Here is a 57671-nt window from a genome sequence, read left to right on the forward strand (position 1 = left end):
TCTAAGAAAAGAAAATACCCCAAAACAAATATTCTACATTTTTGTTTTGGGATGCTATAGACTAGCTCTTCTTCTTAATAAGACAAATCATCCTTTTATTACGATAACATCATTTCCATATCTTCCGCTGCATTTGTAATCAATTTCAAACCGAATGTTTCTTGTAATACATCAAGCACGCCAGGTGAAATAAATTCAGGCGCCTTTGGACCGATGCGAATATCTTGAATGCCAAGACTAAATAGTCCAAGTAAAATCGCAACCGCTTTTTGTTCAAACCATGATAGGACAATACTAACTGGCAATTCGTTCACTTCGCATTCAAATGCATCTGCTAAAGCGGCTGCTATTTTCACTGTAGAAATTGAATTATTGCATTGCCCTAAGTCAATGTAACGTGGAATCTCTGTACCAGGTACAACACCGTAATCCACATCATTAAAGCGGAACTTCCCGCAAGAAGTCGTTAAAATAACTGTTTCTGGCGGCAGTGACGTTGCTAATTCACGATAATATTCTCCGCCTTTTCCCGGGGCATCACAACCTGCGATAACAAAGAAACGCTTAATCTTCCCTTCTTTTACTGCCTCAATAATTTCCGGAGCTAATGATAATACTGTATTATGATGAAACCCTGTTACTAACTGTTCATCCGATTCCATATGTACTTCTGGAAGTTCTAGCGCTTTTTGAATCAACGGCGTGAAATCATCTTTTTCAATTTTTTGTACACCCTCTAAACCTGCAATATCATATGAAAAGAATCGATCAGAGTATGATCCTTTAATTGGCATAACACAGTTCGTTGTCGCTAATATCGCACCTGTAAATTTTTCAAAAAGACGTCGTTGATCATACCATGCTTTACCGATGTTTCCTTTTAAATGTTTATATTTTTTCAGCTGCGGATATCCGTGTGCTGGTAACATTTCAGAATGCGTATAAATATTAACTTCTTTTCCTTCTGTTTGTTTTAATAACTCTTCTAATGCAAATAAATTATGGCCAGTAACTACAATTGCTTTACCTTCTACATGGTTTTGTGTAATTTGAACAGGCTCTGGAACACCAAAATGATTCGTATGTGCCTCATCTAACAACTCCATCACTCGTAAAGCGGATTGCCCTACTTTCATAGCCATATCAATATGTTCTTGTTCGTTAAAGTTAGAATTGGTTAATGTCATATACAATGCTTCTTGCGTCGTAGCATCTACAAATGCATCCGTATACCCTAGCTGAGCAGCATGCGTACGATAAGCAGCAATTCCTTTTAATCCAAACACAATCGTATCTTGTAAACTTGCAATTGTTTCATTTTTACCGCAAACACCTATTACTTTACATCCGCCTGTTGGCGTTTGTTCACATTGATAACAAAACATGATCATCCCACCCTCTCCCAATCATTCCTTACAAATCAAGCATAATACCCATTGAGGAAAAGGGGTGTGATATCAATCACAATAACATATAAAAATTTGTGATAGTTCACATTGTTGACATAATATTTTTACTGTATCCTGATATTCATACTTGCACATGATTTATTCGCATCATATATCGGCGCACTTTTACGGAATACAAATATCATATCCACCTAACATTTCACAAAATTTTCCTTACTGATGGTACAATTAAAGGTATGGAGGGATAATATGGTATACATGATGTTTTATTACGGAACACTGTTTCTTATACTTGGTATTGCAGTATTTCTGTTTATTATGGCTGGGTCACGAAAAATTAGGAATAAAAATCTTTCATTCATATTGATTGGTTTAGGGGTAAATATACTTGCAAGTCCAGTGGCCCTTTTTATAGGGGTGATGGCAACAGATTCTCCATATAGTACGAGACTTGATTTTTGGAAAGGTTTTTTCTTTATTCAAGGAATACCTCTTTGCTTACTACTTATAGCTTTCATTTGGTGGCTTATTCGCCCGCCAAAAGTAACGGTTCAAACGAGTATTGAAAAAGAACTTGAACAAAATAGTAAAAGCACTAAGAAAAAAGCGACACGGAGACGTCCCATTACTGCCTTACGTATCTTAATTCCAATTATTTTAGTAGTAGGCTGTTTGTCTTACATTTTGTATTTACAGGACATTACACTTAAAAAAAGTCATTCTCCAAATAATAAAAATACGATTAAAGTAGTGAAACTAGATTCAGACTCTTCTCTTGGTCCCGCTCCCGTCAGAATTAAATACGGCTTATGGGAACATTTTGACACAAGTATTGCAAATGACGGGGAACGTCTCGACTCCTCAGACGTTTCCATAGATTGGAAAAACGATTATGAAGCAACGATAACGCTACGAGAAAAAGAATCCGTACCCGAAGTTGTGGAATTTAACATATCCAATAAATCCAATGGTCCTGTTTTTAAGAAGGTACAAAAAGTGGTCAGTTCCTTTACCTTTCAAAAAAGTGAATCTCCAAATCTCATAAATATTATCGAGCTTAGAGAAACAATAAAATCAAAAGGACCAAGTCCCAGTTCAACTGTAAGAATCTATTATGGGAAAAGAGGTGGCATTTTAGAAAAATATAAAGAGGTCACTCTTAAGGAAATGTATACGACAGACAACTTCAATATCAATTGGAGAAACGATGAACAAGTACAGGTAGAAGTAATAGAAGAAAATGTAGTAACAACTAGCATTGTGATTGATGTGTCAAAGTAAGTTTTTTCACATGTTATAACTGTTTTCTACCTGGCACTTGAGAGATACATAGTATTTACAAACAAAAAGATTTATAAACATGATGAGCCCCCTCTTTCTTTACAATACATTTACACTATCTTAACATTACTTACATTATTTATATGATATATTTATATAGAAATACTTAAGAAATTTCATGTACATTGTTATCTTTATAATCTCTGATTTAATTGATAAGAGATTATGTTATATTTTCATACCAGGGGTGAATGAGGATGACTGAAACTTTAAAAACACTTATAATGCTTGATGCTACTTACGTTGTTATAGCAATTATGACGGTACTGGTATTTGTATACTTGGAATTAAAATCTCAGTAACATATGCAGGCTTCGCATTTAAATATAATTAGAAGAAAACGAGGAGAAAATTGTTTCTCCTCGTTTTTTTATTTCAACAAATCCAATGTATGTAAAAGTAATCCTCTGTCCCCTACTTCTCCATGACCAGGCACTACTGCATTTATATTTCTATAGCGCGTCAGCACGTTCTCAATCGATGTAGACCATTCATTTACATAAGCATCAGCCACGTTTCCTAAATCTTTAGCGGACGCTGATTTCACTAAACAGCCCCCAGCTAAAATATTGTATTGCGGTAGCCATACGACGATATTATCTTCTGTATGTCCTTTCCCTGGATAAAACGTTTCTACTTTCATATTTCCAAACTTCAAATTCGTACTGGTTTGTAAATCTCCAAGTGGTTCTTCATAACCATTTATCTTTGCTAATTCTGCAGTCAATGCTGTACTATGCGCTTTAATGCCTCTTTCTTTCAACGTTTTTATTCCGCCAATTCGATCAGCGTGCGCATGTGTAATAATGACATCCGTTACGCGCTTCTTAAATTTCTTTTCTACCATCTCTATTAATTCCTTCGTTAACTTATCATCCCAAGAAGAGTCGACAAGTACTAACCCTTTAGAAGTAGTGAGAACTAGACCGTTCGAAGGAACTGCTTCTCCGTTAAAATAACCTAACTCCGTATGAACCCACACATTTTTGTTTAACTGAGAAATTGAAATGGTTCCTGTCTCATTTTTCATTACTTTTTGCTCTAGCTTTTGTTCCGCTTTCACAGAAGAAATCGTACTAATAAATTGAGTTGCTCCTAGTAAACTTACACATACCCCTACTTTTAATAATGTATTTTTCATTTTCTCCACCCTTTCTTTCAAACAAAATAGTTATTACCTATATTAGACAATTCATCTCAAATGTTTGTTCCATCTTTTCTTACATATTTTTCATAACATTAATAAAAAGCGCACAAATTTTGTACGCTTTAAAACTTAATCTTTTATTCCATAATTCTCAAACTCTTCCTCGTTCCCATAAAATACATTCAAATCAATATACTTCTCTTTTCCATTATAACCATTTAATCTCCCGCGGTTCGTGTATTGCCAAAACGTCCACTTTCTCTCATCAGATAAACTCGGTTCTGTAAAAACACTACGAATCCATATATCACATTGGGGATACGCATTCTTTATATACAAATCATATGCCTCTTGAGTTGCATACAATATTACTTTCTTACCGTAATGTTTTTCTAACATTTCAATCATGACCGACAACTCTTTCACAACATCTTCACGCTTAGGGGGATTATCTTTTTTGTCAGCATAAAACTCAACATCAATTACGGGTGGCAATGCTTGTTTATATTTTGAAACAGTTCGTATATATTGCTCTGCTTGTGTTTCACCCTTACTATCAAAACTAAAAAAATGATACGCTCCGACGCGCATACTTGTCTTATTCGCATTCGTCCAATTTTTCGCAAAGTACTTATCCACAAATGCGCTTCCTTCAGTAGCCTTTATAAACGCAAACTTCATATTTTGCTTTTCCAACTCCCTCCAATCTATATCACCTTGATACGATGCGACATCTACACCTTTTATTTCATACTTATCCGCACTTATTTGATTCGGAATAAATATGCCTTGAAAAACTAAGTAAGCGACAACACTCATTACACTAATTAAGGTAAAGACTCCTCCTATAATAAGCTTCTTTTTCATCCGTATCCCCCATCTTTACAAATTAAAATCCTACCTACCATTCACGCTTTTTATTTATCCTCATTTTTTCTTCAAATGCCTTCCCTAAATCAATTTCTAATTTGTTTGCTAAATCACATACATTCCAAATGACATCAAACATTTCTAAACCAATCTCTCTTTTCGAATCTTGTATTTTATCACGCTTTAATATAACTTCCGCTAATTCACCTAATTCCGCCATCGCATACATTGTACGCTCTTCAATTGTTGTATCTTGAAATCCTTTTTCTTTACTGAAATTTGATACATATCTCTGGAATTCCACAATATCCATACTTAATCTCCCTTCATGATAAATACTCCGTTTTTCTATTACACTTAAAATCAAAAATGTATTTTGTTAAATTATAACATTCATACTATAATTTATTTACAGCCCTTTAACGGAGGTGTTTTCAATGACTCTCTTCGCTTCTCCATCATTATTCATACTAGCAATCATTTCATTTGCACTAGCTTATTTCATCGGAGTTAAACAATACACTTGGCTCTTATCAGGATTCAATGAACGCCGTGTACCAAATAAAGGAAAGTTATCGAAAATAGTTGGCCTTTATAATTTAACTGCTGGTGCTATTGCCACAATTGGCAGTGTCTTCACTACTCCTAATGCAAAAATCTTATTTCCTATCATTATAATTGGCCACGTTATAATCGCTGCTTATGTAAATACACGTATGGTAAAATGAAAAAGATCACCCAAATGGATGATCTTTTTTATAATTTATCAACATATTGCTTCGCTTCTAATAAGGAAAAACCAAAAGCTTCTCTGACTCTCTTAACTGCTGTAACTGTTTTTCCTTCCTCCATAAGCTGACGCAACTCTTTATTAATTTCAGGTTCTCTATCTATAATTCCCATTTCTTTCGTAATTAGCTGTAATCTATCTTCCATTCTCTTTAAACGTGCATCCGTTTTCTTTTCGATTCTATTTAATTTTTCACCAATATAAATAAACCCAAAGACCGCTATCGGTATGATCATCCAAAATTCCATGACTATTCCTCCTCATTAGCTTTCATTTGTTTTATTTCACTAACTTATGTAAATTTTACCACAAGACACATTTAATGTATAATAGTAATATACAACACTATTGATAATACCTTTTATTTTAGGGGGACACATTATGAAAAGATTTTTTAAGACGTTACTACAATTTGTAGTTCTTTCATTTGCACTACATGTATTATTTGATATCATTGGCTGGCTTGTTTTCAATGCGCCAATTCAAAACAAACAAATCATTATTTCCTTACTAACAACCTCATGGCTAATGTACATGTACCGAGATAAATTTTTTAAAACATTCACTTCGAATTAACTAAAAAAAACTTCATCGATAAAAGATGAAGTTTTTTCTTTTTCTCTCATTCTCTCTATTAACTACTGTATAATAGAACTAACATTCTGTCTTTTCGAAGAAAGGAGTCACTATGAACTTAAAAAGTAACAATATATACGAAAAAATGAACCAATATTCCGTTGCAGGTTTAAGCCTTGCCGTTATACGTGACGGCACACTAGACGAAGTCGCTACTTTCGGAACACTTGAATCTGGAACAACTAGAACTGTCACTACGGATTCCATATTCAATTCTTGTTCAATTAGTAAATTCTTCACTACAATGCTTGTATTAACGTTATCAGATCAAGAAATCGTGCATTTAGACGAAGACGTAAATGTTAAACTCACATCTTGGAACATACCTACCAATCTATTTACCTCCCATAAAAAAGTCACATTGCGAAATTTATTAAGTCACCAATCTGGAATTATTGATCCTCCTAATAGTTTTGAACATTATACACTTGTACAAGGGCGACCAAACATGTCTGAAATCCTTGTTGGTAAAACATCCTATTGCCCAGTACCGATAGAGATAACTTATAAACCAGAAAGTGAATTTCACTACTCTGATGCAAACTTTTGTATTATCGAACTACTACTTGAAGATATAACCGGAAAAACATTCAACCTTTTACTTGAAGAATATATCTTTCAGCCACTGCAGCTGAAGAATAGTAGAGTATTCTCTACTGAAGATATAAAAAAAATGGAGGCCTTTGCTTGTGGGCATAATAAAGATGGCACCGTTACAAATGAGAAGTATCCATTTTATCCATTCGCAGCTGCTTCAGGTATTTGGACAACACCAACAGACTTATCAACTTTAGTAATTGAAATCATTCATTCCTTGCAAGGACAGGGCAGACTAAAACTTTCTCAAAAATTAATACAAGATATGATTTCTCCTCAAGGTTGCTCAAAATGGACTGGGTTAGGGGTTTTTCTAGATGATTCGAATGAAGACTTACAAATGTATTCACTTGGATGGGGCGTTGGATTTCAATGTATGCTAGTATGCTATCCATACCGAGGTAATGCTGCTGTTATAATGACGAACACTGACTTAGGTGTTCATCAAATGGAAGGGATTATTGGTGACGTCTTAAAAACGTTATCCTTATAATGAAAAGAAAGAAGCTGTTCCTTCCAGCTTCTTTCTTTATATTATATTTTTCGCAACAATTTTTATATGTTCTGGTGCGATAATCTCCGTTATACTTTCTTGGAAATCTTCCTGCAACATTTCTTCAACATGTTCTAACTGCACTTCAACATGTGTGCATTCTAAATTATGTATATTTAATAATGCATAATGATCTTTTTTCTTAATTACTAAATATTGATTTTCCTCTGTTACAAGTACAGAGCCTAATCGTACCCCTAGCAAGCGTTGATCATCAAACTTCACAACCATTTCCCCCTTCCTTAATCCAAAACGCGACCTCTATGTAATAAAATAACATCTTAGGTAATCTATTCTTTATAAACTATATCACAATTTATTAAAATATAGATATCATATTTCCTTTCACTAAAAATCCTTATTCTTTCATATATTTCGATACAAAAAACTTTCTCAACATAAAATTAGAATTTTCAGTTTTTATTCCCATGAAAATCTATTATAATAAAGTTAATAAATGATTGACCTCTCCTAATTCATGTACATATGGATGATCAGTAGTTGTTGCTACTGATCTATTTTTTTGATTTCAGAAAGTAAATACGCTGCATCCTTTCCTACACCACAAATAAGTGCAGAGCCCCTTTGAGATTGCCACGGCAAACCGATATAATATAATCCTTTTACTGGACTTATTCCTCTTACATGATTAGGAAATCCATTCCCATTCACTGCCTTTTCTATTTCAATCCATTTATAGTTCTGAATAAAACCAGTTGACCATATAATGCTTTCTGCACTATATGTGCCACCATTTTGAAACATAATATTATTCTCTGATGCACGAACCACTTTTTCCTCTAGTTTAATTGCCCCACTACGAATAAGTTTTTTACCTGCAAAACCAAAAATAGGATCCTTTCTCTTCTGAAACCACTTTCCCCTCTTTGTATTTAGCTCAGCGTACAATAAACCCAATTTTTCTAACCAACTAAAAATACTTTTTCCAAAAAGATGTAACGGTAAAAATGTTAGCGGATGACTGATAGACATTGTAACTTCATGAGTTTTTGCAAGTTCTACTGCGATTTGCATTCCGGAATTCCCGCCACCTACTACTAGTACTTTTCCCTTAGGAATTTGTGATGGTGATTTATATTGTGATGAATGTACTTGAAAAACATGCGATGAAAGATGTTGTGAAAATGAGGGGATGTATGGTTGCTGAAAACCACCTGTTGCGATAACAACCTTTTTTGATTGTAAAGTTTCTGTAGGAGTATGTAATTCGAATATATCTTTTTCTTTCTTTATTTTAAAAATTTCGGTTTGCAATTGGACCGGTAATGTAAAGTGCCTTGCATATTCTTCTAAATACGTTGCCATTTCATCTTTACATGGAAATCCCTGTCCTTCTCCTTTTACTATCATACCTGGTAAACTACTGTATTCCCTCGGTGTGAAGAGCTGTAAAGAATCATATCTGTTTCTCCATGAATCCCCAATTCGGTTTCCTGCCTCAAGTAATAAAAAATTATACCCTTCTTGCTTCAAGTAATATCCCATTGTTAATCCAGCTTGACCAGCTCCAACGATAATTATATCTTTCATTCTAATCCCCTCCCTCTCACAATACATGAATACTTGTTCATATATTCATACGTTTCTGTAATCATAACACTTTATTTTTACATCATTCAATATTTACTCAAAATAAAAAAGAGCAGTTTATTATAAAGTAAACTCCCCTTCATTCTATCTTCCCAGTCTTTAGTGCCTGTGCCCAGTCATGCCTTTCCTGTTGAACAGCTAACCCCGCAGCTTCTTCCCAATTATAAGGAACTGAAATTTTTTCAATTATCCATTCTCCAAAAACCTCTTCTATCACTACATATTTTGCGTGCGGGGTTCCCGACTCCATTTTATGTATAACAGGTAATTCATCTTTGTATGCAGGAAGTCCTACACTCCCTGGATTTATAACTATCTTACCGTTTGCCAAATAAACAACTCTAGGAATATGCGTATGACCACATACTATTATTTTTTGTTCTATATTTTGGAGTTGATCCAATATATTTTTTTCACTCTTTAATACTGCACCATTCTCGTCCATCTCTTCTAGTAAATACACCTCATCTGAAGTTGGTGTACCATGACAAAATAAAATATCGTCTACAATACATTGCGAAGGATGTTGTTTTAGCCAATCTATATGACTTTCTGTTAATTGATTTTGGACAAAAGTTAGTGTAGCAGACTGCTCTTGTATAGGTTCCCAAAGCATGCGATCGCAGTTTCCCTTAATATGTATCATCTCGTTATTCATTAATATTTCAATTGTCTCTAAAGGATCTAACGGCCCATACACGCTATCGCCTAAATTGATTATCATTTCGACATTACGACGTGCAATATCTTTTAATACAGCTTTTAACGCGTGACTATTTCCATGAACATCTGAAATGATCGCTATTTTCCTATTCATTGTAGCACCTACTTTGATAAATTATTTAGGATATCTCAATTTCTAAACCTTTTCCTCATAAAATATAATTCTATTTAAAAACGGATCAATCACAGTTAATTCCATTGTATCCCACGGTGTTCCCTCTATATCAGGTTTTGAATACGCATATTCTTTATTCAATAATATAGAATGATAACCCTCTACATTATCTATTTTGACCCGAATCGCACCACCTGGCGAAGCATCCCCATGATGCTCTGATAAATGTATTACAGCATCATGTAACGAAATTTGCATATATAATGGCATATGTTCCTCATACCGATGTTCCCAATTCAGTTTAAATCCTAAAAAATCTATGTAAAATAGCTTTGCTTTTTCAATATCAAAAATTCTAAATATAGGTGTAATCATTTATAATCTCCTCCTATTTATAAACATCTGCCGCCAGTTCCCTCAAAACATCCACATTCACTACTTCAAAGCAACCATTGTTCTTCTTTATAATCTCTTTATCACAAAAAATATTTAATGTGCGTAATAGGTGTCGATAACTCGTTCCTAACAATTCAGCTGTTTCCGTTAAATTCCCACTAAACACAATTCTATTTCCATGCTGCACCGCTCGTTCCCCGGCTGCTAACATGTAACTCGCAAGTCTATTTTCAAGTGGATATAGTAAATTAATTGTACTGTTTTTTGAAAGTCGATTTAATTTATGTGCTAATGATCCGCAAATACATCGTAAAAATTTCGCATCATGAAATAGTTGATTTCTCACTTTTCCTAAAGGTAAACCAACACAATATGAATCTGCCATCACTTGTACGTTTGAAGCAGTCTTTTGAGAATGAATTAACTCCACATCCCCTAACAGCTGCAAACTATCATAAAAGCATAATAATACAGATTTACCGTTACTTAATGTATTAAACGCTTTCGCTTTTCCCTCAACGAAGAAAAATAAATAATCTATCTCTTCATTTTCTCTACAAATAAACTCGTTCTTTTTAAAAAATATGAGTTCCATATACGGTTTCATATCATTACTAAAAAAGGAGTCAATATTATTTTGTTTCATATACTCTGCTAATTTAATAGAATTACATATTTTCTTCATAGTTCCCCCGCCTTTACAACTCATCCCCATTGTAATCAAAATTTTCTTCTTCCACTATGACATATGTCATAGTAATACACAATTTCAGCATGATACATTCATTACAAATATGAAATACAAAGGGGATATTACATTGTATAACTTTCTTTCTGTCTTTATTGGTGTGCTCATCGCCGTTATGCTTCCATTGAATGGGATTTTATCTGAATTAATTGGCAAGTATACAGCAAGCGTTGTCATTCACCTTGTCGGTTTAATTGCAGTTATTTTCGTTTTAATCATAAACAAAAATAAAATTCGTTTCGATAAAGGTATTCCACTTTTTCTATATAGTGCTGGAGCAATTGGGGTATTCACTGTTCTTTTTAATAATATAAGTTTCTCTGTCCTTGGTGCCTCTATTACGATCGCATTAAGTTTACTTGGTCAATCCATTGCTTCCATCGTTATTGATCATTTCGGCTTATTAGGAATGAAAGTTGCAAAGTTTGAAAAGAAAAAACTAATTGGATTATGTTTCATCTCTTCCGGAATTATAATCATGACAATTTATTAATGGAGGCAGAAAAATGTTATATATTACGATCGCTATTTTAGCTGGTGTTTCTATCGTTGTGGCTAGAATTATTAACGCAAATTTAGCAGCGAAGATTGGAAATTGGGAAGGCACGTTTTTTAATTATATTACTGGATTATTTTTCTCTATGTTATTTTTAATTTTCAGCTCAGATTCAATGTACATTCCTGTTCATACGTTGCAGTCTATTCCTATCGCTGTTTACTTAGGAGGATTAGTAGGCGTTATCGTTATTTCATTATCCAACTATATCACTCCTAAAATATCAGCATTTTATTTAACGTTACTCATCTTTATTGGACAATTATTTGCGGGGACTATCATTGATTTCATCTTGTCACACGAACTCTCTATGGGCAAAGTTGTCGGTGGTATTTTCGTACTAATCGGGCTCACTTACAATTTACTCGTGGATCGTCCGATAAAAACTGTGAAGCATAACCAAGTTCAACTATAATACTTTGTGCTTACCTATCATATATTAATAGAAACACTCTTCATACGAAGTAATAGAGAGGAGAATATTCTATTAAGAAAATCATTTTACTGCTAGGTAGCGCATTGATTATTTTTGGTATCGTATGGTTTTTAAATTCAGGGAAATCTATTCAAGATTTCTATACAGCAAATAAACCAAAGAAGAAAGCTACTATCATTTCAACGCAAAGAGACCCGAATGAGCCCCCTGTCTTTTTAGGAAAACAGGAAATAAAAGATATACATGTCGAGTCAATAAAAACAAAAAAGGATATCTTTCTCACGAAAACAGATGAATTAAAAACTTTCATTAACAGTATGGATACCGCCAAAAAAGGAAAATTAACATTAGATGAAGAAGGATCAGATTTAATAGATTGTGATATGTGGATTACTTTCGAAGATGGAACTTATAAAAAATATTTCATATGGGTAGTTGACCATCACAATAACGAAGTAATGATTGCTCAACAAGATACTCCTGATGATGTAAACCTTACGTACTATCAATTAAATGAAGACAGTTCCAAAAAAGTTTATAACTTATTTAAAAAAATTATTTAAACGAAAAGTCATGAGCGAATAAACTCATGACTTTTTGCACTATATATATTCTGGGAACACTTTACATCCCTTTTCCTGTTCTATATCATGTCCAAAGAAAACAATCGGCTTCTCTTTCATTACAACTTCTTTTAAACGTTTAATTGAAGATAAAGCTAATTCTGGATCAAATCCAGCAAACGGCACTTCATCTTCAAAATTCTCTTTCGTATAAGATGCATCAATCGTTAATAATACAGGACCAGATTTTTCTGTCTTAATTAATAGTGACTGATGCCCCGGAGTATGTCCTGGTGTATACAATAATTGAACTCCTGGTACTACTTCATAATCCCCTTCAATGATTTTGTAGTTTAAATTCGGCAATTTACATTCTTTCATATATTCTTCACTATGTTGTGCCGCCTCATATTCAGCACGCTGTACAAAGATTGGTGTATTTATAAATGCGCCATTTCCTCCTGCATGATCAAAATGCAAGTGAGAACTAATAATATAAAGAAGGTCTTCCGGCTCATAACCAACCCGTTTTAAAATATTCACGATTCTATCTTCTTCAGTCATTTTCGGTAAAACCTGCCCTTCGACAAATGTACCGTTAAAAAGACCTTCATTATTAACCGCACTTTCTGGCATACCTGTATCTACTAAAATAAGCCCCTCTTCTGTATCCAGAAGATAGCACCATACAGGTAAGTTCAATAAATTTCCCGGTGTAAGCGTACTATTAACAGAAGAATGATCTAACATACAACGACCTGCTGGGATGAAATAAAGCTTCTTTACTGTCATTATGTATCCACCTTTACATTTAGTTTTGAATAAAGTCCACAGTAAAAAATTCCTCCTGTTAGAAATAAACTCCTTCTCTTCTTTCACTGTTTCAACTATTATTTTTGAGTCATTCACAAATTCTCCTTATATTATTAATTTCTATTCGTTATTTCCCTAAAAATTGAGAGTAAGAAATCAACTGTTTGTATTTTCAAATATGAAAAGGATACACACTTAAACGAATGTTACATATAAAAGAACCGACTACCTATATGTTGAGAAAGGAGTCGGTTCTTTTTTTTATTTATTATTGCTCTTTATGTGCGGCGAACTGAGATTATAAAAGGTAATATGCTATTGTTTTTCCACTGTAATATTTCCGTTATGTGTGTTTAATTTAATTACATTTTCTCCTTTTCCAATAACCGTATTTCCATTATATTTATCAAGAATATTCGCTCTACCATTGTCAACACCAACATTAAATTGAACATTAGTTGGTTCTTTTTCAGTTGCAATATTAATTTTTCCATTGTGAGTCGTAAAATTGAGATTTCGATCCAATTCATTCGTTTTCAGAGTAAGACTTCCATTTTTAGTTTGCCCCTCTATTTCACCTTCAACATGGTCTAGCATTATTCGTCCATTGTTCGATTTCACATGAATATTTTGTGCCAATACATCTTTGAAATCCATAATTCCATTGTTTGTTTCTGCGATAATTTTTGGCGAATTGATTTCTCTTAATTCAACACGTCCATTGCTTGTATTGATATTAAAATGGGTTACGTTTAGTTTCTTAGCAGCAACGTAGCCATTATTATTGGAAACTTTTAATGAATCATATTGTTTTTCGGGTAGATACACATTTAATGTTAATGGCGCCAATACTTCAGAAATATTAAAGTTGAACCAGCTCTGTTGTTTTTCTTTGTAAGAAATGAGAAGCGTTGAATCTTCCTCATCCGTAGCTAATGTTCTTTTTACGTTTGGATTGACCTCGCCATCTAATTTTACTTTCACGTTACTATCTGTTGTAGAATTGATGTTAACACGAACGTTATTCGTATCGATAATGACGCTTGACACATTATTATTATTAATGACCTTTTCTTCTGAAATTGGTACTGCAGCAATTGAACGATAAGTGAATAAACTTCCGATAATACCAATAATGAAAATAATACCTGCAATGATTGAAAGACTCTTTTTATTTATCATGCTTCAAACCACCTTTTACTAATGCTATATTGAACTTTAAATAACGAACAAATCCATTCTTTGCTAGCTTCGTTAAAAATAACATAGCAATAACAATGAAATATCCAAGTCCACAAAGTGCTAAAGAAATAAAAAGATTAAATAGTAAGAATGTATTTGGATGTATGATAGTATCAACTAAAACAAGTAATGGTGCACCTAAAAATGAGATACCTAGAACCCATCCTGAAAAAATCAATGCCGCTAATGTAATTGCAGGTGCAAGCACGATTAACAAATTGAAAAAACCTAATCCAATTACTGCCCAAATTGCCCGGAAAACATTTCCTGTTGTCGCACTTGTTGTTACTTTCTCAATATGATAATCTGCTAATAACTCTTTGGCAATTTGAGCTGGAGAACCTAATGAAGCTGCAATTTCTTCTTCGCTTTTCCCTTCCTCTAATCCGAAAGTAAAATGTTCTTCATAATCTTTTAAAATATCTGCACGCTCTTTATCAGATAACCTTTTTAGAGATACATTTAATTGTTGTAAAAATTTATCTTTCGTCATTACGTACACCTTCTTTAATTAATTGATTGACACCTTGTGAAAACTCATTCCATTCCTCCAAAAGTTGATACAAATACGTTCTACCTTTATCCGTCAGTGTATAGTACTTTCTTGAAGGCCCTTCTGAAGACTCCTGTAAATACGTTGTAAAATATTCTTCCTTAGTTAGCCTTCGAAGAAGAGGATAAACAGATCCTTCTGATATTTCAATTTGATTGGATATACTTCGAACTAATTCATATCCATAACGGTCTTGCTTATCAAGTAAGACCAGAACACAAAGTTCTAAAACTCCTTTTTTAAATTGTACATTCAATATTCATTCACCCTATTCTAATTAACATCAACTACTGTTTATTATTCAGTACTGTTTTATAATAAGTAACTACAGGTATAACATAACACTTAGTATTGTTCATTGCAAGGTACACTACAAAAATAAATATATCTTTCTGCTTATAAAATCAAAACGATGGCTGACCCTCTCCAGTTACAAAGTTCTAAATGAGACAGAAACAGGTATTTTTCAAAATGGAAAAGACTCAACTTTTTTACATAATGACACTTTACCTACTATAATAAAAGAGAAACACTCTTACTTTAATGGAGGGAATACAAATGAAAGCAATTGGTTTACATGAATACTTACCTATTGAAGAAGAAAACAGTTTAATTGATATTGAAGTTGAAAGACCTGTTGCTACAGGAAGAGATATACTCGTTAAAATTAACGCTATTTCCGTTAACCCGGTTGATACAAAAGTTCGCTCTCCGAAAGATAAAAAAGAAGATGTAGCGAAAATACTCGGCTGGGATGCTAGTGGTGTAGTCGTACAAACGGGCGAAGGTTGTACGTTATTTAAAGAAGGCGACGAAGTATTTTACGCTGGAAGCATTACGAGACAAGGTACATATAGTGAATACCACCTAGTTGATGAAAGAATCGTTGGTAAGAAACCTAAAACGTTAAATGATGCTGAAGTTGCAGCACTTCCTTTAACGGCTATCACGGCTTGGGAAGGTTTATTTGAACGTTTAGGTATTGATTATAATAAAAGAGATGAGAATACATTCAAAAACATTTTAATTATTGGCGGTGCTGGTGGTGTTGGCTCGATTGCCATTCAACTTGCAAAATGGGCTGGACTGAATGTAATCACAACTGCATCCCGCCATGAAACGATACATTGGGTTGAAAAATTCGGTGCCGACTATATCATTAACCACCACCAACCTTTACAAGATCAAATATTAGAGTTTGGACTAAAAGACGTAGATTATATTTTCTGCTTAAACAATACAGATCAACATTGGCAAGCAATATGTGACCTCATTAAACCACAAGGAAAAATCTGCTCTATCGTAGAAAATGAGCACCCTCTTGAGATGGGCGTTTTAAAAAGCAAAAGTGCTACATTCGTTTGGGAGTTTATGTTCACAAAAGCAATGTATGAAACTGGCGATATGATTACGCAGCACGAACTATTAAATAAAGTAAGCGAACTACTAGATGAAGGTATTTTAAAGACTACATTAAATGAAACATTATCACCAATTAACGCTGAAAATGTAAAGAAAGCACATGCACTGCTTGAAAGCGGAAGTACAATTGGGAAAATCGTTTTAGAAAAGTTTTAATAACAAAAAGTCCGATTTCCAAATGAGGAATCGGACTTTTTACTTATCTTTATTTACTTGAAATCTCTTGATCATTTTGAATATCTAACGGAGGTCGTTTCCCTATTCCGAAAGCGTAGAAACTAATTGTTACGATAGCTAAGAAAACAATACCTACAACTAGTGAAATACGCGTATCATCGTTAAACCACATTCCGATTAATACCATAATTAAAAAGGCAATCGTCAAATAGTTTGTAACAGGAGCAAATGGCATTTTGAACGGATGATCTTTCATCTCTGCCCCTTTTGCTTTTCTAAAATTAATTTGACTTATTAAAATGACGAACCATGGTACCATACCAGGAAGTACACTCGCACTATATACATATACGAATAAGTTTTTCGGTGCGATATAACTTAATACAACACCAACCGCTAAACCGATAATTACACCAACTGTACCGAATAATGGTACACCATTTCCAGAAAGTTTCGTGAAATATTTCGGCGCTTGTCCATTTACACCTAACGTATACAGCATACGACCCGCACTATAAATACCACTATTACAACCAGACATTGCCGCTGTAATAACGACGAAGTTAATAAGTCCAGCTGCTGCCGTAATACCAACCTTCGCAAAAGTTGCTACGAATGGACTACCAATTGTACTTAATTGATCCCACGGATACACAGTTACAATAACGAAAATAGCACCAATATAGAATATTAAAATACGCCAAATTGTACTTTGAATCGCTCTTGTAAGTGTCTTCTTCGGATCCTTCGCCTCACCAGCAGTAATACCGATTAATTCCACCCCTTGGTATGCACCAACTACAAGTGATAATGCAAAGAAGAACCCTGAAAAACCACCTGTAAAGAACCCACCATTTGCCCAAAGGTTAGATATACCAATCGCTTCTCCGCCGTTACCAATTCCAAAGAAAATAAGTCCAAACCCCGCAATAATCATTAATAGAATTGTAACGATTTTAATCATCGCAAACCAAAATTCAAATTCACCAAATGACTTAACAGAAATTAAATTAGCTGCTCCAAGAATAACCATTGCGATTACACCTGGTATCCAAGCTGGTAAGTCCGGGAACCAATATTTCATATATGCTCCGACCGCAATGATTTCTGACATCCCAACGATAACCCACTGGAACCAGTTACTCCACGCTGTCATATAACCAGCTAACGGATGAATATACTTATGGCCGAACGTCGCAAATGAACCTGTACTCGGCTCCATATACAACATTTCGCCCATCGCACGCATAATGAAGAAGATAAAAATACCCGCAATTGCATACGCAAGCATTACTGACGGACCTGTCCATTTAATCGTGCTGGCTGACCCCATAAACAAACCAACACCAATCGTTCCGCCTAAAGCAATCATTTGAATATGACGTGCTTCTAAGCCTCTTTTCAATTCTTTGTTTGCCACTTCACTTCCCCCTCTTAGATGATTCATAGCCGCATTTTAAAACAAGATTCTTTCCCCTAATTCCTTTCGGCCCTGAAAATGATGAAGCAAACATCATTTTAGGCTAACTTTAAAGCTATCCTAAAATCGTTTTTTGCCTCTTACAAAATTCTCAAAACCTTTCATCTTCCAATATTCTATAAATCTTAAAATTACTTACCTTATATTAATTCATTTATCTGAAAAGTTCAATTATTTTTTCAATAAATTATTATACATAAGTCTGATTAATTTTTAACTAAATTAACAATAAAATACATCTATTCAATATGATTCCTGCATGAATATTATTACAGTATAAATAACCGAGGAGAGTATTTCTTCCTCGGCTTCATACTGCATGTACTTCACTAATTATAGTTTGTACTATAATTGCTTACACATACAATTAACACATCACGTATAAATTTAATATATTAGTAAACTACAAAGTCACTAACTTCTGTATCTCTTATTTATCGCGTTATCACAACTAAAAATTCTCTATCTCCATCCCCTACTTTAAGAAAAATATAATTACACTTAAATCTACCAACAATACCTTTAATTTTTGTTCGTATATCCACTAATCATTTTCATAAAATATAAAAGAGTCTCATTAAAAAAATGAGACTCTTTTACTATTTCATATTTAAATCATTTTTGAAGTTTGTTTCTCTAAAATAAACACTTTAGTAAACACCATCATGATAACTACTATAGCTAGAAAATAAAGTGGCATCACGAGTAACGAGCCCGTGTGCAGCTGACTCATTCCCCAAATTGTCATCGTTACAATTACATAGTACCCTAAGCTAAACAAAGCTCCTGCTGTACCAATGACATCTTGAAAATCTACTAATGCTAAACTTAAGCAATTAGGTAACGCTATCCCAATTCCTAATAGCAATATAAACATCGCTACTAAAAATACAATCATATATATTATATTAGGATTTGTTCCAACAAACGTAATAACTGATAAAAGGATAGCTCCTCCTGTCATTACAAGACAACCGATATATATAATCTTCTCTGGTTTATTTGTGGCAAGCAATCGTTTTGAAACTTTTGCTCCAATAATAGAAGCGGAAGCAACAACAATTCCTAAAAATCCATACATACTAGGCGATAACTGAAAGTATTCAATAAAGATAAACGGCGCTTCTGCATAGTAGCTAAATAAAACACCATTCGCTCCTCCAATTAATAACCCATATGTTACTACTTTCGGATTTGTAATTAACCTCTTCAAGACTGAAAACACATTTATTTTATTCGTTACTGAGTCCGTTTTTGTTTCCGGAAGAGAAACAAACGTATACAGAAAAATTCCGAAACTCATAATTACTAAACTTAAAAATACGATTTTAAATCCAAACATTTGATCAAGAAAGCCACCAATTAACGGTCCTATCGCTGGTGTAAAAGCAATGACTGCCGAAATTTGAGCAAACATAACATGCCTCTTATGCCCTTCTACACTTTCACGAAGAATCGTTTGTGTCACAACAGAGCCAGCACTTGCTCCAAACGCTTGAATAAAACGACTTAGCAATAAAACTTCAATGGAATTTGCAATAAAGCATAAGAAACTTCCAGCGCCATATACAACAATTCCAAATAACATCGCCGGGCGACGGCCAATTATATCCGATAACCAACCAATAAAAAATACACCTAAAGCAAATCCAGCAAAATACACACTAAGAGTTAACTGTACCTCATTATTACTTACGTGTAGCGCCTTTGAAATATCAGGTAAAGACGGTGTGTAAATCGTTTCACTAATTTGCGGAAATGCAACAAGAATAATCATTAACAAAAGTGATGGTACTGAGACTTTTTTCATTTTTCATACCCTCCTATAACTTTGAAAATCTCAGAAATAAAAAGACTTTCCTAAGCTACGGAACAGGAGGGGCCATTATAGAAATTCGATCATAAAACAACAAAGAAAACACCTCAATTACGTATGTTAATACTTATAGGAGGGTAATATTAACATTGATTTTTTAAATATACTTTTTCAATTATATTACATATTACATTTCTTTTTCTAGTGTGGAGCCTTGAAGAATTTGTTAAAAGGATAACTTGAAGCAACCACCTTTTTGTGGAATAATTAGAAATAGTTTGAATCTATAGTTCTAATTATTAAACGATAGACTAGCATATTTCTAATTTCGCAAAGCTTACAAACAGGAGGATTTTTGTAATGATTGAAATTTTAAGGACAGTAATAAATTTCCTAATTGCTCTATTCTCAGGAGAATTACCAATTGTATATTATGTGTGGATTATTACCCTATTCCTAATTCAAATAAGCCAATCTACTCTGAATTATAAACTCTTTAACAAGAAAGATAATTTCAGTATTTATATATCTGAAGGATTACTCGCTTTTATTATTTTATTGTTTGGAGGCATGTTAGTATCTAAGTTACTTGCTTACATAATAGACGATCCTACTATTAGTATGACAAATGTAACACATTATTTTATTTCTCTTATTATATTAACTATATTTGTCGTCATAAGCTGTCTTAAAAATTTTATAGAAACATCTATCAAAAATAAAAATGTGTCTCTTTTTAGCTTTTTAGTAGTTTCCTTAATAACAAGTATACTTTCATTCAAGTTTTTATCACCTTTAATCGAAGGTTCTTTTTCTCTTTCTAAATCTTTTATAACCACTTTAATCATTCTTGTAACTATATCAATTCCTCTATTAATTGCCTTAGAGGAAAAGTATGCAGATGAAAAATAATTCTTGCATTTATAGTTTGAAATTGAGTGTCTATTCTTTTTTAGCCGTGTAACTAAAAAAATAACTGTCATTGAATCAAAATTTAAGCAGAAATGAGGACTACAATTGAGCATTGAACAACAATTATATGATGCAGTGAAAAGGTTAATTGACCAAAGATACCCACATGGTTGGGGCGGAGCTGCAGCAATTCGTGTAGAAGATGGATCCATTTATACAAGTGTGGCCCCTGACGTAATAAACGCTTCAACAGAACTTTGTATGGAAACAGGTGCAATTTTAGAAGCACATAAGTTTCTTAAGAAAGTTACACATTCGATTTGTCTTGCAAGGGAAAATGAGCATTCTGAGTTAAAAGTATTATCGCCTTGTGGTGTATGCCAAGAACGTTTATTTTATTGGGGACCAGAAGTACTATGCGCTATTACAAATTCTAAACAAGATATTATTTTCAAACCGTTAAAAGAGTTACAACCATACCATTGGAGCGAAGCATATCATGATGAATTCGTAAAAGAATGGAGTACGAGGTAAAGTGAAATCTGCTCGCAAATAGAGAAGAATAAAAATGATTCAATAAAAAAGCACCGTCACAAATGACGATGCTTTTTCTATGTAAGAGCTACTAGAAGGTTCCCTTCTAGCCTACTCCCATTTATAAGTCCAAAATTGTTCAAGTTGCAGCCATTTTAATGTTGCTGCATCTTTGTTTTTGATTTTTGCGTGTGTTTCTTCTAACATCGCTTCTGTTTGTGAACGATGCGCACCTAGTGCAGCTAATTTATGCTCGAATACTTCACTAATATTATTTACAACATCCGGCTCACCTAATACAGCTTCGCGATTTCTCGTAATCGCAACGGCATGAATGACTGGACGCTCTTCTTTTTGCATACGTGATACAGCGCGAACTACAGCGCGGCCAAATGCATCATGATCTGGATGTACGCCGTGCTCTGGATAAAATGTAATAATTCGAGATGGATTTACTTCTTGAATGATTGCCTCAATTTTATCTGCAACGAAATCAACATCTTCAAATTCTAACGTTTTATCATGGAAACCAAGCATTCTTAAATCTTGAATTCCCATCGCTTCACATGCATCTTTTAATTCTTTTTCACGGATATTTGGAATCGTTTCACGGTTAGCAAATACGTTTTTCCCCATGTTACGTCCCATTTGCCCTAAAGTACCACATGCATACGTTACAGGTACTCCTTGATCTGTTAATAAGCGAATTGTTCCTCCCGCCGCAAATGCTTCGTCATCTGGATGCGGAAATACAACAAGTACATGTCTCTCCATAAGTTTCCCTCCTTCTTACTTAAATGGTGTTAAGCTTAACTCAAGTGCAACTGCTAAGCGACCTTGATTATCATGCCCTGCAAGTAATAAACGCTCTTTATCGTCTACTTCCCAGTGCGTAATACCTTCTGCATATACCCAACCATGATCCATTTTCAAACCAACTCGGTATGGATTCGTTCCAGTAATCTTCCCGCGCTCAAAGCGAATAATTGCATTTCGAATGAATGCTCCAACTGTCATCATCTTTTCATTAAAGTGTGACGCATACGCTCCGTTCGTTGTTTCTAAATGAATATATACATCTTTATTTACAAAACGTTCAATTTCATTTTGAATAAGAGAACTATCTTTTACTATTTCCATCGGAATTCACCTCTTTAAACCATTTTACGCAAAAATAATGTAAATTGCTATCTCTATATTAGAGGACAGCGCCCACTTTTCCTAATAATTTGCACTATGTTTTTCATATTTTTTATATGATATGTAAAAATCATATTTTTTCCTTCACTTTGTTAAATAGTTTTCTTTCTTTTTTGAATTTGCTACAATATATTTTATCCCGTATTTATGCAGCGAGATACATTTCAACAATTGAATACATACTTTAAAGAAGGTGACATGATTGGAACAATCAGCACATGAAGTAGCAAATTGGCAATATTATTTTGCAATTGCCGTATTTTTAATCACGTACGGATTTATTATTTCTGAGAAATTGAATCGTGCTGTAATTGCACTATTCGGCGCTGCTATTATGATTATTTTTGGAGTTGTAGATTTACATACCGCTTTCACATCACATATTCAATGGGAAACGATCACCCTTTTAATTGGGATGATGATTCTCGTACATATTACGAGTCAATCAGGCGTATTTGAATTTGTGGCCATTAAAGCGGCAAAAGCAGCTGGCGGAAAACCAATCCGCATTTTATTATTACTATCCCTATTAACTGCTGTCGGTTCTGCCTTTTTGGACAACGTAACAACTGTTTTATTAATCGTACCTGTTACACTATCCATTACACGTATTTTAAAAGTAAACCCTGTTCCTTATTTGATTTCAGAAGTGCTATTTTCAAATATAGGCGGAACAGCAACATTAATTGGTGACCCACCGAACATTATGATTGGATCAGCAAATAAACATTTAGATTTTAATGCCTTTTTACTGAACTTAGCTCCAATTGTAATTATTATTTCTATCGTTACACTTGGCATTATTTACTTTATGTATCGCAACAAACTAAAAACAACACCTGAGCAAATCGAAAAACTTATGGTATTAAACGAAAAAGATTATATTAAAGATCAAAGCCTCCTTTTAAAATCGATCACGATTTTGGGACTAACTATTTTAGGCTTTATCCTTCATTCTGTTATTCATATAGATGCTGCCGTTGTCGCGATGACAGGCGCTACACTTCTTATGCTAATTGGAGTAAAAGAACATGATATTGAAGATGTATTTGCCCACGTTGAATGGGTAACCATTTTCTTCTTCGCCGGACTATTCGTTCTCGTTGGCGGGTTAATTGATATCGGACTTATTTCTTCACTCGCAAAAGAAGTACTCGACGTAACAAATGGCGATATCGGTTTCGCTGCGATACTTATTTTATGGGTATCAGGCATCGCATCTGCGACAATTGACAATATCCCCTTTGTCGCAACGATGATCCCGCTTATTCAAGACTTAGCTACAGGACTCGGATTATCTGTCGACTCTCCGCAAATCGAAGTACTATGGTGGGCGTTATCACTTGGAGCTTGCTTAGGAGGAAACGGAACATTAATCGGAGCATCCGCAAACGTAGTCGTTGCTGGTATTGCAAAACGTGAAGGACATGCTTTCTCTTATATGGACTTCTTAAAAATTGGCTTACCGTTAACAGTTATTGCACTATTGTTATCACATGCTTACATATATTTACGTTATTTAATGTAAAAGTTGTATTGCATGAAATTATATCGTCAAATACAAAAGGTTTGCAGCACTATGCTGCAAACCTTTTTTTCATCACCAAAATATACCAATAATTGCTAATCCACCTAATATCATACCGCCAATTTGTCCAACGATTGTTGGTGATAATTGAACACCTTTTCGCACTTCAACGACCGGTCTTTCGTGCCTTAGTTGCTGCACTTCACTTTGCAGTTGATGTACACTTCCGTGCAATTCTTTAATTAGTTCCTTTAATTCAGCGACTTCTTCATTTACTGGTTTTGCTTTTTCTAAATTCATTTTGCATAACTCCTTTTTCTCTAATCCACACATTGTAAAAATTCTCCAACAAGTGCTCTTTTTCCTTTTCTTCACAGTCTCATTTCTAAATTATTCATATAATAGATTTAAAAATGCGATTTACAAAAAGCTTAAATTTATATCTATACCTCTTTATAAAACTGAATTTTCAGTTATAATTAATTACATAATTACATTTTATACCAATTTATTAAAAAGGAGGAATTCAAGTTGACTATTCTATCTATCAATAATTTATCAAAAAGTTACAAACATAAAAAAATATTAGATGGCATTAACCTCACCATCAACTCCCCAGGAATTTGGGCTTTAGTTGGTCCTAACGGTGTTGGTAAAACTACTTTTTTAAATGTAGTTACCAACCTTTTGCCAGCTACATCTGGAAATATTGAATTGATCGGGAAATCTAACAAAGATGTTTCTGTGTTTACAGACGTTTCTTTTTTACAGGACAATTCTGTACTATATGACTATTTAAACGGCTACGACCATCTTGCATTCATTTGTGATGTGCAAAAAATTTCAAAAGAACGCATGAATGAAGTTGTAAAATATGTAGGAATGGAAAATTATGCGAAGAGGAAAATTAAAGATTACTCCTTAGGTATGAAACAGCACCTTCTCTTAGCGATGGCAATCTTAAACAAACCAAAGCTTATGTTCCTTGATGAACCTCTAAATGGTTTGGATCCAACTAGTGCGATACTGATGAGGAATATTTTATTACGCTTAGTAGAAGAAAGTACAACAATCATTCTTTCTTCTCATAATTTATCAGAAATTGACCGTGTTACAAAGAAGATTCTTTTTTTAAAAGACGGCAAATTAATAGAAGAGGATATGACAAAGTACGAAAAGATTTATTATCACTTCTTATTTTCAAATTTAAAACATGCTCAACACATTTTATCAAAAGAAAACATACAAGCAGCGTTAACTAAGACAGGCCTTCGCATCCCATTAGAACACCACACCATCCAAGACCTTATTAATCTATTTTATTCTCATAACATTAATATTATTGATATTCAAAAAGAAGTTATCGGTTCTGAAAAAAGATATGAAGAAGTATTTCATGTATGTGGTGATACGACATGAAAATATTTCTATTCGAGCTAAAAAAAATGCTCTACTCTAACATTCTCTTTACTTTAATCATTGCTACTATGCTAATCATCTGCGGGTTATTTCTGCATAATGCGCTTAAACAAGATATAGTCCAAATGAAAAAAATTGAATTATTTTCTAAATATGAAACAGAAATTTCTAATCAAGTTACAGGAGATCAAGATACATTAAAAAAAGGACCTAACGCAAAAATTGAATCTCGATTAGAGATTGGACTTCCGCTATTTAAAAATTTAAATCAACTTATACAAGAAGTAAAAGATAACAAGTGGAAAAATGAATTACAGACTGAAATGACAGTGTATGACTTAGCTATGCGCTTTCAACAAGTAGAAGGAAGTTTCTCAGCCAGCGAAAAAGATATGAAAAAAGCAATTCAACTGAATGAAAACTTATTACAACAAGGTTTGCCAAAAGAAGACCTTGACCTTTCCATTCAACCATCTCTATTTATAAAAAAAGTAATTTCACTACTACTCAATGCCCCAGGATTTCTTATTTTACTACTCTTACTAGGCACAGTCATTACGAAAGAATTTGAAGACCATACGATTAAGTTAGCCTATACTTTACCTATTTCTCGTACTCACTATATTTTAATAAAATTTTTCAGTTTACTTGTTGTTAGTCTCCTATGGGTTTCACTAGTATTTTCACTGTCTTATATACTACCAATAATATTCGGAAAATCTACCGGTAATATTTTAAATTACCCGCTTTTCACAAAAACAGAAACTATTATTAGTTCAGGTACATACTTAAAAACAGCTCTCACTTACAGTCTATGTTATTCCACTGTAGCTATTTCCTTATTAGTGCTCATTGGATTTTGGACAAGAAATACTCTTGTTACATATTTAATTCTCACTTTTATTTTGAGCAGTGGTTTCATTTTATCAAAAATCGGCTTTAATCCGTTTCTATCTCCCCTTTCCTATCAACAAATAGATCGCGTCATTTTAGATAATAATGAATATTATCCATTAGGTGCAGCGGTGTTAATTGGAAGTACATTTTTTCTCTTACTATGTGCCATATGTATGAATCGAAAGCGTGGTGTTTAATATGAAACAACTCTTCCAATTTGAATTCAAAAAATCTTTCAAGAAAAAAACAACCTGGATTGCAGTATTCACTTCTATTCTTTTCGTTAGTAGTTTATATTTCTTAAATTATTCTGTCGCGAAAGATATCCAGCGTGGAAATTTATCATTTGCACAATATAGCGTTAACATTTCGCAACAGATTTTAAAAGAACTAGAATTGCAAAAGATTGAAGCTGAACAGAATGGCGATGTTGAAAAAATCACAGAAAGTAAATTAGCTATTCAAGCATCTCAGCAATCTCTTTCAAAGAAGAACAAATGGATTACGAACTATTCTCAAGGTAATTGGCAAGAAATATATGAAGAAAATATAAGTGAATTACAATTTATATTCAAGAGCACAAAAGGCACTAACTCTTTCCCTCTCGTCATTGAGAAACAATATATTTCCTTATTTACAGCACGAGCAACGTTGGAAGAATTAGTATTACTGAAAAAAATTAAAGCTGAACCATTCATTCAAAATACCATTCATACCCCCTTCCTATTTACAATTTACGATCAATTTACAGGTAGTTCCTTAGAACAATGGGAAAAGAGTACTATGCGTTATGGTACAACTGGTTCTTTATTTTTATATCAAATAATCCAGTACTACTATATACCAATACTCATTTTATTGGGATGCTTTATTTTCGGAAACAATATCTCTTCTGAAATGAATAATAAGAAGCGTGGTTTACACTTTTACTATACTTTGCCTATTAAGCGAAAATCATTATTTCTAACGAAGTATTTTAGTGGATTCCTTTCTACAATTGTTTTCGTTTTACTAATGCTACTCCTTCCCTTGTTATGTAGCTATTTCACGAAAGGAATAGGAAGTTTTGATTATCCAGTCCTTGTATACGAAGGTTCAGAGCCTAATCCATTTGGCAATGAGTATAATAGTTTAAATCCCATTAAAGATCAATTTCACTTTATCACTTTGAAAAATTACTTCGGACAAGTATTATTACTAACTGTTGTACTCACATTTTTTCTATATTCTTTTTACTATATTTCATCACTTTTACTAAAAAGCCTAAGTATTACAACGTCTTTTGTAGGTATTATAGCTTTTATTGGAATGAAGAGTTTCTCTTCTCCTTACAATCCATTTACTTACGTGAATATTCACAGTGTTCTAACTGGCGAAACAGCGACTTTAGTTTTTAATCCTTCTATTAATCTTTCAACTGGAGTAATATTAACATTCGCTTTAGGCTGTACCCTTTTATTCACAGGATACAAACTATTCATAAGAACATATAATTAGTGTCAAAAATAAAAAGGAAAACTAGTACCTATCTAGTTTTCCTTTTTATTTAATTATTCATAGTATGAATAATTAACTTGTTACCACCATTTTTATTTTTGTAGCTCTATCCATTCCCCCCGCAATATCCCCATAATAATACGATCAAAACACTTCCCATCCCTTTGAACTGCTTCTCTCATACAGCCTTCTATCTGAAAATCCATTTTTTTATACAACTCAATAGCAGCTTTATTATAAGAAATAACATCGAGGCCAACGCGGTGTAAATTCATTTCATAGAAAGCATATTTTAAGATAAGATGGATCGCTTCTCTTCCATATCCTTTCCCTCTATCATTTTCATCTCCTATACCAATTGCTAATAAACCCGTTCTGTTATTCCACTCTATGCCATGAATTGCAACAAAACCAATTAAGCGATCATCTTGAACTGTCCTTACCATGAAAGCAACACTATTCGATCTTCGCCCCTTTAATAGCCCATCACTTGCAATTTCTTGTATCGATTGCGGAAATGCTACATCTGTATCGACATTCCTTACATACTCACTATCTTCTTGCCACATAGCCATTACTACAGCATCTGCTTCTCTCATAGCTGATAATTTAATCGTTTTATTTTGAAAAAGATTCATTGTTATTTCAAACTCCCTTTTTTTAATAACAGGGATAATTATTAGCCTATTTATCCCTTTATTCTATAAACTGCTTTATACACGGGATACTTACAATAAGCGCTGACATTGGCACATCTCCTATACATTAAATTACATTTATTGTATATTTTTTCATTTATTCTATCAATAAAAAAGACCCTCAAAATTTAGAGGATCTTCCTAACTACGAATCGATATTATTTCGTAAACATTTTCTCTGCTTCATCCATTGCCATTTTGTTACCTAAAGCAGAATAGTCAAGCCATGGTTGGTCATTAATAATGTATACGTGCTTACCTTTAACTGCTTTTAAGTCTTTCCAAATTGGTGTTTCTTGAAGTTGTTTAAATGCAGCTTTTGCCTTATCATCTCTGTTTACAACAACGAAAATAGCATCTGCATCAAAGTCAGGTAATACTTCTTGTGAAATGACTTCGAAAGGACGGTTTCCATCAATTTTCTCTACACCGTTTGCAGGTTGTAATCCTAAGTCTTGGAACAAAATTGGTCCCATCGGTCTTTTCGTACTAAATACACGTAATTCTTTTGCAGTAACACGAATTGCCATTACTTTTTCGTTATTACCTAATTCTTTATCTATTAAACTTTTTACTCGTTTTGATTGCTCTTCGTAATCTTGAATATATGTATCCGCTTCTTTCTCACGGTTTACAAGTTTACCAACTTGCTTTAACTGATCTCTCCACGTACCTTCATCTAAATTAAAAGAATGTGTTTTTGCAATTTTTTCGTATTTCGCTAAATCTTTGCCCGCGTATTTTTCATCCACATAAATGTCAGTTGGCTTCAATTGAAGTAATGCTTCCATATTCGGATCCGTTACAACACCAAGTTTCTTCGTATCTTTCAACTGCTCTTTTGCATGCGGTAAGAAATCTTTTAAATCTCCTCCAATAACAGAACCTACAGGTGTAATTCCTAATGCCAGTAAATTATTCGTTAAGTGAATGGACATAGAAGCGATTTTCGGATCATTACTTTTTTCAGTTTTTTTCGTTGCCTCTTCATTAGATTTCGTTTGACCACATGCTGCTAATACTAAAATACACATTATGCTAAATAAAATAGTAAGTTTCTTTTTCATATGTTCTCCTCTTTGAAGTATTTATTTTGTTTTTGTAAGTAAATAAAGAAAATAAGGTGCTCCTAAAGCTGCCACTACTACACCAGCTGGAATAGAATTTGGCTCGAATATAGAACGACCTATCGTATCTGCTAGCACTAAAATAATCATTCCGATAATGCCAGCTAGTGGAAGGAAATGTTGATAGGTAGTACCTACTAACTTTCTTGCAATATGCGGAGCAACTAAACCGATGAACCCAATCCCCCCTGCCATCGATACACTCGCGCAAGATAATCCAACCGCTGTAGCTAAAAGAAGTAACCGTTCTTTTTGAACAGAAACACCAAGTCCTGCTGCCACACTATCACCTAGTGACAATGCATTTAACGTTTTAGATTTTAGCCATGCATACGGGGTTAGTATGAAAATCCAAGGTAATAATGCTAGGACATGAATCCAATCTCTTCCCCACACGTTACCAACTAACCATCTAGAAGCGAATGTATATGTCTCATCATTTAACTTGAGGGAGAAAAATAACGAAATCGCACTAAAGCCAGCTGAAACAGCAATACCAACGAAAATAAGTCTAATAGGAAGTAAACCTTTTGACCGATCACTTGCAAGTATAATAATTAAAAATGCAGCTAGTACTCCCCCGCCAAATGTAAATAACGGTATTAAAATTGATGCATTCTCATTAATAGAATGAAAGAAAGTAACGAATATAATTAATCCGAAAGATGCACCTGAATGTAACCCTAAAATACCAGGGTCTGCAAGTGCATTACGTGATAATCCTTGTAAAATCGCACCGGAAATCCCAAGGCCAATACCAGCTAACATTGTAATTATAATTCTTGGCATACGATAATCGTATAGCACTGTTGCGCTCTCAAAATCACCATAACCGAAAAGTGTTTGAATTACTTTAAGCGGCGCTATGCTTAGTGTCCCTGTATTTAAACTAATTAAAATGACAGCGATACTAATACAACTAAAAATTGCAGTTACAGTAATAGCTCTCTTTTTATCAGTGTTCAAAAGTTCCTTCACTTATAGCTCCCTCCCAACTTTACGTGCTATATAGAGGAAGAACGGAACTCCAACAAGAGCTACCATAATTCCTATCGCAAGTTCTTTAGGAGGGTTTACTGTTCTTGCCCCTAAGTCAGCTAAAACTAATAACATAGCTCCTAATAACGCTGACATAGGAATAATGAGTCGATAATTCACACCAACTAATTTTCTAGCAATATGCGGAATAACAAGTCCTACAAATCCGATAGAACCAACAGCTGAAACAGATACACCTGCAAGAATGACTACTATAATCATCCCTAGTATTCTCGTTCGGTTCGTTTTTACTCCTAAATTCGTAGCGACGTCATCTCCCATTGATATGAGTGAAATAGACCGCCCTATCACTGTCGCAAAAAGAATGGTTATGAGAATAATAGGAACTAAAAATTTCAAGTGCTCCCACTTAACCCCTGCAACACCACCAGCGTACCAAAACGCTAAATCTTGACTTAAGTCATAATAAATCGCGACACCTGAACTTAGTGAATGCAAAAGTGCGGCCATAACTGCCCCTGCAATCGTTAACCTCATCGGTGTTAATCCGCCTGATGTTGCTGACCCGATAATAAAAATGAGTACTGTACTTAAAACCGCTCCAATAAAGGAAACAATCATTAAATAGGAATATGGCATATGCGGGAAAAAGGCAAAACTAAGTGCAACTACAAACATCGCACCTGCATTTATCCCAAGCACACCTGCATCAGCTAATGGGTTTCGTGTTACTCCTTGCATAACTGCCCCTGCGACTGCAAAAGCTGCTCCTACCACTGCTGCACCAATTACCCTTGGAAGCCTTAATTCATAAATAATTTGGTGCTGCGTTACTTTCGGATTATAATCAAAAACCGCTGCCCATACAGTTTGCAAATGGATATCCTTTGCACCGAATGCAATAGCTAAAAATATAGATCCGATTAAACATAAAATTGTTAAGCTCATGAAACATATGAACTTAATATGTATCCAGCTATTATTGCCAGCATGTACAGCAGACTTATGTAACATGTTTCATTTCATCCTTTATATTAAGTTGTTTTTTATAATTATTTTTAATTTATAATCATTACTGATAATAATTATCATTTTCATTTAGATATTATATCCCCACTTTTTTTAAATAGCAAACTATTTTTTTACTTTGTTAAATATTAAAATACTTTTTACGATTTCTATCCAAAACTTACAAATACATGCAAGATAGACTACTGGATTATTTTTAAAATTGTAGTATACTTAATCATTATTTTGAGTTTTCTAACAAAAATACCGAAGGTGACACAATGTTCTATATAAAACAACTACTACACTTCACTTACGAGCAAGCATTCTCTTGCTTATTCCCAGTTGTTATTTTCTTAACACTAGCCCTATCAAAAATCATTTCTATCCCAGGATTAAACCGCTACGATTTCATACTCATCGTATGTCTTCTTATGCAGTGGATTATGTACAAAACTGGACTTGAAACGAAAGACGAATTAAAAGTAATTACTGTCTTCCATCTCATCGGCCTTCTACTAGAAATATATAAAGTACATTTCGGTTCATGGAGTTATCCAGAAGAAGCATATTCAAAAGTTTTTGGAGTTCCGCTTTACAGTGGTTTTATGTATGCAAGTGTTGCCAGTTACATATGCCAAGCGTGGAGAAGATTGCATTTACAAATGCATCATTGGCCGAGGGCTATTTTTGCAATACCTCTAGGAGCAATGATTTACTTTAATTTTTTCACACATCATTTTCTATATGACTTTAGATGGGTATTAACTTTACTATTATTCATCGTTTTCTTTCGGACATTTGTAGAATTTTCATTACGAGGCGTTACATATAAAATGCCACTCGTTCTCTCCTTTTTCCTTATCGGTTTCTTTATTTGGATTGCAGAGAACATCGCAACATTTTTCGGGGCATGGCAATATCCAAATCAACGGGAAGCATGGAATCTCGTTCACTTAAGCAAAATTAGCTCATGGTTTTTACTCGTTGTTATTAGCATTATGATTGTTACACAACTCAAACATTTGAAGGCGTCGAAAAAATAATGCTGATTATTTAAAAAAGCCCATCACTCATTAGAGAGTGATGGGCTTTTTTACCTTCCTTATTAAAAGAGTTACACATTATGAACTACTACTTGCTGAAGAGGTTGCTACAGATGAAGCGGCAATCGTTGCCATCATGGCTGCTTGTTGTGCTTGTATGAGGACTTCTATCATAGTTTGTAAACCTGTGTTGGTAGCTTTACTTTCCTCACCTTTCTGACTTACGAACAATTGGATAGCAATAAGAATATTCGCATCTGTATGCCAACGGAATAATTTCTCCCCCTGTAGTTTTTCAATCAACGCTTTAATAGCATGAATCTCTTTTTCTCCATCTTCAAGTAACGCTAGTAGCCCGATTGCTGGATAATGCATCTGTTTCACTTTTACCTTTTCTTGTTTTAACAAATTCCAAATGTTTGTACATGTTGCAACTAACATTTCTTCACGGACATCCTTCTTTAGTGAAAGGATATGACTTAAAAACTGAAGATCATTCCCTTTACGCAAACCAGCTTTCGCTAGTTTCTGATAAAGACGTTCTACACGGTCCATAAGTGTTTCTACATTCTCTGATTGTCCTGCTAGTAAAACCGCGAGTGGATAATCATTTGCACTTGTAAGAAAAAGATGTTCCTCTTTCATACGTTTATATACTTGCATCGAACGCTGAATGTGCGTACCATGTTGTTCATTTTCTTCTGTTAAAAGCACAGCTGCTGCGAGATAAGTAAATATACTTCGGCTAAAACCACCAGCAACCAATTGTTCATATACATCTAAAAACTTCCGAAAAGCTTTCTTGTAATCTGTAAAGTGAATATCTAATGTTGCGGCCACAACAAAACGATGATAAGACTTTAAGTATGAAAACATCCCTACCTGATTCTTAATATAGCTACTAATTTCTAAAAAACGTCCGAGATCAAACAATTTATCACTACCTGCATACATAGCAGCAATCATCATTCCTGTTCGAGAATCACTCGTTTTCCATTTTAGTTCTCCCTTTATCTGTGCATATGTATGTGTGTATTGCTCCAACTTTTGTTCTAATGTAATCATAGTATTCACCCCTATTTCTAATTCGTCTCTATTATTATACGTATATTCCATATTTAGGAACAAGCTATTTCATACAGGTTTTACAGCTTCATACTTTCTTCTGTATTATCTTCAATATTTTTCTATTATGTAAAACAAAAAAATAATAACTATTCCTACTTCATCAGTATCACTATGGTAAGCGTTCATAATCCTTCAAGAAATTCAACAACAAAAAGGATAGATAATAAATTATCTACCCTTTTTGTCTATATATTATTTAACATTACACCTGTATTATGCTTTCGTTTTTTATATGCAATTCAAACTAAAGAGCTTTAATAATACGCTCCATCGCCTTCATTTGCCCAATATGATCAGCTTCATGATAAAGCATCATACCGTATAGCTCCCCTACTGTTTCCAATCCTAAAAACGGCTCTGGTAGTTTATTTTCAAATGCTTCTGCTGGAATTTCGTTAATACGTTTTGCTTGTTCTTTTAATTGAGCCGTTAACACTTCTAATGATGGTCCTTCTGTTTTCCATTTAGATGGTCTTGATCCATATCCAAACATACCTGGATATTCAGTTGGTAATTGTTTAAATTCTTTTCCAAACATGAAAACTTCTGCTGCCGTTAACACATGACCGATATGCCAGCGAATTGTATTATTAAAACCCTCTGGCTGTGTATCCACAGTTTTATCATCTAACGTTTCCATAAATTTAAGCAGTTCCCCGCGCGTTATTTCAAATTGTTTTAAGCCAACTAGTCTATTCATTTTATCGTTCTCCTTCTTCATGTACCATTTATTATGAACTAAGAATGTTCAACTTATTAAAGTTTCACTTTGTTTAATCTATCAGAAACGATTAAGAAATACATCTAATATGCCTAGTAAAAATAATAAAAAGGTTCACCTCTCGTACATATAGAATTACTTACTACACAAATAGTTTAGTAAATAAAAGAGGAGTGTTAATTTCATGTTACATATTTTAAAACAACAATATAATCTTATTAGCTCTACAAGAGAAACTCTATTTACATTTTTGGAAGAAATCCCACTAGAAAAATTACATAGCACTGTTCCTAATTTCGGGAGCGGTAGCATCATAAAGACGCATATTCATGTAGCCGATTGCTATCGATACTGGCTTGGATCGTTCGCATTCAAGCTAAAACGGGCAGATTTTTCATTTGCTAGTGATTATGAAATTGAGCATGCAGATGTGGAGAAAGTCCGTGCTAGATTTAAGTTAGTAGATGAGACTGTACAACACTTTTTAGATGAATACAATGACCGTTGGCTCGAAAATATAGCAAATGAAGTGAAATGGCAAAAAGAACCTTGGAGCACAACACCGCTATGGCTTTTAACTCATACAGAAACACATGAATTTCATCATAAAGGACAAATTGTATCAATGGCTCGTCACCTTGGCTATACTCCTCCTGATACAGATCTTAGTTAATGCAATGGTTCTAAATATCTATCCAAAGCTTTAGTCAAATAAAAATCAAACAACTTTAACGAGCCTTACTACAGTAAAATATAGTAAGGCTCTTTCATCTTCATATCAACATTAAATAAAAGCTCTTAGTACATTTATAATACTATCAATACCAAATAGTCTCAGCATAATTATAGGCATCACTATTCGGAATGGCATGTTTCCCTTGCGCCTGTGCCTTTCTTGGATCTAAATCATATACCATTGGTGTATAGCATGATGTTTGCCCTTTATTCACAACACCATTACCTCCAGCACTGCCGCAAGTATATGCCTTTCCATCTGTTTTTCTTACAATTCTTGCATCGGCTTCGTTATTATATACTGCTGCACGAGTTACTGTGACTTTCGCCCATGCTGTCTTACACGTTGTGCTAAATTTTAATTCCACATAAGAATTGGAATCAATCCATTTCTTTTCTTTCGTTACTGCTGATTGATCACAGCTATTGTAATACGGACTTTTCCCATCATACGAATGATCTTCTGCATATGCTTTATCATTATTCGTCGTACTAAACACACTAGTTAAAACGAGCAATGATAGACAAAAACATGAACTTAGCTTTTTTAAAAGTTTCAAAGTATTCTACTCCTTTTTAATAGCGTCCTGTTTTTCCATAACCATTATTAAACGTAACCGCTTCAGCATCTGCTGTGTATCCGAAATCAGCAGTTAAATCAAATACCATTCCTGTATAAGTACTCGTTTGGCCTGTTTTTATTGTGCCGTTTCCCTGATTAGAAGTGACTGATTTTTGGAATACACCATTTTTGTATTTATTCACAACAGCGTACGCATACACTCCTCCAGAAACAGCTGGTGCTGGTTGATCTAAAACAAACTTAGACCAAGCTGCATGACATTTATTACTGTAACGTAAATACACTGTCCCTACTTTTTTACTACCTTCGTACACCGCTGTAGACTTTGCATTAAATCCATCTGCATCACACGTTGTACTACCTCCGTATACTTTCGTTGTTGCTGGATTTTTCCCGTCATAGTAACTACTTAAATCAGTAGCTGCAAATGTACTTCCTTGGAAACTAAATAATACACCTACACTCGCTACACTTAACACACATACTTTCATTAACTTTTTAAACATTTTCAATCTCCTCCCTCAAAATAAGTACGTTTAATAAAGACAATCTATCCCTATGTAAAGCCCTCCTTTCATGCTTCCTAGAGGCATCTTACAGAAACGAATAAACATTGTAAATTTCCTTATGATTATTGGAATATACGAAGAAATTTACTTATCCTTGTAAGGAAAAAAGTTGAGAAATACACATTTTATAGCATTCTTTATTTAAAACATAAAAGAACCGATACTTGTTACATGCAAGCATCGGTTCTCCCAATAGAAAAGTAACATTTATCTGTCACATAAATTAAATATTTCTCCACTTAATCCGTTGTAAAAAACTCCCTCGTCACATCAATAAATTGTTGCAGTGGCACTGTCATCCATTTATCTTTATGCCAAGCAATTTGTGTATAAATTGGTGAAATTGCATTTTCTACATGTAACTCTTTTATCGTTCCCTCTCGTATATCTTTTTCTACTACTATCGCTGGTAAAACAGCTATACCTAAATCTGCAATAACACATTGTTTAATCGCCTCGACACTAACGAATTCAATTTTATTTGCTGGATACACATCTTCTGTACGAAATAGCTCTTCAAATAAAGTTCGGTATGAGCAACCGAGTTCTGTTAGTAAGAGTGTTTCCATCTCTAAATCTTTTATAGAAATGGAAGTTTGCTCGAGTAAATGATGCCCTGAAGCAGCTACTACTTTTAACTCTTCTTTCATAAGCGGCTCCACATGTAAAGCAGCTTCTGTTTTACATTCGTCCAAAATAAAGGCAAGATCGACTTTTCCCTCCATCAATTGTTCTTTCGCATCTTTATTGGAATGTGCTGGTTTAAATATAAGCTTTATTTGAGGAAATTGTGCTTTAAACCTCTTTAATATAGATGGCAGCCTATATGTACATTGACTCTCTTGCGCACCGATTATTAACGTACCTGCTATTTCCTCATCATCTTTCACAGCCATTTTCGCTTCGTTACTGAGTGCAATCATCTTGTCGGCATATAGTTGAAACTTTTTGCCTGCTTCCGTTAAAAAAAGACGTTTTCCTAATCTTTCAAATAACGGCGTACCTAACTCAACTTCTAACGTTTTAATTTGCGCCGTTACGCTCGACTGAGCAAAGTTTAATTTCTTCGCAGTTTGCGTAAAATTTAAAGTATCTGCCGCTACTTTAAATGTAATTAATTGTTTTATCTCCATTTATCGTCCCTCTTTTCAATCGATATTTCCGATTGATTTCATCGAAATAATCCTCTTTATCTATTGATATTTGTATTGTATGATAAAGAGCATCGACAAACAATAAAAATGGAGGTATTCCATATGAAGGCACTTTGTTTCAAACAATTTGGAAGTCCAGATGTACTACAATATAAAGAAATACATGATCCAATCATAAATCCAAATGAAATTCTTATCCGTACGAAAGCAATCGGATTAAACTTCGCTGATGTTTATAGACGCCGCGGCGATTATCATCTCGCTGGTAACCCGCCTTATATATTAGGTTATGAAGGCGCTGGTATTGTTGAAAAAGTAGGAGCTGACGTTACTACAATCAGTCCCGGAGATCGCATTGCATTTGCTGACGTACCATTCGCAAATGCGGAGCTAGTTGCTGTTCCATCTGAGAAGGCAATTAAGCTTCCAGATGCTATCTCGTTTGAAACAGCCGCTTCTGTCTTATTGCAAGGTCTAACAGCACATTATTTAACGCAAGATAGCTATCAAATAAAACAAAGTGATATAGCTTTAGTACATGCCGCAGCTGGTGGTGTTGGACAACTTCTTATTCAAATGATTAAACTACTAGGCGGAAAGGTAATCGGCCTCACGTCATCAAAAGAAAAAGCACAAATAGCTACATTAGCTGGTGCTGATCATGTATTTTTATATACGGAAGCATGGCCTGCGAAAGTACTTGAAATAACAAACGGTGATGGAGTAAATGTTGTATATGAATCAGTAGGTTCTACATTAGAGGAAAGTTTTAGCACAACTAAAACTGGTGGTACTGTCGTATTTTACGGAATGGCCGGCGGTAATCCTGCGCCCGTTGATCCGCGTATGCTTATGGATACTTCAAAAACTTTAACTGGCGGAGACCTTTGGAACGTGCTTACATCTTATGAAGAGAGAAAAGAACGCTCCTCTCAATTATTCGAATGGATTATGGCCGAGAAAGTAAAAATCGCAAATCCTACTACATTCTCTTTACAAGACGGTGCCCGCGCCCATGAATTATTAGAGAGCAGAAAAAGTACAGGGAAGATTTTATTAATCCCTTAATCGTTACCACTTAAAAAAGGAAGCTAGATTCGATTTTATCAAGACCTAAATTGAAACAATTAATAAATGAAAGGACATAACATATGTTATGTCCTTTCTTCTTCAAATAACGAGCACGTGTAAATTTAAAATAAATTTTGTACTCATTTGTAAATAAAACTACGTACTAATTTATGCTAAAAACAAGAATTCACTCCTATAACGACAGTAGCGTCTAGTTCCTCATCTCTAGCCAATTTCGGAGTAAGCCCAGCATCAGCAAAAATTTCAAAGGTCTGAGTTGCCTGCATTTCACTCGTCTCTATTAAAAGATGACCTCCCGGTGCTAGCCAGAGAAATGCTTCTTTTGCTACTCTTCGCTGAATGTGAAGTCCATCCTCTCCCCCGTCAAGCGCTATCTTTGGTTCATGTAGGCGAGCTTCCTGTGGGAGCAGCTTTATTGCCTTGGTAGGAACATATGGTACGTTTGCAACTAAGGTATTCACACGACCTTTAAGTGAATAAGGTAAGGCGTTATACAAGTCACCTTCAAAAACATGTCCACCGAAATTTGTTACGTTGCGGCTTGCACATCGTACTGCGACAGGGTCAATATCAACAGAATACAATTCAACTCGTCCTAAAGCTTCCACCAGAGCTACACCCACAGCCCCTGACCCGCAACATAGATCAACGACGATATCATCAAAACATGACAGAGCTTTTGCCTGGTGAACAAGAAACTCTGTACGTTGACGAGGCACGAAAACACCTCGGTCCACTTCTATCCGCAATCCACAGAATGCCGCGTATCCCACAACATATTCAAGTGGTAAACCATCGGCTCGCATTTCCACCATTTTCTTTAAGTCCTCTGGTGTTTGTGCCTCTGACATAAGTAACCGGGCCTCATCTTCTGCGAAAACACACCCCGCGCTCTGAAGCCTGTTAATGATGCATTTTTCCGTTTTATTTCCCAAAAAGAAATTAAATTCTCTTCCTATTTATCTCACCACTTTTTCTTATTTATAACCCTGTATTCGTTAAAAATTGGAGATATCCTTTTTAACAAAATGGCCTTATTCAATTAAATGATCCAATTGTTGAACAAAGAAACACCCTACATAATGGATATTTTCACCAAAATATTCTAACCTAATTTTATAAATAGAAATAAGAAAAGGAAGCTAGATTTCTCTACCTTCCTTTTCTTATTTCTATATGTTTTTTATATTTCCACACTTTCTTTCCCTTTTGCAACATAACTCATATCTCCAACAGACTCGACGATATATTCCCCGTCTTTATATAAAATTTTCGTTACACTTGCATTCTCTACTCCAAGTTTTGTTTTACTACTGTCTAGCATTTCAATTAATGCCGTAATCAAAAGCCCATGAACGACAACTAAAACGTTACCGCCTCCATTTGCAGCAGCTTCTTCACTAATTTTATCAATTTCTACTTTTATACGAGTAGAAAATAATTCCCAATCTTCCGCTTGTTTCGTAGGATCTGCTGCTCTAATCAGATTAATCACTTCTTGAATAGAAAACTTCATGAGTTCTTCTGGTGATGTAACACCCGCAGCTTTTCCAACCACATCCCACATATTTTCAAGCTTTTCACCTTCAAAAATACCAAAATTTAATTCTCGTAAATTTTTCCTTTGCTCAAGTTTCAATTTTAATTGCTCACTATATTTTAATACTAAATTAGCAGTTTCAATCGCTCGGCCGCTATCACTACTATACGCATTCGCAAAATGAACATCTTTTAATCCTGTTCCTAAATTAGTGGCAACTTCCACACCTTTTTCTACTAATGGAGAGTCTGCCCAACCTTGCGCGCGATGATTCGTATTTAATATTGTTTTACCGTGTCTTGTAACATATAACGTAACTACATTCTCATTGCTATCTGTTTCTCGATTCTTCATTCTCTTCTCTCCCTTTACATTTCTATATCAATTTTACCACCTTAATTATTCATTGAGCAAAATATACGCAAGTGAATTTTCTTAATAAAAAAGCTATCTTTCTGTATATCTCTACAAAAAGATAGCATCTTTTATGATTACATTCCTTATCTGATATTCCTACTCAGCAAATGCACTCGAATACTGAACAACTCCTTCTACACCTTCAAGAGCATTCTCTCTTAATTCCACTACCATAAACACCTCTTCAGGCACTTCAAATGGTGCTTTTATATTCCTCTCACTTGCTTTCTTAAAACCAAATTTCGGATAATACTCTGGATGTCCTAACACTACAACCGATCCGTATCCAAGTTCTTTCGCTTTTTCTAACGCAGCTCCAATAAGCTTTCCACCAATTCCTTTTTTCTGATGGCCCTTAGCAACTGAAACCGGTGCAAGTGCTAATGATTCTACAGAAGTTCCATCGTGTTCTATCGTAATTTTGGATAGCAGAATGTGACCAACGATTTCCTCATCTACTGCAACGATTGATAATTCTGGAACAAATGCTTCACATTCTCTAATACGTTTTACAAGTTTATGTTCTGTTTTATCACTAAATTCTTCATGTAAAAATGCTTGTTGTACCACTTCTTCTGTCTTTCTATAATCGTTTTGTTGCTCTTGTCTAATCGTTACCATTCTAACTTATCCTCTATTCTTTCTTATTTCTTTTTGGATTTTACGAAGCGCTTTTTTCGATCCGCGCTCTATATCATGTTGCATTTTTCTTTCTTTATAATCGACAAATAGTGTATTTAAATCGTATCCCTCTGGGTATAATTCCTTTGCCGCTACCTCTAAAGTAATACGTTTTACGTTTACTTCAACGAATTCACCGTTATAATATACAACGACGTTATAGAAATTATCTATTTCCTTATAAATGATACCAAAATCATTATAATCTAATACATTTACACGATCGCCGATTTTGTACTCGTAATGGTTTTCTCTTTTTTCCTGCATAAATTTTGGTTTTCTAATTTTACTTTCATGCAGTTTTTCTAAAGCATATTCTTTATTTTCCATATACTCTTTCGCTCTTTGCAGCACACGCTCTCTTACGTTCATTTTATTAGCAATCCAAAGTGCATTACTTTCACCTGATTTACCGATTACTAATTTATAAAGTGGTTCTAGTGTCTCACTATTAAATTGCATTGCTGCGTTCATAAAATCATCGTGCATTTCTGAAAATCGTTTAATTTCACCGTAATGCGTACTTGCAACTGTAATACATCCTGCAAGATAAAACTCCTCCAAAATAGAAATTGCAAGTGCTGCTCCTTCATTCGGTTCAGTCCCGCTTCCTATTTCATCAAATAATAGCAGCGTATTATTATTTGACATCCTCATAATCTCAGATAAATTTTTCATATGAGATGAAAATGTACTTAGTGCGTTTTCGATACTTTGATTATCACCAATATCTACAAATACATTGTCGAAAATAGCAATTTCCGTTTCTTTATCTCCAGCAATATGCAAGCCTGACATTGTCGCTAATGTTAATAGCCCAATTGTCTTTAATACAATTGTCTTCCCGCCTGCATTAGGTCCGGTAATAATTAAACTACGGTAGTTTTGACCGATTTCAAAGTGTAACGGTACTACTTTTCCACTTAAAAGCGGATGCTTACAATTTACTAAATGAATGTAGCCATGGTCATTTAATTTCGGCTCTATTCCATCGATTGATTTACTAAACTTCGCTTTCGCAAATACCATATCATACTGACTAATTAATTCCATATTAATTTTTATATGATAAATATTTTCTACTACCATCCCTGATAAAGTCGCTAAAATCTGATACTCTTCCATCGCTTCTTCTGCTTTCAAACTTGCGAGTTCCGCATTTAACTTTGTCACCGTATGCGGTTCTATAAATACAGTAGAACCTTTAGCAGACGCTTCAACTATACTTCCCGCAACTTGATTTTTATAAGAAGATTTAATTGGAATCGTATACCTATCATCTTTCTTACTAATAAAGAATTCTTGAATATACTTCTTATTTGCACTACTATTTAAAAACTTCGTTAAACGTTCTTTTATTTTTCCATCTACCGAATCAATATTATTTCGAATTCGCTTTAACTCTTTACTCGCAGCTGCATCAATACTATTGCCTTTAATGGAAAAGTTAATTTCCTCTTCAATACTTTTATATTCAGTCATTGAATTTGCATATGAAGCTAATACTGGCGCAAAAAACTCTTTATCTAACATAAACTTTTTAATCTTTCTACATCCGCGTAAAAAGTCTGAAACACTTACTAACTCTTCAGGATCTAAAATCATCCCTTTTTCTAATTTTTGAATTGTACTTGCGATATTTGAAATACCGAAGAAAGGAACATGCCCTTCTGCATCTACTATAGCTCGCGCTTCTGTCGTTTCATTCAAGCGGTTCCTCACTACTTTTATACTCGTACTCGGCTCTAATTTATTTAATAATTCCTTACCTAATCCACTTACACAATATGATTTCACTATTTCCTTTAATTCGTTATATTGTAACTTTTCAAAAGTCATCGTATTCATTTTGTTTCTCCTCACTATGATTGATTTCTATCATCAATGAAGATACCTACTCATTAGATTCCAATGAGCCCTACATGATTCAATTACCATTTTTATACATTAAAAATATATACAAAAAAGCTGCGGGGATACCGCAGCTTTTACATTTACAAGGCATGTGTAATAACATATGAGGAAATAAGCCATAAAAAAACGGATGGCAATCCTCCTATTACACGCTTTATAAAGTATTGTAGGTATCTTCATAGGTATCGAAATAAATCCATGACAAAGTTAGGGGTATGCTATACATAAAAATCCCCTGGTCTTATCCGATTTATTTCATTAAATTTTTCCTATTTAGTACCTACCGCACTCACAAAAAAGCACCTCTCATTAATTTATATTATAGTCATTGAAATCTAATTTACTGAAATCATCATACTATATGTTTTGTGAGAAGTAAAGGTGTCATACTTTAGTCGTACATAAATGTATCAAGTTTAAATTTATTGAAAAAGGAAATCAAAATGATCTCCCTTTTTAATTTGGCTGCTGTAGCATTTCCATATATCCATCCTTTTTCTCAAGGATCTTTTTCGCATCTTCAGCCGTTACTATATAATCTACTACAATATGTTGTAATACACCCTTATCAACATTTGGCAACTGAATCGTTATATCATCCACACTACTCTTACTATCTTCAATCGTTTTATTAAATTCCTGAATACTTCTTGCAAGCTCCGCTAATGTTTCCATATGTGCAGAATTGTTTACATCTAAAACAGTATTACTTCTGAAAACCGCCGTAACATAATGCTTCGGATGCTTCTTCGCTATTTTTTTCTCTTCATCCTTGCCGAAAATAATATCTCCTGTCTGCATTCGATCGAAAGTAAGTATAGTATTATTCCTTTTTTCATAATATGTATTGAACTTTTCTCGTAAATCGTTCGCTTCTTTTTTTATTTTATAATTATCATTCTCTACCGTTGGAGAGGTTCGTCCATCGAACCATATTTGAAATTGCAAATATGGTTCATCTACTTGCTGTACATAAGCTATTCGTCTGTTTGGCCCTAAAAAATCCTTACCTTGGTCGGCTATTTCAATTCGATCTAGTTTTACAGAAATTCCATGCTCCGATTTTGTATAACTTTGTGCTTTTTGTTCCATTTCTTCATCCGATATATCACATGATGTTAATAGTAATAAACTAAACATTATGCTATATTTCATTATTGTTCTTTTCATATTGCCTCTCCTTTTGCTACTACTGCCTATACAGAAATGTCCTTATCGATTTTAAATTATGATGTATATAAAGAACTTCTTTTAATAACCACAAGTGTAAAAATACTCATTTACTACCATTTTACACCAATAGTGTAATTTTACACTATATTCATTTTGCCGTAAAGCAAATATAGTATCTATTTAAATCACGTTAGAAATATACTAATTAGTTCTATAGCACTCACAGTACAATTTTTATTATTACGAAAAACAATATATAAATCTTTTATATTTAACGTTCGGTAGTACATTATAATTTTTAAAGCCTTGCTGTTTCAGGCGAGGCTTTTTAATTTTCATCAGTTTTTTTGTAATTTGTTGTATTTCATAGTTATATAGGAATATAACTACATATTTGGAAAGGAAATGATTATGACTGGACTTAAAGATTGACTACAAGTAGGTGATAAAGAGAAATGGGATTTAACGGATATTCACCATACAATTGAAGTATTAACGAAAGAATTACACGAGTTGGTGGTTCTGGGGTAAGAGCTACATCCGCCAGAACTGATTTATTACCTTTAACCCAAGGAGACGTTCTTCGAGTCCGAATAAGAGAAGCCACAGGTGATATTATTTATTCCAACGCATCTCTCGTTGTTTTAAAAGTCGACTAATTCATTTATGAAAATAAAAATTTAGAAATGATAACAATATAAAAAGAAGAGGAAGACTTATATTTCAGTCTTCCTCTTCTTTTTTATCACCAATTCACTGCTGAACATATATGGAAACTGATCCTCCACTTACATGGAACTGCCCCCATCCGTCCTTATTAATTGTTACAGTATTTGTTTGATTACCCGTCATATCGTACCATACTTCCCCCGCGTTATTCTTTCCAACTTCCATCCACTTTGATCCTCCTGGTCCATCTGAGATTAATGTTGCTAGACCGGAATTCGCATGTACACCATCACCTTCTCTTGTCCATCCAATTACATCTGGATCGTCTAAATAATCACGCTGCGTACCATATGCAAAGTTTTTTCGTGCCGTCAAAATTGGATCAATTTTATCTTTTAACGCTGGAATTTCATAACTACTATTTCCGTTTGTCCCATAGTAATCACCATAGAAAACTGAAGGATAGCCCTCTGCACGAGTTAAAATAAATGCATATGCCAACGGTTTAAACCACGGACTTACTACAGATTCCAATGACTGTCCAGGCTGAGAATCATGATTCTCAACGAGAGTAACTGCAAGTGCAGGGTGATTTTGTATGACTGTTCCATTTAAAATATTTCTCATATCATAATTCCCATTTCCTTTTGAAGCATAATGAAAATTGTAATGCAGTGGTGCATCAAATACAGATTGATTATAATTGACCTTCGCTAAATAATTATTTAAAGTTTGAATATCATTTTGCCAATATTCAGCCACCGTAAACATTTCTTTCCCTGTTTGCTGTCTGACATGATTTACCCAATCGCGTAAATATTCATGATCAATATGTTTAACAGCATCTAAACGAAAGCCATCTAAATTTAATTCATTCGCATACCACGTCCCCCAATTTTTCATCTCATTCGCAACATCTGGATGATCAAAATCAAGATCTGCATACATTAAATAATCATAATTTCCATTCTCGCTAGACACTTCCCAGTCCCACGCTTTACCTATACCCCTAAATTTATAAATTCGATTTAATTTCCTTCCTTCATCCCAATCCGTTCCGTCAAAATGATACCATTTCCATTTGAAATTAGAATAAGTATCTCCGCGCCCGGGAAAGTTAAACCCCGTCCATGCATTAATTTCATAATCACCTGATACCTCAACATTTCGATTGTTACGGTCTACCTCAACAGCCGTTACATTTTCAGTATAATCTGCTCCACCTTTATGATTCATAACTACATCGCCGTATACATCGATGTTTTGCTTATGTAAAGCTTCGATTGCAGATTTCAATTGTGCTTTCGTCCCATATTTTGTTCGTACCGTTTCTTTTTGATTGAATTCCCCTAAGTCATATAAATCATATGCTCCATATCCTACGTCATTTTGCGTAGTTCCTTTATATGCAGGCGGTATCCAAACAGATGTAATTCCTTTCTGAGCTAAATTTCCAGCATCCGAATGCAAGCGATTCCAATGATTCCCATCATTCGGAGCATACCACTCAAAATATTGCATTAACGTTCCATTGTTAACCGTATCTGCATACACTTTACTTCCCCCATGTATACTAGGTAAAAACAAAACAACCGATAAGCCGACTACTGTTATTTTTTTTAACATATTTACAACATCCCCTCCCAAGAAAACGTTTGCATAGTTTATCGAAATTATTATAATATTCGTTCTACAATTAGTAAAGTAGCAATCTCTCACTCTCCCACATTATTTTTTAGTCTAACTTCACATATTCACCAAATACTACACCATAGTTTTTATTTCACATCTTATTCAAGATTGTTTACAATTTATCTATAAAAGCATAACGGAGGGGTTTCTATGACGGACTTTCAAAAACAATTTTTTTCAAGATTACATATAGAAGAAAAACACAACGTTTCATTTGAAGATTTATCTAACATTATGTACGCGATGGCGCAAACTGTCCCTTTTGAAAACTTAAATATACTCGAAAACAACTTTACAGAAATATCAAAAGAAAATCTAAAAGAAAAAATTTTAGTAAACAACCGGGGCGGTCTTTGTTATGAACTCAATCCTACTATGTATTACTTCCTTAAAGACGTTGGATTTGATGTTCATCTCGTTTCAGGAACAGTGTACAATGCGGCAAATTCTATATGGGCTGTTGATTCTGGTCATATCGCAACTGTTTTAACACACCATAATGAACTTTATTTAATTGAAGTAGGATTCGGATCATACTTACCTCTTGCATCTGTCCCTTTCTCAGGTGAAGTCATTCACTCCGTCACAGGAGATTATCGCATTCGTAAAGAAATGACCGAAAAGGGAAACTATATTTTAGAGATGCGTAAAAACAATGAGTTTTTGGATCAATCTTCTGCTGATGATTGGACGTTAGGCTATGCATTTTATATAGAAGAAGTGAATGAAGAAAAAGCAAATGCAGCACAAAAAATTATCGTTGAACATGAGGGCTCACCATTTAACAAAGTACCTCTTATTTTAAAACTAACTGAAGATGGGCATGCATCTTTAACAAAGGATAGTCTGACAATAGCGAAAAACGGTAAAAAAACGAAAGAAAACGTTACAGATGTGCAATATAAAAATCTTTTACATTCAAAATTCGGAATTACATTATAATTTTTTAAGCCTTGCCATTTAGCAAGGCTTTTTAATTTTCAGCAGGGATTTTTTGCAATTTGTTGTATTTCATAGTTATATAGGAATATAACTACATATTTAGAAAGGAAATGATTATGACTGAACTTAAAGATCGACTACAAGTAGATGATAAAGAAAAATGGGATTTAACAGATATTTACCATACAATTGAAGATTGGGAAAGCGATTTCCATAAAATTGAAGTATTAACGAAAGAATTACACAAGTTTAATGGAAACATTCACGATGGCAATAGTTTATTAGCCTATTTAACAAAGAGTGAAGAAACTTCTAGCATATTATCTTTAATGTTCGCTTATGCACGATTACAATCTGATCTTGATACGCGCGATACTGACGCTCAATCTCTTGTTGATAAAGTATCACAATTACATGTGAAAGTAAGTGCGGCTAAATCTTTCTTTTCCCCATTCTTACTTAGCGTAGATGAAGACACATTACATTCTTACATAGAGGCAGCAGAAGGTTTACAATATTATAAAGAAGACTTATTTGAATTGTACCGTTATAAAAAACACGTATTGAATAAGGACCAAGAAGAGATTTTATCACAAATGGGCGAAGCACTCTCCTCCCCACAACATACATACGGCATGTTAAATAATGCAGATATACTATTTGGTGAAGTGACTACTGATGAAGGAGAAAAAGTTACTTTAACACGCGGAATGTATGCAAAGTTATTAGAAGATGAAAATCGCGAGAAACGTAAAGAAGCCTATAAAGCTTATTACAAACCATACGTTCAATTAAAGAATTCTATCGCTTCTACTTTATCTGCTGCTATTAAAAATAATGTTACTGTTTCAAAGCTAAGAAAATATCCATCAGCTTTAGAAAAGTCATTATTTGGCGACATGGTTCCGAAAGAAGTTTATGAAAATTTAATTGAGACGACGAAAAAAAATATTCAATCACTACATACTTATAATGAACTTCGAAAAGAAAAATTAAATGTAGATGAACTACGTCAATACGACTTAGGCGTTGATTTAGTAGCTGGTGTAAAACAAGACATTCCATATGACAAAGCATTTGACATGATGATTGAATCACTAGCTCCATTAGGTGAAGAATATATTGAAACATTAAAAAGCTTTAAAGATAAACGCTATATCGACGTAAGAGAAACACCAGGAAAACGTTCCGGCGCTTATAACTTTGGTGTATACGGCGTTCATCCTTTCATTCTTTTAAATCATCACGATGATTTAAATAGCCTTTTCACTCTCACTCATGAATGTGGACACGGTATGCATACGCACTACTCACACGGATACCAACCAAGAATTTCTGCACACTATACTATTTTTGTCGCAGAAGTCGCTTCTACAGTAAATGAAGTGCTATTAATTCATCATTTATTAAAAGAAGCAAAAGATGCTGCTGTACGTAATCATTTAGTAAACCATTTCATCGAGAAATTTAAAGGCACTTTCTTTACACAAATCATGTTCGCTGAGTTTGAAAAAATCACACATTCAATGGCTGAGCAAGGTAAACCATTAAATGCCCAAGTCTTTAGCGAAGTTTATGAAAACTTGTTTAGAGAGTATAATGGCGACTCTCTCGTATTCGACGAAGAAGTAAAATACGGCTGGGCTAGAATACCGCATTTCTATCGTCCATTTTACGTGTACAAATATGCAACTGGGTTCGCTTCTGCAATCCAAATTGCCGATAAGTTATTAAGCGGCGATCCAAATGCTCAAAAACATTATATTGAATTCCTTAAAGGTGGAAGTTCGGACTATCCATTAAATCTACTGAAAAAAGCTGGTGTTGATTTAACTACGCCAGAACCGATTGAAAGTGCACTAAATCGTTTCAGCTCACTTGTGGAAGAGTTTTCAGCATTATAAAAAGCATGCAGAGTATATACTCTGCATGCTTTTTTCATTTCGGATACTTTATGCCAAATGTTGCTGCGTTACACAATGAATCATGCCACCATACGCGAACAATTCATTTACATAAATACCGACAATTCTTCTGCCCGGAAACTGCCCTTCAATGATTTGAAGCGCTAACTTATCATGCTCATCGCCATATATCGGAACTAATACAACTTCATTTCCAATATAGAAATTCAAATATGAGCCCTTACAGTCTGCTTCTTTTACCATTTTTCTCGTCACCGGTACTGGTATGAGCTGAAATGGTTTTCCATCTATATTTCTTGCTTGTCTCAATTCTTGATAATGCTTTTCATACGCCTCCAAAAGGTAAGATTCACTCTCCCCGAAAGGATCATATTCATAAAGAATTGTATTTTCATTTACAAAACGTGCTGCCCCATCAATATGGTAATCCGTATCTTCATCATAATTATCCTCACCGCGAATGCCCGTTATCCATATAAAATTCGTGACCCCTAAATGCTTCGTTAACTCTATTTCAATCTCTTCCTGACTTAGTGTAGGATTTCGATTTTCATTTATAATAGAAGTTTTCGCTGCCATTAAGGTTCCATTTCCGTTTATCTCTATTCCCCCGCCCTCTAGACAGACACTAGAATTAACTTTTGGAATGCTATACGTTTCACTTATTTTTGCCGGAATAACAGCATCATTTTCATACGGATATTTCTCACCCCACCCATTAAAAATCCAGTGTGTTAAACAGAGATCACCTTCCTTATTTTTCACAAAAATCGGTCCATTATCTCTTATCCAAATATCATCCGTTTCTTCAATTAAAAAATCAATTTTATCCATGTCCACTTTCGCTTCCATTAACTTCGTTTGGACATGTACTTTTTCTTCCTCATCATATACAACAATATGAACAGTTTCTCCGTAATGAAGCTCCTTTGCCATCGTTACCCAAATATCATCTAGCTTAGTTCTGTAACCTTCACCTCTATGAGCTTTATCATGAGGCCATTGGAGCCATGTCCCCTCATGCTTTTCCCACTCAGCTGGCATATAAAACAAACTATTTTCTATATTTCTCATACGTGTTCACCCCTTCTTCGAATGTAAGTTTAGTCTAAACTTTGACATCGTGTTAAGGTCAACAGAAATATATTCATGTACTTGCAACTACTTTATAAGGTGTCTCTTTATTTCTCCTTGTGATACACTACTTCTCCTTGTAAAACCGTCACTAAAACTTTCGCATCTGGAATCTTATCGACACTCATTTTAGTAATATCTTCATTTAGTAATATCATATCGGCTGATTTACCTACTTCAATTGAACCGGTAATCTTATCAAGACCTAACGCTTTGGCGGGCTTAATCGTATAAGCATCAATAGCTGCATATATATCAGATAAGCCTTTCTCTCCAATACTTAGCGCATTCGAAATTGTCACAAGTGGATTTAGTTCATTTACATCCCAATCACTACTAAGTGATACGTTTGCTCCTGTTTTCCAAATGCGTCCTAACGGCATAATTCGTTCCATCTGTTGATTTGTAAAATACGCACTTGCCCAACTTTGTTTAGGATCTTCTGCAAAATCATGACCTACTTGGAAATCAGCACTAATTCCTAATTTTGCAAAACGATTTATATCACTATTTTCTACCATTTCAACATGCGTAAGCGTATAAGGCTGATTCGCCCCTTCTTTCTTCGCTGCTTCAATTGCATTTAAACTCTCTCTTACCCCACCATCTCCAATCGTATGAATGAGTGCACCGTAACCAAGTTTATTCAGTTCCGTCAACCACCATTTCATTTTTTCTTCTGGAATATAATTCAAACCGTACGGTGTTCCTTTAAACCACTCAAATTTATATTTTTCTAGTATTTTAGCTGTACTGTTAATACTAATTCCATCACTATACATTTTCACTTGATTAATAAGCATTCGAGATGATAGATCATCACGCTTAATTTTTTTGAAATACTCCATTTGTTCCGCTTCATTTAAGTTCGGATATACCCACGGACGAAGTACTACTCGTGATGTTAACTTTTTCTCATCATTAACTTTATTCCAAACATCTAACCAGCCTCGTTTCCAATATAGACGTCCATCGCCGACTGTAGTTATTCCATTCTTCGCAACCTCATCTAAACCGTCTAACAAGCCTTCATAATTTTTTTCAAAGAGTTTAGGCTGAGAATTCCATGCTTTTTCCATTACGATATCCCCTGCTGTATCATACAGAAGCCCGAAAGGTTCTCCTGTTTCTGGATCCCGGATGATTCTTCCACCTTGCGGATCTTTCGTTTCTTTATTTATTCCCGCTACTTCCAATGCTTTTGAGTTAATCCATACAGAATGAGAAGTTCTTTCCATAATTAATACAGGGTTATTAGGAAATAACTCATCAAGAACTTGTAATGGCGTTTGTTGTTCTGATTTTTCGTCCATATCTTTTAACAGCTCTTCCAAACTAAATCCTGTTCCACTTACCCATTCGCCATCTTTCACATCTTTTTTACAAGCCTTTAAATACGAACGTTGTTCTTGCAGCGCAGCATCCGGTGAGACACTACAATTCCCTGCTGCTGGTGATTTCGCCTCAAATATATGATTATGATTGTCCACAAAACCAGGGAGTATAAAACGTCCTTGTAAATCCACCACTTTTGTATCTTCATTTATAAATCCTTCTACATCTTTGTTTGAACCAACAAATGTAATTTCCCCTTCTTTAACGGCTATAGCCTCTACAACGTCTTGCTTTCCATTTGAAGTATAGATGGTACCATTTTTAAACACTACATTTTTAGGCAACTCCTTAGGTAGAACAAAACTACCATTCTCACCTTCTCCTCCTCCTCCAGGAGTACATGCTGAAACCCATGTCATACTTAGAATCAGGCAAATAATCATGATTGTTTTTTTCATATTCTTTCTCCTTTTTATTATGATGAATTACTTACATAAATAGAATAAGGATTGACATAATGTTAATGTCAATCCTTATTCTCAGTTTATTTTCATCACTAAAAAACAAATTTGCGTCACATACTCCTCTACTAAACAATCACATTCAGATCCCTTGATGTAAACCTCATATGGTGAATCCTCTATTACATAACCATTTCTTTCAATCCATTTTTCTAACGCTATATAAGCGTAACCTATATAGTCGTAACTTCCATAATGCATAGTAGTAACGATTTGATGCGGATTTAATTTTTTTATTTCATATTCTTGTACTACGTCTTTATCGTTCTCATGCATAACTGGAATTCTTAATTCAATATCACTCTTATTTGGAATATACTCTTCATCATAAAAAACTGTAGAAGGCGAGCCGACTATTTGGAAGTTATTCTTGTGTACTTTTTCATATAAGTCATAAAAATAATCATCCATATCATCTATATTTATTTGTAACCTTTGAGCAATTACTGTTATTTCATTTCTCATCCCAATTAATATATCGTAATTTCTATGGCAAGCAGTATTTAAAGCATGATTCATATTTACCATTTCATTCATTTCTGAAATAACCTGTAAATTTTGTTTTACTTCATGAGATAACTCTATAATTTGTGCTTGCATATGTTTAATAAATGAATCTTGATCTGACGAATGAAGAATGATTTTAATTTTCGGTAGAGGGAACTTATACTCCCTTAACTTTTTTATTTTCAATGCTATTTCTAACTGCCCTTGCTCATAATATCTATACCCATTTTCCGGGTTCACATATGCTGGTTTTAATATAACTTCTTTGTCATAATGCCTTAACATCCGTGTACTCATTTTACAAATCCGCGAAAACTCAGTAATTGTATACATATACTTACCCCTTGAATACATTTTCTTATACGCTTATTTTAAAACCAATCAAAAATCTTCCTAACTGAAAAATCTTTATTCTGATTGTTCATTCTTTTCATTGTTGAAGGTAACAAATGCTGAGGACAATACCACGTTAAACAATTGATTGCGCCCCCCATTGTTGATATTTCTCCTACATGAATTTGAATAGCTTGTTTCTCCGTATGCTGTTGAATATATCGTAACACTTCCCGATCTTTAGCTAATCCAAACTTAGGAACGTAAATCGTATCACATGTTTCTAACATATTTATATACAAACCTTTTGCCGACGCTATTTCTTGATCATATTGCCCTTTCTCTGTATATGACGATGGCACAACTATAAATTCAGCTTCTGGCATTTGCTCTTGAATAATCTCTTGAACATTATATCTAAATCCATGATCCCCTAAAAAATCACTAATAAACATCGTGTGTTCATCAATAAATTTAACCATTCCGTCTGCATGTGCAAGTACGTCCCCTTCTTCAGCAGGAATAATAATAACGCGGCTCACATCCAAATCCCATTCCAGTTGCTCTATAATTTCTTCTTCCGTCCAATCATAATTATCATCAAATATACGTTCTGTTACTATAACAGTATCTTTTTTATTCCAAATAAGATTCCCACCATCTAGTATCAATGGAGATTTCACATATTCAAAGTCGTTCTTTTTCAACCATTTATTAAATTGTTGATCTAAATATCGCCATTGATCTTTCGGTAAATAATTGGGTTGATATTTAAATTTAACTAAATGATTTGTGACGACTGGTGCAACATCTCTTAGCCAAATATCATCATACTCAAAAAAGCTTGTATGAAAGTCTTGCTCTTCAACAGATAAAGAAACAAGTTGATCAGTACATGATTTATTTTCATTTAAGTATTCATTAAAATAAATCAGATCTTCATAAAATGGACGATAATATTCATTTGATTTATCTGGTATTGCAGTAAAAATAATTCCATTTTGTTTTTGTTCCATATTATTTACCTCGCTTTTTAATAATGGCTGAATAACTAATTTCACTATGCCAACTATTTCTCTTTCATAACAATTTTCGAAACGTGCACATTTCATGAATGGATTATAGCACGGAGAAATATTATATATTTATATAAAAAATATAAAGCTGTCATTAAGCTGCAAATTGACTCTTGACAGGATTTTAAAATACAGTATTTCATGACAGCATTAAACATTTCATCGTCATACACAATTAATAATTAAATAATTTTTTTATCACGATTCAAATCGATTACTTCTAATAGTTCGTTTTCGTTATATAAATTCACTACATGTATTTCTACCCCTATACAAATTTCTTCTAACGGAAGATCGTTTGGATCCTGACCAAATGGATCCTCAATTTCAACTCCTATTGCCTCAATACCTATAAATGCAAAACTTATAAACGTAGTTGCAAGTACTGTAGACCATCCAAGGCTATCAACAAGACCAATTGGCAAAGTTGCGCAAAATATAATCAATAAAATTTTTATATGAGCAAAATACGCAAAAGGAATAGGTGTTGTTTTAATACGATCACACCCACCCACAGACGTAAGCAAAGTATTCAAATCAGTCTCCATATTAATTATCACATTTGGATGAATTTGACCTGTTTTTAAACCTTTTGATAGTATAGTTTTTAACATAAAAACTATACTAATTGGTAAATGAATAGATTTAGCCAAGATTTCTCTTTCCTTCTCAGAACAAGTATCAAGCAATGATTTTATTTCAGATAAATCTTTTTCATCTCTCAAATGTCCTTTCGCTATCTTTGGAAAAGCAACTAATAATTGTACAAATTTTAGTTTTTCCTTATCTGTCTTTCCCTCTCCAGACTCCCAATGACATAAAAAGCTAACTGCTAAATTTCTAGTACAGGCACCAATCGTACCAAACAGCTTCCTACCTTCCCAATATCTATCATAGGCAGTATTCGTACGAAAAACTAACAGTAGACCTAAAGCCCCTCCAACAATTACCCAAGGGGTTTGATTTATATGTATTTCAGCATAATAATAATGAATCACAGCTACTACCGTTGACATACATGTATATACTAAAATTTGCGGGAAAATATCTCTTATAATCGTTCCCTTTAATGTAAATATTTGATGTAAACTATTTTGATTATTGTAATGAACCATATTTACAAAAACCTCTTTCCTTATTAACCTGTTATTCTTTTAAATTATGAAAGGATACAATTAAATAATAGAATCATAAACCCTATTATTATGAGGCTAGTTAAAATTATCTCTGGCAATACTGTCACTCCTTTTTACATTCCAACTGCAAATGTTACTCTACTAAATCACGTCGCATTATTTTAGAATTTGCAATGAATAAAGCGCTAATTAACACAAGAATCGCACAGGCGTATAACAATGAATCCACTGGGCTATCATGATCTATAATAATTAGGCGCACAATAGCTGTTATACCTACATATATAAAATATCGTAATGGGAAATGAAAATTCATTTGAAAATACTTTATAATCATTACGATAAATTCAAAATATAAAAAGAATACAACGATACTATCAACTAAATGATAACTAGATTCCTTACCACTCAATTTCAGTTCTTGTATAAATTGAATGACTTCTTTCATGAGAAACACACTTAAAACAATCCCCAAACAAATCAAAGCTACATTTAAAATGTACTGTAGAATGATAGGAAAAAATGAAAAAACTATTTTTAATTTCTTTGACACAAACATCTTTCTCCTTTTCCATATAAAGTGAAACTTTAATCAGTGGGGGTTTTGTTCATCCCCACTGATTATTAGTTGAACCAATCGGACGTTAACGGACAGTTGATCTCCCACCTAACTTCTTTGCTCCAACTGAATTTTGAGGTGGAAGTTTTACTGTCCGTTAACGCGGGATAAAGCGAAATACGACTATACACTATAATCCGATTATCATTATATTAAAACTCTTTATTGTTACAAATAATAAGGCATGACAAAATAGGTAAAGGAAAAAATATACCTATTTTGTCCGTAGGTTGCTACATTTCAATCGATTACTTCAATTGAATCGGTTGTTGCTGTGTCACACAATGAATCATGCCACCATTTTTATAAAGCTCCCTCACATCAATCCCAACTACTTTACGATCTGGATATAACTTCTGAATCGTATCATTTGCGATTTTATCATTCGAATCATTATAATTAGGCACCAATACCACTGTATTCCCAATATAATAATTAATATACGATCCCTTATAATCGAGAACTTTTCCATTTTCTAAAATAACTTTCTCTTTACTAAGAGGTAAGTATTCATACTTATATTTCTGTCCTGACGCATTTTTTGCCTCTAACAATGTGTCCATATCTTTGTTCGACAACCCCCACTCGGCTAAGTCATCTTCTTTCATCGTTACAATGGTAGATTTACCATGAAATTTAGCAAATCCATCAATATGAAAGTCCGTAATATCTAAATTAGGTACTCCGTCTAACCAAATAAAGTTGGTTACTCCAAGGTCACTTATATATTTTTCAATTTCCTTTTCTGATAAATCCGGATTTCTATTTTTATTTGTTACTGCACTTCGAGTTAATAAAGCAGTCCCATTACTGTCTAATTCAATTGCACCGCCTTCCAGGACAAATTTCCCCCAATCAATCCTTTCAATCCCTAATTGTTTACTAACATTTTCACGTATACGAGCATCATTTTTATAAGGAGTTTTCTTTCCCCAACCATTAAATGCCGGATCTAATATTTTGAGATTTTTATTATTGTCATAAACAAAAATCGGCCCACTATCTCTTGCCCATACATCATCAGTAGGAGCGATAAAGAAATCAATTTTATCCATATTCAATCCTTTATCTATTAAAAGATTATTGATGCGCTCTTTCTCTTCCTCATCGTATGCAACAATATGGACTTTTTCTCCCTCGGTTAAAGCACTTGCCATCTTAACCCAAATCGGTTCAACTTCTTGCTTATACTCTTCACCATATGTATATTCATGAG

Annotated in this window: 60 protein-coding genes and 1 pseudogene (1 of these 61 running past the window's edge); 20 read left to right on the forward strand and 41 right to left on the reverse strand. The window is 34.1% G+C overall.

What is annotated here, in order from left to right; all coding sequences use genetic code 11:
* Positions 1 to 98 precede the first annotated feature (98 nt).
* Positions 99 to 1385 carry a hydroxylamine reductase gene (gene hcp / locus MR113_RS13400; protein ID WP_242254759.1) on the reverse strand — a complete coding sequence of 429 codons (1287 nt, stop codon included), beginning with the start codon at positions 1383 to 1385 and terminating at the stop codon, positions 99 to 101.
* Positions 1386 to 1658: 273 nt separating this feature from the next.
* On the opposite strand from hcp, the gene MR113_RS13405 reads away from it, so the two are divergent.
* Positions 1659 to 2690, forward strand: coding sequence for an MFS transporter (locus tag MR113_RS13405; protein ID WP_242254760.1), 1032 nt, complete (start codon positions 1659 to 1661; stop codon positions 2688 to 2690).
* Between the two features lie 430 nt (positions 2691 to 3120).
* On the opposite strand, the gene bla2 is transcribed toward MR113_RS13405, so the two are convergent.
* The 3 genes from bla2 to MR113_RS13420 form a co-directional block, all read right to left on the reverse strand.
* Complete coding sequence (gene bla2 / locus MR113_RS13410) at positions 3121 to 3891, reverse strand: BcII family subclass B1 metallo-beta-lactamase (RefSeq protein ID WP_242254761.1); 771 nt, start codon at positions 3889 to 3891, stop codon at positions 3121 to 3123.
* A 135-nt stretch (positions 3892 to 4026) separates the two neighbouring features.
* On the reverse strand, positions 4027 to 4764 hold the full coding sequence (locus tag MR113_RS13415) for a glycoside hydrolase family 25 protein (protein ID WP_242254762.1): 738 nt from the start codon (positions 4762 to 4764) through the stop codon (positions 4027 to 4029).
* 34 nt (positions 4765 to 4798) lie between these two features.
* Complete coding sequence (locus tag MR113_RS13420) at positions 4799 to 5080, reverse strand: MazG nucleotide pyrophosphohydrolase domain-containing protein (protein WP_242254763.1); 282 nt, start codon at positions 5078 to 5080, stop codon at positions 4799 to 4801.
* 124 nt (positions 5081 to 5204) lie between these two features.
* On the opposite strand from MR113_RS13420, the gene MR113_RS13425 reads away from it, so the two are divergent.
* Complete coding sequence (locus MR113_RS13425) at positions 5205 to 5495, forward strand: DUF3784 domain-containing protein (protein WP_242254764.1); 291 nt, start codon at positions 5205 to 5207, stop codon at positions 5493 to 5495.
* 28 nt (positions 5496 to 5523) lie between these two features.
* Here MR113_RS13425 and MR113_RS13430 read toward each other — a convergent pair whose 3' ends face one another.
* The gene (locus tag MR113_RS13430) at positions 5524 to 5805 is read right to left on the reverse strand and encodes a hypothetical protein (RefSeq protein ID WP_242254766.1); all 282 of its coding nucleotides are present in this window, start codon (positions 5803 to 5805) and stop codon (positions 5524 to 5526) included.
* Between the two features lie 133 nt (positions 5806 to 5938).
* On the opposite strand from MR113_RS13430, the gene MR113_RS13435 reads away from it, so the two are divergent.
* Together MR113_RS13435 and MR113_RS13440 are read left to right on the forward strand one after the other, a co-directional pair.
* Positions 5939 to 6133 (forward strand): hypothetical protein, encoded by a 195-nt coding sequence (locus MR113_RS13435; RefSeq protein WP_242254768.1) that lies wholly within the window; start codon positions 5939 to 5941, stop codon positions 6131 to 6133.
* Between the two features lie 112 nt (positions 6134 to 6245).
* Positions 6246 to 7283, forward strand: coding sequence for a serine hydrolase domain-containing protein (locus MR113_RS13440; protein WP_242254770.1), 1038 nt, complete (start codon positions 6246 to 6248; stop codon positions 7281 to 7283).
* Positions 7284 to 7319: 36 nt separating this feature from the next.
* On the opposite strand, the gene MR113_RS13445 is transcribed toward MR113_RS13440, so the two are convergent.
* From MR113_RS13445 to yeiL, 5 genes are all read right to left on the reverse strand, one after another.
* Positions 7320 to 7568 carry a hypothetical protein gene (locus MR113_RS13445; RefSeq protein ID WP_061677634.1) on the reverse strand — a complete coding sequence of 83 codons (249 nt, stop codon included), beginning with the start codon at positions 7566 to 7568 and terminating at the stop codon, positions 7320 to 7322.
* 282 nt (positions 7569 to 7850) lie between these two features.
* Positions 7851 to 8894, reverse strand: a complete 1044-nt coding sequence (locus tag MR113_RS13450; protein ID WP_061677636.1) for a flavin-containing monooxygenase — start codon at positions 8892 to 8894, stop codon at positions 7851 to 7853.
* Positions 8895 to 9033: 139 nt separating this feature from the next.
* Positions 9034 to 9771: a metallophosphoesterase family protein gene (locus MR113_RS13455; protein ID WP_098375107.1), complete on the reverse strand. Its 738-nt coding sequence runs from the start codon at positions 9769 to 9771 to the stop codon at positions 9034 to 9036.
* A 42-nt stretch (positions 9772 to 9813) separates the two neighbouring features.
* Positions 9814 to 10167 (reverse strand): glyoxalase superfamily protein, encoded by a 354-nt coding sequence (locus MR113_RS13460; protein ID WP_242254773.1) that lies wholly within the window; start codon positions 10165 to 10167, stop codon positions 9814 to 9816.
* Between the two features lie 13 nt (positions 10168 to 10180).
* The gene (gene yeiL / locus MR113_RS13465) at positions 10181 to 10873 is read right to left on the reverse strand and encodes a transcriptional regulator YeiL (RefSeq protein ID WP_061677641.1); all 693 of its coding nucleotides are present in this window, start codon (positions 10871 to 10873) and stop codon (positions 10181 to 10183) included.
* 109 nt (positions 10874 to 10982) lie between these two features.
* Between yeiL and MR113_RS13470 the strand changes: the two genes are divergently transcribed.
* The 3 genes from MR113_RS13470 (at position 10983) to MR113_RS13480 (ending at position 12491) form a co-directional block, all read left to right on the forward strand.
* Positions 10983 to 11429, forward strand: a complete 447-nt coding sequence (locus MR113_RS13470) for a DMT family transporter (protein ID WP_242241939.1) — start codon at positions 10983 to 10985, stop codon at positions 11427 to 11429.
* A gap of 13 nt (positions 11430 to 11442) precedes the next feature.
* Positions 11443 to 11907: a DMT family transporter gene (locus MR113_RS13475; protein ID WP_242254775.1), complete on the forward strand. Its 465-nt coding sequence runs from the start codon at positions 11443 to 11445 to the stop codon at positions 11905 to 11907.
* A gap of 89 nt (positions 11908 to 11996) precedes the next feature.
* The gene (locus MR113_RS13480) at positions 11997 to 12491 is read left to right on the forward strand and encodes a hypothetical protein (RefSeq protein WP_144535124.1); all 495 of its coding nucleotides are present in this window, start codon (positions 11997 to 11999) and stop codon (positions 12489 to 12491) included.
* A 39-nt stretch (positions 12492 to 12530) separates the two neighbouring features.
* On the opposite strand, the gene aiiA is transcribed toward MR113_RS13480, so the two are convergent.
* From aiiA to MR113_RS13500, 4 genes are all read right to left on the reverse strand, one after another.
* Positions 12531 to 13283: a quorum-quenching N-acyl homoserine lactonase AiiA gene (aiiA, locus tag MR113_RS13485; RefSeq protein ID WP_242254777.1), complete on the reverse strand. Its 753-nt coding sequence runs from the start codon at positions 13281 to 13283 to the stop codon at positions 12531 to 12533.
* 336 nt (positions 13284 to 13619) lie between these two features.
* Positions 13620 to 14486, reverse strand: a complete 867-nt coding sequence (locus tag MR113_RS13490; RefSeq protein ID WP_242254779.1) for a DUF4097 family beta strand repeat-containing protein — start codon at positions 14484 to 14486, stop codon at positions 13620 to 13622.
* Positions 14476 to 15039 carry an HAAS signaling domain-containing protein gene (locus tag MR113_RS13495; RefSeq protein ID WP_132136568.1) on the reverse strand — a complete coding sequence of 188 codons (564 nt, stop codon included), beginning with the start codon at positions 15037 to 15039 and terminating at the stop codon, positions 14476 to 14478. Before MR113_RS13495 ends, MR113_RS13490 begins: the two co-directional genes overlap by 11 nt.
* Positions 15026 to 15355 carry a PadR family transcriptional regulator gene (locus MR113_RS13500; protein WP_073515771.1) on the reverse strand — a complete coding sequence of 110 codons (330 nt, stop codon included), beginning with the start codon at positions 15353 to 15355 and terminating at the stop codon, positions 15026 to 15028. The genes MR113_RS13495 and MR113_RS13500 overlap by 14 nt, the downstream gene beginning before the upstream one ends.
* Before the next feature lie 302 nt (positions 15356 to 15657).
* Between MR113_RS13500 and MR113_RS13505 the strand changes: the two genes are divergently transcribed.
* A complete protein-coding gene (locus MR113_RS13505) occupies positions 15658 to 16677 on the forward strand; it encodes a zinc-binding alcohol dehydrogenase family protein (RefSeq protein ID WP_242254781.1) in 1020 nt (339 codons plus the stop codon).
* 49 nt (positions 16678 to 16726) lie between these two features.
* On the opposite strand, the gene MR113_RS13510 is transcribed toward MR113_RS13505, so the two are convergent.
* Entirely contained in the window at positions 16727 to 18118 is a 1392-nt protein-coding gene (locus tag MR113_RS13510; protein ID WP_242254783.1) for an amino acid permease, read from the reverse strand.
* Between the two features lie 670 nt (positions 18119 to 18788).
* Positions 18789 to 19988 carry a multidrug effflux MFS transporter gene (locus MR113_RS13515; RefSeq protein ID WP_242254785.1) on the reverse strand — a complete coding sequence of 400 codons (1200 nt, stop codon included), beginning with the start codon at positions 19986 to 19988 and terminating at the stop codon, positions 18789 to 18791.
* Positions 19989 to 20354: 366 nt separating this feature from the next.
* Here MR113_RS13515 and MR113_RS13520 point away from each other — a divergent pair, with 366 nt between their 5' ends.
* The gene (locus MR113_RS13520) at positions 20355 to 20906 is read left to right on the forward strand and encodes a DUF5823 family protein (protein ID WP_242254787.1); all 552 of its coding nucleotides are present in this window, start codon (positions 20355 to 20357) and stop codon (positions 20904 to 20906) included.
* A gap of 105 nt (positions 20907 to 21011) precedes the next feature.
* Complete coding sequence (locus tag MR113_RS13525) at positions 21012 to 21440, forward strand: cytidine deaminase (RefSeq protein ID WP_242254790.1); 429 nt, start codon at positions 21012 to 21014, stop codon at positions 21438 to 21440.
* 111 nt (positions 21441 to 21551) lie between these two features.
* On the opposite strand, the gene bshB2 is transcribed toward MR113_RS13525, so the two are convergent.
* Together bshB2 and MR113_RS13535 are read right to left on the reverse strand one after the other, a co-directional pair.
* Entirely contained in the window at positions 21552 to 22214 is a 663-nt protein-coding gene (bshB2, locus tag MR113_RS13530) for a bacillithiol biosynthesis deacetylase BshB2 (RefSeq protein ID WP_000439468.1), read from the reverse strand.
* Between the two features lie 15 nt (positions 22215 to 22229).
* Positions 22230 to 22580, reverse strand: coding sequence for a YojF family protein (locus MR113_RS13535; RefSeq protein WP_000407039.1), 351 nt, complete (start codon positions 22578 to 22580; stop codon positions 22230 to 22232).
* Positions 22581 to 22842: 262 nt separating this feature from the next.
* Here MR113_RS13535 and MR113_RS13540 point away from each other — a divergent pair, with 262 nt between their 5' ends.
* Complete coding sequence (locus tag MR113_RS13540; RefSeq protein ID WP_242254792.1) at positions 22843 to 24168, forward strand: ArsB/NhaD family transporter; 1326 nt, start codon at positions 22843 to 22845, stop codon at positions 24166 to 24168.
* 72 nt (positions 24169 to 24240) lie between these two features.
* On the opposite strand, the gene MR113_RS13545 is transcribed toward MR113_RS13540, so the two are convergent.
* Entirely contained in the window at positions 24241 to 24468 is a 228-nt protein-coding gene (locus MR113_RS13545) for a coiled-coil domain-containing protein (protein WP_001047304.1), read from the reverse strand.
* Between the two features lie 231 nt (positions 24469 to 24699).
* Here MR113_RS13545 and MR113_RS13550 point away from each other — a divergent pair, with 231 nt between their 5' ends.
* From MR113_RS13550 to MR113_RS13560, 3 genes are all read left to right on the forward strand, one after another.
* Entirely contained in the window at positions 24700 to 25587 is an 888-nt protein-coding gene (locus tag MR113_RS13550; RefSeq protein ID WP_242254794.1) for an ABC transporter ATP-binding protein, read from the forward strand.
* Positions 25588 to 25712: 125 nt separating this feature from the next.
* The gene (locus MR113_RS13555) at positions 25713 to 26681 is read left to right on the forward strand and encodes an ABC transporter permease (protein WP_242254796.1); all 969 of its coding nucleotides are present in this window, start codon (positions 25713 to 25715) and stop codon (positions 26679 to 26681) included.
* A gap of 1 nt (position 26682) precedes the next feature.
* Positions 26683 to 27981 (forward strand): ABC transporter permease subunit, encoded by a 1299-nt coding sequence (locus MR113_RS13560; RefSeq protein WP_242254798.1) that lies wholly within the window; start codon positions 26683 to 26685, stop codon positions 27979 to 27981.
* A 92-nt stretch (positions 27982 to 28073) separates the two neighbouring features.
* Here the strand turns inward: MR113_RS13560 and MR113_RS13565 are convergent, their stop codons facing one another.
* From MR113_RS13565 to MR113_RS13580, 4 genes are all read right to left on the reverse strand, one after another.
* The gene (locus MR113_RS13565) at positions 28074 to 28625 is read right to left on the reverse strand and encodes a GNAT family N-acetyltransferase (protein WP_242254843.1); all 552 of its coding nucleotides are present in this window, start codon (positions 28623 to 28625) and stop codon (positions 28074 to 28076) included.
* A gap of 212 nt (positions 28626 to 28837) precedes the next feature.
* A complete protein-coding gene (locus MR113_RS13570) occupies positions 28838 to 29746 on the reverse strand; it encodes an iron-hydroxamate ABC transporter substrate-binding protein (protein ID WP_226545113.1) in 909 nt (302 codons plus the stop codon).
* 21 nt (positions 29747 to 29767) lie between these two features.
* Positions 29768 to 30784, reverse strand: a complete 1017-nt coding sequence (locus MR113_RS13575; protein WP_242254800.1) for a FecCD family ABC transporter permease — start codon at positions 30782 to 30784, stop codon at positions 29768 to 29770.
* Positions 30785 to 31819 (reverse strand): FecCD family ABC transporter permease, encoded by a 1035-nt coding sequence (locus tag MR113_RS13580; RefSeq protein ID WP_098870344.1) that lies wholly within the window; start codon positions 31817 to 31819, stop codon positions 30785 to 30787.
* A 275-nt stretch (positions 31820 to 32094) separates the two neighbouring features.
* Between MR113_RS13580 and MR113_RS13585 the strand changes: the two genes are divergently transcribed.
* Entirely contained in the window at positions 32095 to 32859 is a 765-nt protein-coding gene (locus MR113_RS13585) for a DUF817 domain-containing protein (protein ID WP_242254802.1), read from the forward strand.
* 78 nt (positions 32860 to 32937) lie between these two features.
* On the opposite strand, the gene MR113_RS13590 is transcribed toward MR113_RS13585, so the two are convergent.
* Together MR113_RS13590 and MR113_RS13595 are read right to left on the reverse strand one after the other, a co-directional pair.
* A complete protein-coding gene (locus MR113_RS13590) occupies positions 32938 to 33975 on the reverse strand; it encodes a DUF4003 domain-containing protein (protein WP_242254804.1) in 1038 nt (345 codons plus the stop codon).
* 256 nt (positions 33976 to 34231) lie between these two features.
* Positions 34232 to 34708, reverse strand: coding sequence for a DinB family protein (locus MR113_RS13595; protein ID WP_242254806.1), 477 nt, complete (start codon positions 34706 to 34708; stop codon positions 34232 to 34234).
* Positions 34709 to 34892: 184 nt separating this feature from the next.
* Between MR113_RS13595 and MR113_RS13600 the strand changes: the two genes are divergently transcribed.
* The gene (locus tag MR113_RS13600; protein WP_242254807.1) at positions 34893 to 35381 is read left to right on the forward strand and encodes a DinB family protein; all 489 of its coding nucleotides are present in this window, start codon (positions 34893 to 34895) and stop codon (positions 35379 to 35381) included.
* 145 nt (positions 35382 to 35526) lie between these two features.
* On the opposite strand, the gene MR113_RS13605 is transcribed toward MR113_RS13600, so the two are convergent.
* The 3 genes from MR113_RS13605 to MR113_RS13615 all read right to left on the reverse strand — a co-directional run bounded on the left by MR113_RS13605 (position 35527) and on the right by MR113_RS13615 (position 37728).
* Positions 35527 to 36003: a DUF2690 domain-containing protein gene (locus MR113_RS13605; protein ID WP_242254809.1), complete on the reverse strand. Its 477-nt coding sequence runs from the start codon at positions 36001 to 36003 to the stop codon at positions 35527 to 35529.
* Between the two features lie 16 nt (positions 36004 to 36019).
* Positions 36020 to 36532, reverse strand: a complete 513-nt coding sequence (locus MR113_RS13610; protein WP_000473752.1) for a DUF2690 domain-containing protein — start codon at positions 36530 to 36532, stop codon at positions 36020 to 36022.
* Positions 36533 to 36834: 302 nt separating this feature from the next.
* Positions 36835 to 37728 (reverse strand): LysR family transcriptional regulator, encoded by an 894-nt coding sequence (locus tag MR113_RS13615; RefSeq protein ID WP_242254811.1) that lies wholly within the window; start codon positions 37726 to 37728, stop codon positions 36835 to 36837.
* A gap of 123 nt (positions 37729 to 37851) precedes the next feature.
* Between MR113_RS13615 and MR113_RS13620 the strand changes: the two genes are divergently transcribed.
* Entirely contained in the window at positions 37852 to 38817 is a 966-nt protein-coding gene (locus MR113_RS13620) for a quinone oxidoreductase family protein (RefSeq protein WP_242254813.1), read from the forward strand.
* 176 nt (positions 38818 to 38993) lie between these two features.
* Here MR113_RS13620 and MR113_RS13625 read toward each other — a convergent pair whose 3' ends face one another.
* The 5 genes from MR113_RS13625 to MR113_RS13645 all read right to left on the reverse strand — a co-directional run bounded on the left by MR113_RS13625 (position 38994) and on the right by MR113_RS13645 (position 44563).
* Positions 38994 to 39776: a putative protein N(5)-glutamine methyltransferase gene (locus MR113_RS13625; RefSeq protein ID WP_242254814.1), complete on the reverse strand. Its 783-nt coding sequence runs from the start codon at positions 39774 to 39776 to the stop codon at positions 38994 to 38996.
* A gap of 248 nt (positions 39777 to 40024) precedes the next feature.
* A complete protein-coding gene (locus MR113_RS13630; protein WP_242254817.1) occupies positions 40025 to 40735 on the reverse strand; it encodes a histidine phosphatase family protein in 711 nt (236 codons plus the stop codon).
* 159 nt (positions 40736 to 40894) lie between these two features.
* Complete coding sequence (locus tag MR113_RS13635) at positions 40895 to 41419, reverse strand: GNAT family N-acetyltransferase (RefSeq protein ID WP_242254818.1); 525 nt, start codon at positions 41417 to 41419, stop codon at positions 40895 to 40897.
* A 6-nt stretch (positions 41420 to 41425) separates the two neighbouring features.
* Positions 41426 to 43327 carry an endonuclease MutS2 gene (locus tag MR113_RS13640; protein WP_242254819.1) on the reverse strand — a complete coding sequence of 634 codons (1902 nt, stop codon included), beginning with the start codon at positions 43325 to 43327 and terminating at the stop codon, positions 41426 to 41428.
* 522 nt (positions 43328 to 43849) lie between these two features.
* A complete protein-coding gene (locus tag MR113_RS13645) occupies positions 43850 to 44563 on the reverse strand; it encodes a hypothetical protein (RefSeq protein ID WP_242254820.1) in 714 nt (237 codons plus the stop codon).
* Positions 44564 to 45081: 518 nt separating this feature from the next.
* Between MR113_RS13645 and MR113_RS13650 the strand changes: the two are divergent.
* A pseudogene (locus MR113_RS13650) lies at positions 45082 to 45225 on the forward strand (exosporium leader peptide); the annotation flags it as partial.
* 94 nt (positions 45226 to 45319) lie between these two features.
* On the opposite strand, the gene amyS reads toward MR113_RS13650, so the two are convergent.
* The gene (gene amyS / locus MR113_RS13655; protein WP_242254821.1) at positions 45320 to 46861 is read right to left on the reverse strand and encodes an alpha-amylase; all 1542 of its coding nucleotides are present in this window, start codon (positions 46859 to 46861) and stop codon (positions 45320 to 45322) included.
* Between the two features lie 216 nt (positions 46862 to 47077).
* On the opposite strand from amyS, the gene MR113_RS13660 reads away from it, so the two are divergent.
* Together MR113_RS13660 and pepF are read left to right on the forward strand one after the other, a co-directional pair.
* A complete protein-coding gene (locus MR113_RS13660) occupies positions 47078 to 47869 on the forward strand; it encodes an arylamine N-acetyltransferase family protein (protein ID WP_242254822.1) in 792 nt (263 codons plus the stop codon).
* Positions 47870 to 47985: 116 nt separating this feature from the next.
* Entirely contained in the window at positions 47986 to 49773 is a 1788-nt protein-coding gene (gene pepF, locus MR113_RS13665; protein WP_242254823.1) for an oligoendopeptidase F, read from the forward strand.
* 48 nt (positions 49774 to 49821) lie between these two features.
* Here the strand turns inward: pepF and MR113_RS13670 are convergent, their stop codons facing one another.
* The 7 genes from MR113_RS13670 to MR113_RS13700 all read right to left on the reverse strand — a co-directional run.
* Positions 49822 to 50868 (reverse strand): agmatine deiminase family protein, encoded by a 1047-nt coding sequence (locus tag MR113_RS13670; RefSeq protein WP_242254824.1) that lies wholly within the window; start codon positions 50866 to 50868, stop codon positions 49822 to 49824.
* A gap of 107 nt (positions 50869 to 50975) precedes the next feature.
* Entirely contained in the window at positions 50976 to 52721 is a 1746-nt protein-coding gene (locus tag MR113_RS13675) for an amidohydrolase (protein WP_242254826.1), read from the reverse strand.
* Positions 52722 to 52802: 81 nt separating this feature from the next.
* Entirely contained in the window at positions 52803 to 53624 is an 822-nt protein-coding gene (locus MR113_RS13680) for a MerR family transcriptional regulator (protein ID WP_242254828.1), read from the reverse strand.
* A gap of 38 nt (positions 53625 to 53662) precedes the next feature.
* Complete coding sequence (locus MR113_RS13685) at positions 53663 to 54640, reverse strand: agmatine deiminase family protein (protein WP_242254830.1); 978 nt, start codon at positions 54638 to 54640, stop codon at positions 53663 to 53665.
* 242 nt (positions 54641 to 54882) lie between these two features.
* Entirely contained in the window at positions 54883 to 55815 is a 933-nt protein-coding gene (locus tag MR113_RS13690; RefSeq protein ID WP_242254832.1) for a bestrophin family protein, read from the reverse strand.
* 154 nt (positions 55816 to 55969) lie between these two features.
* Entirely contained in the window at positions 55970 to 56395 is a 426-nt protein-coding gene (gene psiE, locus MR113_RS13695) for a phosphate-starvation-inducible protein PsiE (RefSeq protein WP_242254835.1), read from the reverse strand.
* Between the two features lie 308 nt (positions 56396 to 56703).
* Positions 56704 to 57671 carry the 3' portion of an agmatine deiminase family protein gene (locus MR113_RS13700; RefSeq protein WP_242254837.1) on the reverse strand. It continues 190 nt past the right edge of the window, so the window shows 968 of its 1158 coding nt (coding positions 191-1158); its start codon lies off the right edge, out of view; its stop codon occupies positions 56704 to 56706.

The sequence above is a fragment of the Bacillus cereus group sp. BfR-BA-01379 genome, assembly GCF_022663605.1.
Taxonomy (GTDB): Bacteria; Bacillota; Bacilli; order Bacillales; family Bacillaceae_G; genus Bacillus_A; species Bacillus_A mobilis.

Coding starts and splice junctions, on each gene's coding strand:
- hcp (WP_242254759.1), bottom strand. CDS start 1,385: ATGTTTTGTTATCAATGTGAACAAACGCCAACAGGCGGATGTAAAGTA.
- MR113_RS13405 (WP_242254760.1), top strand. CDS start 1,659: ATGGTATACATGATGTTTTATTACGGAACACTGTTTCTTATACTTGGT.
- bla2 (WP_242254761.1), bottom strand. CDS start 3,891: ATGAAAAATACATTATTAAAAGTAGGGGTATGTGTAAGTTTACTAGGA.
- MR113_RS13415 (WP_242254762.1), bottom strand. CDS start 4,764: ATGAAAAAGAAGCTTATTATAGGAGGAGTCTTTACCTTAATTAGTGTA.
- MR113_RS13420 (WP_242254763.1), bottom strand. CDS start 5,080: ATGGATATTGTGGAATTCCAGAGATATGTATCAAATTTCAGTAAAGAA.
- MR113_RS13425 (WP_242254764.1), top strand. CDS start 5,205: ATGACTCTCTTCGCTTCTCCATCATTATTCATACTAGCAATCATTTCA.
- MR113_RS13430 (WP_242254766.1), bottom strand. CDS start 5,805: ATGGAATTTTGGATGATCATACCGATAGCGGTCTTTGGGTTTATTTAT.
- MR113_RS13435 (WP_242254768.1), top strand. CDS start 5,939: ATGAAAAGATTTTTTAAGACGTTACTACAATTTGTAGTTCTTTCATTT.
- MR113_RS13440 (WP_242254770.1), top strand. CDS start 6,246: ATGAACTTAAAAAGTAACAATATATACGAAAAAATGAACCAATATTCC.
- MR113_RS13450 (WP_061677636.1), bottom strand. CDS start 8,894: ATGAAAGATATAATTATCGTTGGAGCTGGTCAAGCTGGATTAACAATG.
- MR113_RS13455 (WP_098375107.1), bottom strand. CDS start 9,771: ATGAATAGGAAAATAGCGATCATTTCAGATGTTCATGGAAATAGTCAC.
- MR113_RS13460 (WP_242254773.1), bottom strand. CDS start 10,167: ATGATTACACCTATATTTAGAATTTTTGATATTGAAAAAGCAAAGCTA.
- yeiL (WP_061677641.1), bottom strand. CDS start 10,873: ATGAAGAAAATATGTAATTCTATTAAATTAGCAGAGTATATGAAACAA.
- MR113_RS13470 (WP_242241939.1), top strand. CDS start 10,983: ATGAAATACAAAGGGGATATTACATTGTATAACTTTCTTTCTGTCTTT.
- MR113_RS13475 (WP_242254775.1), top strand. CDS start 11,443: ATGTTATATATTACGATCGCTATTTTAGCTGGTGTTTCTATCGTTGTG.
- aiiA (WP_242254777.1), bottom strand. CDS start 13,283: ATGACAGTAAAGAAGCTTTATTTCATCCCAGCAGGTCGTTGTATGTTA.
- MR113_RS13490 (WP_242254779.1), bottom strand. CDS start 14,486: ATGATAAATAAAAAGAGTCTTTCAATCATTGCAGGTATTATTTTCATT.
- MR113_RS13495 (WP_132136568.1), bottom strand. CDS start 15,039: ATGACGAAAGATAAATTTTTACAACAATTAAATGTATCTCTAAAAAGG.
- MR113_RS13505 (WP_242254781.1), top strand. CDS start 15,658: ATGAAAGCAATTGGTTTACATGAATACTTACCTATTGAAGAAGAAAAC.
- MR113_RS13515 (WP_242254785.1), bottom strand. CDS start 19,988: ATGAAAAAAGTCTCAGTACCATCACTTTTGTTAATGATTATTCTTGTT.
- MR113_RS13520 (WP_242254787.1), top strand. CDS start 20,355: ATGATTGAAATTTTAAGGACAGTAATAAATTTCCTAATTGCTCTATTC.
- bshB2 (WP_000439468.1), bottom strand. CDS start 22,214: ATGGAGAGACATGTACTTGTTGTATTTCCGCATCCAGATGACGAAGCA.
- MR113_RS13535 (WP_000407039.1), bottom strand. CDS start 22,580: ATGGAAATAGTAAAAGATAGTTCTCTTATTCAAAATGAAATTGAACGT.
- MR113_RS13545 (WP_001047304.1), bottom strand. CDS start 24,468: ATGAATTTAGAAAAAGCAAAACCAGTAAATGAAGAAGTCGCTGAATTA.
- MR113_RS13555 (WP_242254796.1), top strand. CDS start 25,713: ATGAAAAAAATTGAATTATTTTCTAAATATGAAACAGAAATTTCTAAT.
- MR113_RS13560 (WP_242254798.1), top strand. CDS start 26,683: ATGAAACAACTCTTCCAATTTGAATTCAAAAAATCTTTCAAGAAAAAA.
- MR113_RS13570 (WP_226545113.1), bottom strand. CDS start 29,746: ATGAAAAAGAAACTTACTATTTTATTTAGCATAATGTGTATTTTAGTA.
- MR113_RS13580 (WP_098870344.1), bottom strand. CDS start 31,819: ATGTTACATAAGTCTGCTGTACATGCTGGCAATAATAGCTGGATACAT.
- MR113_RS13585 (WP_242254802.1), top strand. CDS start 32,095: ATGTTCTATATAAAACAACTACTACACTTCACTTACGAGCAAGCATTC.
- MR113_RS13590 (WP_242254804.1), bottom strand. CDS start 33,975: ATGGAATATACGTATAATAATAGAGACGAATTAGAAATAGGGGTGAAT.
- MR113_RS13595 (WP_242254806.1), bottom strand. CDS start 34,708: ATGAAGAAGGAGAACGATAAAATGAATAGACTAGTTGGCTTAAAACAA.
- MR113_RS13600 (WP_242254807.1), top strand. CDS start 34,893: ATGTTACATATTTTAAAACAACAATATAATCTTATTAGCTCTACAAGA.
- MR113_RS13610 (WP_000473752.1), bottom strand. CDS start 36,532: ATGTTTAAAAAGTTAATGAAAGTATGTGTGTTAAGTGTAGCGAGTGTA.
- MR113_RS13615 (WP_242254811.1), bottom strand. CDS start 37,728: ATGGAGATAAAACAATTAATTACATTTAAAGTAGCGGCAGATACTTTA.
- MR113_RS13620 (WP_242254813.1), top strand. CDS start 37,852: ATGAAGGCACTTTGTTTCAAACAATTTGGAAGTCCAGATGTACTACAA.
- MR113_RS13630 (WP_242254817.1), bottom strand. CDS start 40,735: ATGAAGAATCGAGAAACAGATAGCAATGAGAATGTAGTTACGTTATAT.
- MR113_RS13635 (WP_242254818.1), bottom strand. CDS start 41,419: ATGGTAACGATTAGACAAGAGCAACAAAACGATTATAGAAAGACAGAA.
- MR113_RS13640 (WP_242254819.1), bottom strand. CDS start 43,327: ATGAATACGATGACTTTTGAAAAGTTACAATATAACGAATTAAAGGAA.
- MR113_RS13645 (WP_242254820.1), bottom strand. CDS start 44,563: ATGAAAAGAACAATAATGAAATATAGCATAATGTTTAGTTTATTACTA.
- amyS (WP_242254821.1), bottom strand. CDS start 46,861: ATGTTAAAAAAAATAACAGTAGTCGGCTTATCGGTTGTTTTGTTTTTA.
- MR113_RS13660 (WP_242254822.1), top strand. CDS start 47,078: ATGACGGACTTTCAAAAACAATTTTTTTCAAGATTACATATAGAAGAA.
- pepF (WP_242254823.1), top strand. CDS start 47,986: ATGACTGAACTTAAAGATCGACTACAAGTAGATGATAAAGAAAAATGG.
- MR113_RS13670 (WP_242254824.1), bottom strand. CDS start 50,868: ATGAGAAATATAGAAAATAGTTTGTTTTATATGCCAGCTGAGTGGGAA.
- MR113_RS13675 (WP_242254826.1), bottom strand. CDS start 52,721: ATGAAAAAAACAATCATGATTATTTGCCTGATTCTAAGTATGACATGG.
- MR113_RS13680 (WP_242254828.1), bottom strand. CDS start 53,624: ATGTATACAATTACTGAGTTTTCGCGGATTTGTAAAATGAGTACACGG.
- MR113_RS13685 (WP_242254830.1), bottom strand. CDS start 54,640: ATGGAACAAAAACAAAATGGAATTATTTTTACTGCAATACCAGATAAA.
- MR113_RS13690 (WP_242254832.1), bottom strand. CDS start 55,815: ATGGTTCATTACAATAATCAAAATAGTTTACATCAAATATTTACATTA.
- psiE (WP_242254835.1), bottom strand. CDS start 56,395: ATGTTTGTGTCAAAGAAATTAAAAATAGTTTTTTCATTTTTTCCTATC.